49 protein-coding genes and 1 pseudogene are annotated in these 46,751 nt (G+C 69.8%); 17 read left to right on the top strand and 33 right to left on the bottom strand.

Translation table 11 applies throughout. The features are described from left to right. From AO398_RS16810 to AO398_RS16760, 11 genes are all read right to left on the bottom strand, one after another. On the bottom strand, positions 1-337 hold a 337-nt coding region (locus AO398_RS16810), incomplete at its 3' end, for a 1-deoxy-D-xylulose-5-phosphate synthase N-terminal domain-containing protein (protein WP_280139134.1). 43 nt (positions 338-380) lie between these two features. After that, positions 381-641, bottom strand: a complete 261-nt coding sequence (locus AO398_RS16805; RefSeq protein ID WP_058193261.1) for an exodeoxyribonuclease VII small subunit — start codon at positions 639-641, stop codon at positions 381-383. A gap of 202 nt (positions 642-843) precedes the next feature. Then, a complete protein-coding gene (locus AO398_RS16800) occupies positions 844-1,356 on the bottom strand; it encodes a hypothetical protein (protein WP_058193268.1) in 513 nt (170 codons plus the stop codon). A gap of 53 nt (positions 1,357-1,409) precedes the next feature. Beyond that, the gene (locus AO398_RS16795) at positions 1,410-2,012 is read right to left on the bottom strand and encodes an HD family hydrolase (RefSeq protein ID WP_058193260.1); all 603 of its coding nucleotides are present in this window, start codon (positions 2,010-2,012) and stop codon (positions 1,410-1,412) included. Then, on the bottom strand, positions 2,009-2,623 hold the full coding sequence (locus tag AO398_RS16790) for a DNA-3-methyladenine glycosylase I (RefSeq protein ID WP_058193259.1): 615 nt from the start codon (positions 2,621-2,623) through the stop codon (positions 2,009-2,011). Before AO398_RS16790 ends, AO398_RS16795 begins: the two co-directional genes overlap by 4 nt. A gap of 61 nt (positions 2,624-2,684) precedes the next feature. Next, complete coding sequence (locus tag AO398_RS16785; RefSeq protein WP_058193258.1) at positions 2,685-3,539, bottom strand: folate-binding protein YgfZ; 855 nt, start codon at positions 3,537-3,539, stop codon at positions 2,685-2,687. A gap of 107 nt (positions 3,540-3,646) precedes the next feature. After that, a complete protein-coding gene (locus tag AO398_RS16780) occupies positions 3,647-3,901 on the bottom strand; it encodes a hypothetical protein (RefSeq protein ID WP_007564226.1) in 255 nt (84 codons plus the stop codon). A 158-nt stretch (positions 3,902-4,059) separates the two neighbouring features. Then, positions 4,060-4,494: a TIGR02301 family protein gene (locus AO398_RS16775; RefSeq protein ID WP_058193257.1), complete on the bottom strand. Its 435-nt coding sequence runs from the start codon at positions 4,492-4,494 to the stop codon at positions 4,060-4,062. Then, entirely contained in the window at positions 4,491-4,961 is a 471-nt protein-coding gene (locus AO398_RS16770) for an NUDIX hydrolase (RefSeq protein WP_058193256.1), read from the bottom strand. Before AO398_RS16770 ends, AO398_RS16775 begins: the two co-directional genes overlap by 4 nt. Then, entirely contained in the window at positions 4,958-6,076 is a 1,119-nt protein-coding gene (locus tag AO398_RS16765; protein ID WP_058193255.1) for a hypothetical protein, read from the bottom strand. Before AO398_RS16765 ends, AO398_RS16770 begins: the two co-directional genes overlap by 4 nt. A 29-nt stretch (positions 6,077-6,105) precedes the next feature. Continuing rightward, positions 6,106-6,828, bottom strand: coding sequence for an SDR family oxidoreductase (locus tag AO398_RS16760; protein WP_058193267.1), 723 nt, complete (start codon positions 6,826-6,828; stop codon positions 6,106-6,108). A 175-nt stretch (positions 6,829-7,003) separates the two neighbouring features. On the opposite strand from AO398_RS16760, the gene AO398_RS16755 reads away from it, so the two are divergent. The 4 genes from AO398_RS16755 to thiL all read left to right on the top strand — a co-directional run bounded on the left by AO398_RS16755 (position 7,004) and on the right by thiL (position 9,777). Beyond that, complete coding sequence (locus tag AO398_RS16755) at positions 7,004-7,573, top strand: hypothetical protein (RefSeq protein WP_058193254.1); 570 nt, start codon at positions 7,004-7,006, stop codon at positions 7,571-7,573. A gap of 108 nt (positions 7,574-7,681) precedes the next feature. Continuing rightward, the gene (ribH, locus tag AO398_RS16750; RefSeq protein ID WP_058193253.1) at positions 7,682-8,170 is read left to right on the top strand and encodes a 6,7-dimethyl-8-ribityllumazine synthase; all 489 of its coding nucleotides are present in this window, start codon (positions 7,682-7,684) and stop codon (positions 8,168-8,170) included. Positions 8,171-8,181: 11 nt separating this feature from the next. After that, complete coding sequence (gene nusB, locus AO398_RS16745; protein ID WP_152997550.1) at positions 8,182-8,778, top strand: transcription antitermination factor NusB; 597 nt, start codon at positions 8,182-8,184, stop codon at positions 8,776-8,778. A gap of 3 nt (positions 8,779-8,781) precedes the next feature. Beyond that, positions 8,782-9,777 (top strand): thiamine-phosphate kinase, encoded by a 996-nt coding sequence (gene thiL / locus AO398_RS16740; RefSeq protein WP_058193252.1) that lies wholly within the window; start codon positions 8,782-8,784, stop codon positions 9,775-9,777. On the opposite strand, the gene AO398_RS16735 is transcribed toward thiL, so the two are convergent. Next, positions 9,697-10,098, bottom strand: coding sequence for a hypothetical protein (locus AO398_RS16735; RefSeq protein ID WP_058193251.1), 402 nt, complete (start codon positions 10,096-10,098; stop codon positions 9,697-9,699). The two genes, thiL and AO398_RS16735, sit on opposite strands and share 81 nt — an antisense overlap. Before the next feature lie 498 nt (positions 10,099-10,596). On the opposite strand from AO398_RS16735, the gene AO398_RS16730 reads away from it, so the two are divergent. Further along, positions 10,597-12,741 (top strand): sodium-translocating pyrophosphatase, encoded by a 2,145-nt coding sequence (locus AO398_RS16730; protein WP_058193250.1) that lies wholly within the window; start codon positions 10,597-10,599, stop codon positions 12,739-12,741. Positions 12,742-13,402: 661 nt separating this feature from the next. Then, on the top strand, positions 13,403-13,879 hold the full coding sequence (locus tag AO398_RS16725) for a BLUF domain-containing protein (RefSeq protein WP_058193249.1): 477 nt from the start codon (positions 13,403-13,405) through the stop codon (positions 13,877-13,879). Between the two features lie 278 nt (positions 13,880-14,157). On the opposite strand, the gene AO398_RS16720 is transcribed toward AO398_RS16725, so the two are convergent. The 8 genes from AO398_RS16720 to AO398_RS16685 form a co-directional block, all read right to left on the bottom strand. Then, positions 14,158-15,018: a flagellar motor protein MotB gene (locus tag AO398_RS16720; protein WP_058193248.1), complete on the bottom strand. Its 861-nt coding sequence runs from the start codon at positions 15,016-15,018 to the stop codon at positions 14,158-14,160. Between the two features lie 22 nt (positions 15,019-15,040). Next, entirely contained in the window at positions 15,041-15,904 is an 864-nt protein-coding gene (gene motA, locus AO398_RS16715; RefSeq protein ID WP_058193247.1) for a flagellar motor stator protein MotA, read from the bottom strand. Positions 15,905-16,338: 434 nt separating this feature from the next. After that, positions 16,339-17,451 carry an FAD-binding domain-containing protein gene (locus AO398_RS16710; RefSeq protein WP_082643315.1) on the bottom strand — a complete coding sequence of 371 codons (1,113 nt, stop codon included), beginning with the start codon at positions 17,449-17,451 and terminating at the stop codon, positions 16,339-16,341. 221 nt (positions 17,452-17,672) lie between these two features. Continuing rightward, complete coding sequence (locus AO398_RS16705) at positions 17,673-18,002, bottom strand: integration host factor subunit alpha (protein WP_058193245.1); 330 nt, start codon at positions 18,000-18,002, stop codon at positions 17,673-17,675. 155 nt (positions 18,003-18,157) lie between these two features. Further along, on the bottom strand, positions 18,158-19,150 hold the full coding sequence (locus AO398_RS16700; protein WP_058193244.1) for a beta-ketoacyl-ACP synthase III: 993 nt from the start codon (positions 19,148-19,150) through the stop codon (positions 18,158-18,160). Between the two features lie 457 nt (positions 19,151-19,607). Then, positions 19,608-20,642 carry a phosphate acyltransferase PlsX gene (gene plsX, locus AO398_RS16695; protein WP_058193243.1) on the bottom strand — a complete coding sequence of 345 codons (1,035 nt, stop codon included), beginning with the start codon at positions 20,640-20,642 and terminating at the stop codon, positions 19,608-19,610. A gap of 395 nt (positions 20,643-21,037) precedes the next feature. Next, a complete protein-coding gene (locus AO398_RS16690; protein WP_058193242.1) occupies positions 21,038-21,553 on the bottom strand; it encodes a DUF177 domain-containing protein in 516 nt (171 codons plus the stop codon). Further along, entirely contained in the window at positions 21,550-22,107 is a 558-nt protein-coding gene (locus tag AO398_RS16685) for a ubiquinol-cytochrome C chaperone family protein (protein ID WP_058193241.1), read from the bottom strand. Before AO398_RS16685 ends, AO398_RS16690 begins: the two co-directional genes overlap by 4 nt. Before the next feature lie 401 nt (positions 22,108-22,508). Between AO398_RS16685 and bamE the strand changes: the two genes are divergently transcribed. After that, on the top strand, positions 22,509-23,006 hold the full coding sequence (gene bamE / locus AO398_RS16680) for an outer membrane protein assembly factor BamE (protein WP_058193240.1): 498 nt from the start codon (positions 22,509-22,511) through the stop codon (positions 23,004-23,006). Positions 23,007-23,148: 142 nt separating this feature from the next. On the opposite strand, the gene AO398_RS16675 is transcribed toward bamE, so the two are convergent. From AO398_RS16675 to AO398_RS16665, 3 genes are all read right to left on the bottom strand, one after another. Further along, positions 23,149-23,811, bottom strand: a complete 663-nt coding sequence (locus AO398_RS16675; protein WP_058193239.1) for an HAD hydrolase-like protein — start codon at positions 23,809-23,811, stop codon at positions 23,149-23,151. Position 23,812: 1 nt separating this feature from the next. Continuing rightward, complete coding sequence (locus AO398_RS16670) at positions 23,813-25,726, bottom strand: PAS domain S-box protein (protein ID WP_058193265.1); 1,914 nt, start codon at positions 25,724-25,726, stop codon at positions 23,813-23,815. Between the two features lie 375 nt (positions 25,727-26,101). Continuing rightward, a complete protein-coding gene (locus AO398_RS16665) occupies positions 26,102-27,193 on the bottom strand; it encodes an alkene reductase (RefSeq protein ID WP_058193238.1) in 1,092 nt (363 codons plus the stop codon). A 386-nt stretch (positions 27,194-27,579) separates the two neighbouring features. On the opposite strand from AO398_RS16665, the gene AO398_RS16660 reads away from it, so the two are divergent. The 7 genes from AO398_RS16660 (at position 27,580) to AO398_RS16630 (ending at position 35,415) form a co-directional block, all read left to right on the top strand. Further along, entirely contained in the window at positions 27,580-28,053 is a 474-nt protein-coding gene (locus AO398_RS16660; RefSeq protein ID WP_058193264.1) for a MerR family transcriptional regulator, read from the top strand. Between the two features lie 97 nt (positions 28,054-28,150). Next, positions 28,151-28,570 carry a hypothetical protein gene (locus AO398_RS16655; protein WP_058193237.1) on the top strand — a complete coding sequence of 140 codons (420 nt, stop codon included), beginning with the start codon at positions 28,151-28,153 and terminating at the stop codon, positions 28,568-28,570. A gap of 169 nt (positions 28,571-28,739) precedes the next feature. After that, on the top strand, positions 28,740-29,195 hold the full coding sequence (locus AO398_RS16650; RefSeq protein ID WP_058193236.1) for a hypothetical protein: 456 nt from the start codon (positions 28,740-28,742) through the stop codon (positions 29,193-29,195). Positions 29,196-29,423: 228 nt separating this feature from the next. After that, a complete protein-coding gene (locus AO398_RS16645) occupies positions 29,424-31,376 on the top strand; it encodes a PrkA family serine protein kinase (RefSeq protein ID WP_058193235.1) in 1,953 nt (650 codons plus the stop codon). 254 nt (positions 31,377-31,630) lie between these two features. Continuing rightward, the gene (locus AO398_RS16640) at positions 31,631-32,932 is read left to right on the top strand and encodes a YeaH/YhbH family protein (RefSeq protein WP_058193234.1); all 1,302 of its coding nucleotides are present in this window, start codon (positions 31,631-31,633) and stop codon (positions 32,930-32,932) included. Positions 32,933-33,070: 138 nt separating this feature from the next. Beyond that, the gene (locus tag AO398_RS16635) at positions 33,071-34,648 is read left to right on the top strand and encodes a SpoVR family protein (RefSeq protein WP_058193233.1); all 1,578 of its coding nucleotides are present in this window, start codon (positions 33,071-33,073) and stop codon (positions 34,646-34,648) included. 332 nt (positions 34,649-34,980) lie between these two features. After that, a complete protein-coding gene (locus AO398_RS16630; RefSeq protein WP_058193263.1) occupies positions 34,981-35,415 on the top strand; it encodes a PaaI family thioesterase in 435 nt (144 codons plus the stop codon). Here AO398_RS16630 and AO398_RS16625 read toward each other — a convergent pair. The 5 genes from AO398_RS16625 to glyA all read right to left on the bottom strand — a co-directional run bounded on the left by AO398_RS16625 (position 35,412) and on the right by glyA (position 40,069). Next, a complete protein-coding gene (locus AO398_RS16625) occupies positions 35,412-36,038 on the bottom strand; it encodes a riboflavin synthase (protein ID WP_058193232.1) in 627 nt (208 codons plus the stop codon). The two genes, AO398_RS16630 and AO398_RS16625, sit on opposite strands and share 4 nt — an antisense overlap. Before the next feature lie 2 nt (positions 36,039-36,040). Next, on the bottom strand, positions 36,041-37,150 hold the full coding sequence (ribD, locus tag AO398_RS16620; protein WP_058193231.1) for a bifunctional diaminohydroxyphosphoribosylaminopyrimidine deaminase/5-amino-6-(5-phosphoribosylamino)uracil reductase RibD: 1,110 nt from the start codon (positions 37,148-37,150) through the stop codon (positions 36,041-36,043). After that, positions 37,147-37,689, bottom strand: coding sequence for a transcriptional regulator NrdR (nrdR, locus tag AO398_RS16615; RefSeq protein WP_058193230.1), 543 nt, complete (start codon positions 37,687-37,689; stop codon positions 37,147-37,149). Before nrdR ends, ribD begins: the two co-directional genes overlap by 4 nt. 262 nt (positions 37,690-37,951) lie before the next feature. Then, positions 37,952-38,626 carry an amino acid racemase gene (locus AO398_RS16610; RefSeq protein WP_244498806.1) on the bottom strand — a complete coding sequence of 225 codons (675 nt, stop codon included), beginning with the start codon at positions 38,624-38,626 and terminating at the stop codon, positions 37,952-37,954. A gap of 138 nt (positions 38,627-38,764) precedes the next feature. Further along, positions 38,765-40,069, bottom strand: a complete 1,305-nt coding sequence (gene glyA, locus AO398_RS16605; RefSeq protein ID WP_058193228.1) for a serine hydroxymethyltransferase — start codon at positions 40,067-40,069, stop codon at positions 38,765-38,767. Between the two features lie 595 nt (positions 40,070-40,664). Here glyA and AO398_RS29430 point away from each other — a divergent pair. Further along, positions 40,665-40,919: a hypothetical protein gene (locus tag AO398_RS29430; protein ID WP_244498805.1), complete on the top strand. Its 255-nt coding sequence runs from the start codon at positions 40,665-40,667 to the stop codon at positions 40,917-40,919. A 28-nt stretch (positions 40,920-40,947) separates the two neighbouring features. Here the strand turns inward: AO398_RS29430 and AO398_RS16595 are convergent, their stop codons facing one another. From AO398_RS16595 to AO398_RS16580, 4 genes are all read right to left on the bottom strand, one after another. Beyond that, positions 40,948-41,259, bottom strand: coding sequence for a cupin domain-containing protein (locus AO398_RS16595; RefSeq protein ID WP_058193227.1), 312 nt, complete (start codon positions 41,257-41,259; stop codon positions 40,948-40,950). A gap of 74 nt (positions 41,260-41,333) precedes the next feature. Further along, positions 41,334-42,074 carry a DUF937 domain-containing protein gene (locus tag AO398_RS16590; RefSeq protein WP_058193226.1) on the bottom strand — a complete coding sequence of 247 codons (741 nt, stop codon included), beginning with the start codon at positions 42,072-42,074 and terminating at the stop codon, positions 41,334-41,336. Positions 42,075-42,218: 144 nt separating this feature from the next. Beyond that, a complete protein-coding gene (locus AO398_RS16585; protein ID WP_058193262.1) occupies positions 42,219-43,655 on the bottom strand; it encodes an MATE family efflux transporter in 1,437 nt (478 codons plus the stop codon). An 8-nt stretch (positions 43,656-43,663) separates the two neighbouring features. Continuing rightward, positions 43,664-45,646 carry a monovalent cation:proton antiporter-2 (CPA2) family protein gene (locus AO398_RS16580; RefSeq protein ID WP_058193225.1) on the bottom strand — a complete coding sequence of 661 codons (1,983 nt, stop codon included), beginning with the start codon at positions 45,644-45,646 and terminating at the stop codon, positions 43,664-43,666. Between the two features lie 250 nt (positions 45,647-45,896). Here AO398_RS16580 and AO398_RS16575 point away from each other — a divergent pair, with 250 nt between their 5' ends. Together AO398_RS16575 and AO398_RS16570 are read left to right on the top strand one after the other, a co-directional pair. Next, entirely contained in the window at positions 45,897-46,142 is a 246-nt protein-coding gene (locus tag AO398_RS16575; protein ID WP_058193224.1) for a type II toxin-antitoxin system ParD family antitoxin, read from the top strand. After that, entirely contained in the window at positions 46,132-46,431 is a 300-nt protein-coding gene (locus AO398_RS16570; RefSeq protein ID WP_058193223.1) for a type II toxin-antitoxin system RelE/ParE family toxin, read from the top strand. The genes AO398_RS16575 and AO398_RS16570 overlap by 11 nt, the downstream gene beginning before the upstream one ends. A 100-nt stretch (positions 46,432-46,531) precedes the next feature. Here the strand turns inward: AO398_RS16570 and AO398_RS16565 are convergent. Continuing rightward, a pseudogene (locus AO398_RS16565) lies at positions 46,532-46,751 on the bottom strand (formyl transferase); the annotation flags it as partial.

Raw genomic sequence — 46,751 nt, 5'->3', positions numbered from 1 at the left:
TCTCTGAGCGCTTGGTGAAGCCGGACAGGCCACCGCCCTGGCGCAGCGTCCGGATGCGGTCGCGGCGCCCGGTGAGGATCTTGTGCGGGTAGCACTGGTGGCCGACGTCCCAGACGATGCGGTCGTCCGGGGTGTCGAACACGTGGTGCAGCGCCACGGTGAGCTCGACCACGCCGAGCCCGGAGCCGAGATGGCCGCCGGTGATCGACACCGCGTCGATCATCTCCGCCCGCACCGCATCCGCCACAGCCTGCAGCTCGGATTCGGGAAGCTGGCGCAGCGCAGCCGGCTCCGGGACACGGTCGAGAAGCGCGCTCAGCTCGGGGGAAATCGCCACGGCATCAACCTCTATCGGACGGGATCGGTCTGACCGCCGAGCCTCAGGATATATCGAGCGGCGCCACGCCCTCGGGCCGCCCGTCGGCACCGAGGGTGATCCGCTGGATCCGCGCCTCGGCCCGCTTCAGCAGCGCTTCGCAGTGCTTCTTCAGCACCTCGCCGCGCTCGTAGATCGCCACCGACTCATCCAGCGGGACATCGCCCCGCTCGAGCCTGCGCACGATCTCCTCGAGTTGCTCCAGCGCCTTCTCGAAGGGCAGGTCGCCGGCGGCCGGGGCCACCTCGGGTCTGCTCGCATTCATCCCACACACATCCTTTGGGTCGGTTCTAAGGCGGCATCCGGTGCGGCCACAACCCAGGCGAGGGCGGCGCCGGGCCGCCCCGGAGCGTTTTGGCGCGGTGCGGCGGCGTTTGCGCCACACTGGATCCTCTCTGCGAAAGGCCCCTCGAACGGGCACGCGCAGTGGCGGCGGCGCCGACAACCGGAAGTTTGGTGAACGCCGATCACGTCACGGTGAGGCAGAACGGCGTCCCCTCGAACGCCTCGGCGCCGCGGCCGATCCGCGCGATCGCCGCGACCATGTGGCCTTCTCGGCCGAGCATCCGGTCGGCGATCGCCACGAACAGGGGGTTGGGGGTGGCGGATGGGGAGGCGGCCCGCAGGGTGTCTGCGATCGCGCCCTCGTCGCGCTCCGGCGCTAGCGCGCAGGCCGCGATATAGGCCGCCGCGGTGGAGCGGCTGATCCCGGCATAGCAGTGGATCACCAGCGGCTTGTCCCGGGGCCAAGTCCGAGCGAAGGCCAGGATGCCGGCCACGTGTTCATCAGCTGGCAAAACGTGTCCGTCCCGCGGCTCGGCGATGTCGCTGACCCCGATGACCGCGTGGTTCTCGGCGTCGATCAGCGCCGGCCGCTCCAGCGGCGTGCCGACATTGACGAGCGTGAGCACGTGGCTCGCCCCGGTGGCGGCGACAGTCTCGGGCAGGCGCGAGAGCGGACAGACGTGAAGAGTCGGCATGCAGCGGCCCATGGCGCGGGATCGTGACGGATCGAGGGCGGAGGCCTTCGGGCTCAGGTCCGGCACAGGGCGTGGAAACGGTCGAGGAACTCCGCTTCAGCCTGTGCGGTCGGCCACGGTTCGGCCAGCGCCAGGACGGTCCCGGGCAGGTCCGGGGCGTCTCCGAAGTAGCGCACGGCTTCGTCCGGGGTGAATCCGGCGAGTTCCACCGCCTCGATATGGGCGGCGATCCGGTCGGCGCGCTTGACGAGCTTGCCGAGGGTGGCTGCCGGCTCGGCCAGGCCGAAGCGGCGGCGTATGGCGGCGAGCAGGCGCAGTTCGACCCCGCGATAGGCATCACCGATCGCGGCCTTGAGCGGCGAGATGATGTCGCCGACGACGTATTCCGGGGCGTCGTGCAGCAGCAGCTCCAGCCCGTCGGGATCGGTGCAGCCGGGGGCGATGTGGCGCCCGACCGCCTCCACCAGCAGGCTGTGCTGGGCCACGGAGAAGACGTGCGGCCCATGAGTCTGGCCGTTCCAGCGGGCGACCCGGGCGAGCCCGTGGGCGATGTCGGCGATCTCGATGTCCCGGGGCGCGGGATCGAGCAGGTCGAGGCGCCGGCCGGACAGCATCCGCTGCCAGGCCCGGGGCGCCGGGTCGCGCGCCTCGCTCATGCCGGCTGCTCCAGTTCGGCGCAGGGCCCATGCCGGTGGCAGCCGACGAGGTGGTCGTTCACCATCCCGACCGCCTGCATGAAGGCGTGAACGATGGTCGGGCCGCAGAAGGAGAAACCCTCCGCCTTGAGGGCCTTGCCGATCGCCCGGGAGACCGGTGTCTCGGTCTGGATCTCGGCGCGGCTCCGGGCGCCGCCCTGGATCGGCCGCCCGTCCACAAAATCCCACAGGAACGGCGCGAAGCCGGGGCCGCTCTCCTCGATCCGCAGCCAGGCCCTGGCCCCGGCGATCGTGCCCAGGATCTTGGCGCGGTTGCGGATGATGCGGGTGTCCGCCATCAGCCGGGCGACATCGACCTCGTCGTAGCGGGCGATGGCCTCCGGATCGAAGCCGGAGAACGCGTCCCGGAACCCGTCGCGGCGACGCAGGATCGTGATCCAGGACAGGCCGGCCTGGAAGCCGTCGAGGATCAGCTTCTCGAAGAGCGCCCGGCCGTCGCGCTCGGGCACGCCCCATTCCGTATCGTGATAGGCGACGTAGAGCGGGTCATGGCCGGCCCACCAGCAGCGGGGGCAGCCATCGGGGTGATCGATCAGGCCTGTCTCGGACATGCCGCCGGTTTAGCGAGAACAGGAGCGGAACGCTATTCCTGCACCACGACCGGATCCGCGGTCAGGCCGTCGGCGATCCCGCCGCTTCCGGGAGCGCGAAGGTTGCGTAGGCGGGCTTCTCGAACGTCACCGGGCGGTCGCCCGCCAGCACCGTCTCGCCGGCCGCAAGGGCATCGCCCAGGCGGTCGAGGCGGACCAGGGCGAGGCCGCGATTCTCTCCGGCGCTGCCGGTGGTGCCCAAAACCTTGCCGCCGGCATTGATCTCGGCGCCGGGGGGAGGGGCCTCGCCCGGATAATGGGCCGCGAGGATCCGGGTGCGGGCGGTGCCGCGGTGCTGCATGCGCGAGACCACCTCCTGGCCCACGTAGCAGCCCTTCTTGAAGTCGACGCCACCGAGCTGGTCCATCATCGCCTCGTGGGGGAACGCGTCCCCATAGGCGTAGTCGCGCCCGCCCTCGGGCACGGCGAGCCGGACGCGGTGGCGGTGGTAATCCGCCTCCGCGGCATCGGCGGAAAAAGCGCCCTCGGCGGCGTAGAGTCGGGCGCCGAGATCGACATGGCGGGTATCGGCGACGGTTCCGGTCTCCACCGCCGGGGAGGCGCCGGCCCAGGCAGCCGCCACCGCCACGGTCGGGTCGACCGCGATCGCGACCTGCGCGCGCAGCCGGTAGAGGGTCAGGCGCTTGGCGAGGTCGGCGGCGCGGTCGATGGCCGTGTCGAGGCGGAACCCATCCGGGATCCGCGAGATCAGGAAGTCGAACAGGATCTTGCCCTGCGGCGCCAGCAGGGCGCCGAGGCGGGCCTCTGCATCCTGAAGGGTCTCGACGTTGCAGGTCAGCACGCCCTGGAGCAGCGCGGCAGCATCCGGCCCGGTAACGGTGACGAGGGCACGGTCCGGCAGCAGGGCGACGGGCATGGCAGGCAGATCCTCACGCGACGGGGGCGACCCGGTAACCCGGAGCGCGTGGCCGGGAGGTAGGTGCTTCGCGTGCCCGCCTCAACCGTTCACCGTCGCCGGTCTCCTCAGTGCTGCAGGGTCGTCGTGAAGGCGCCGCCGCGAATGCGCTCCGGAAAGCCCTCAGCGTAGCGGGCAGTGGCCTCCTCGCCGTAGGTCATCACGAGTTCCTGGAATGCTGCGAAGAGAGCGGCCTGGGCCATGCAATCACCGTCGAGGCCGTCGAGGCAGCCTTCCGCGAACGCCTCCGAGACGTAACTCAGAGCGACGCGTTTCTCCTCGACATCAACCTCGATGGGGGCGGTCTGAGAGATGTGCTGCATAGGCCGATACTTCCGCTGCGCCGGGCACAGGACCCGGCGGACCAGCGAATGATAGGCGGCTCCCCGCGCCTCGGCCAGTCAGGAATTTCAGATCGGTTAACGCGGATGCTCGAACTTGATGCTTCTCAGGGTTGCGGAAGGGGTGTGTTCCCTCTGCATCACCCGCCGAACCGTCCGGCCAGGGCGTGCGACAGCCTGTCGCCCTCGGCGACGTAGCGCGCGGCCGCCTCGTGCGCCGCGGGCGTGCAGACCCTGTAGGTCAGCGCGTAACCGCGATAGCCGCGATTGTAGGCGCCAGCCAGCCGGTCGCGCCGAGCCGGGGTCACGCCCTCGGATTCGATCAGGGCCTTCATGCGAGCCGGCCATTCCGCTGCGTCGGGTGCCGCACAGAGGCCACGCAGGAAGGCTAGGGCCCCGATGATCTCGGACATCCGCATCAGATCGCGGTCGTAAGGGGCGGGTACGTCGGCCGGCGGGGACGCTTCCTTGGGTGCATCCTTAGCGGGGGCGGGTGCAGCGCGGCTGCCGCGCTGCTGCGCCAGGGCCGGCCCCGCGAGTGCTACGGCAAGACACAGGATGATCGGAAGCCTCACGTGCGCGCTCCCATCTCACGCACAAGCGTGAACGCCTCGTGCAGGGTTTCGATCAGGCCGGGCGTCGTCGCCAAGCCGGCGACCTCGTCGCGTGTCGCCCAGCGCACCCCAAGCGCCTCCGGACCGGTCACGGGCTCGCCACCGCACCACAGGGCGGCGTGCGGATGGACGACGTAGTGATGGCGGGCGCGGCCGGCCTCGTCCCGGACGATGATCTCCGTGGGCGAAAGCACACCCACCACCTCGGCGGTGAGGCCGACCTCCTCGGACAATTCGCGCAACGCCGCTTCGGCCAGGGCCTCGCCGGCCTCGACTAGGCCGCCTGGCAGGGTCCAGACGCCGCGCATCGGCTCGTTGGCCCGGGCCGCCAATAGGACGCGCTCGTCGCGGATCACAGCGATCGACGCGCCCACATAGGGTCGGGTCGGAAACAGGCGGCTACCGCCATCGGCTGTGCCCTCGGTCACGGCTTGCCTCCGTCCGGGGCGATGACGGCGACCCGCCCGTCGGCGAGGCCGACCAGCAGCCGCGTCGCCGCGCCCTCGCCCAGCGCCACGATGCCGGTCGTTGCCGCCGCCGGCAGCGGGATGCGCAGGCGCTCGTGCAGCGAGCCCTTGGCCTGGAGGAGGGCGATCTCGGGACGGCCTGCCACTGGCAGCACGAGCTCGGGCGGCCCAGCGGTGGGGTTCGTGACGGCGAGGTCGGCATCGCCGTCGCCCGCTGCGTAGCCCGACGCCTCGCCGGCCGGTTCGATCGTGTCGGGGGACAGCGTCCAGATCTGCAGCAGGCCTCGAGCGCTGACCGTGGCGGCCTGCAAGCCGCCGGAACCGGCGAAATCCGCGATGCCGGCGATCTTGAGGGGCGGCCCGGGCTGCGGCGGCGTGCGGGCCATGACACCCCAGGCGGGCTGACCGTCCGGACGCCCGATCAGCACGAGCCCCCCCGCCTCCGCTCCCGACAGGGTGGCGGCCAGGAGAGCCAGGTGGCCGGCGAGGCGCAGCAGGCGCGGCCGGAGAGGCGCGAACACCGCCTCGCCGCCTGCCGGCACCGTGACGGTGGCGACCGGGACGGGCTTCGGGTCGGTGCTGACCGCCATCGGCTGGCGTTCGCGGACGGTCAGGACCGCGGCGGCGTCGCCGCCGTCGGGCGCCCGGGCGCGACCGGTGAGATAGGCGCTCAAGCCCCCGGCCAGGACCCGGCGCGAGCCCGGCAAGGCGCCCCGCGGCGTCTCGGCGGCGGTCAGCCCCTCGACCGCATCCCGGCCGATCGGCCGGACCATGACCGTGCCGTCCGTGAGACTGAGTACCGCGCCGCCGTCATCGCCCCAGATCAGGGCGATCGGGGCACTCTCCTCGTCGCCGGCCGCCGGGCCGGCTTTCGCGCCGGCGATCGGCAGGAGGCCGGAGGTCGCCACGGAGACCGCCGCCTCGCTGCGCGGTCCGCGCAACGCCCGCACCTTGAAGGGCAGGTCGAGGATCCGGACGCCCGGCGCCTCCGCGCGGGGGGAGGCGAGCGGCGTGCACAGAAACAGGCTGAGGAGGATCGCAAAGCGCCGCCGCTCGACGGCCGGAGCTTGGCGCATGGCGGTCACAGGCCGCCCGGATCGCCGGGTCAAACGTGCTGGCCGCCGTTGATGTGCAGCTCGGCCCCGTTCACATAGGACGAGGCATCGGTGCACAGGAAGTAGATCGCCTTGGCGACCTCGTCCGGGGTGCCGAGCCGCCGCTGCGGGATCTGCTCGACGAGCTTTTCCGTGCCGGGCGACAGTATCGAGGTGTCGATCTCGCCGGGGGAGATCGCGTTGACCCGCACGCCGAGGGGGCCGAAATCGGCGGCCATCTCGCGGGTCAGGCCGGCGAGCGCCGCCTTGGAGGTGCCGTAGGCCGCGCCCGCGAACGGGTGGACCCGGGAACCCGCGATGGAGGTGACGTTGACGATCGAGCCCCGGGCCCGGGCGAGCTCGTCGCGCAGGCCGCGGGCCAGCAGGATCGTGGCGAAGACGTTGACCTGGAACACCCGCTGCCAGCCGTCGAACTCGGTGGCCAGGGCGCCCAAGCGCTCGCCCGCCGGACCCTTCGGCGAGATGCCGGCATTGTTGACCAGCGCGTGCAGCACGCCGCCCTCGGCGTCGAGCCGCCCACGGACCTCCTCGATGGCGCGCATCGTGTCCTGTGCGTCCGCGAGATCGACCTGAAGGTGATCCTCGGGGCCCATCTCCCAGGGGCAGTTTTCGGGAAACGCGTGGCGCGAGCAGGTGATGACTCGCCAGCCGGCCGCTGAGAAGCGCTTGACCGTGGCGTGGCCGATGCCCCGGCTTGCGCCCGTGAGCAGCATGATGCGCCGGCGTTCGTTGACGGGGAGGGCCAAAGCCGTAAGCCTCGCTGGCGGGGTTTCGGAGCGCGTCCGGATCGGGCGCGGGGCGTCCCTGTGAGCCTGAACGGTCTAGGCTGACAGGGATCGGAAATCCAGAGTGCGTCACACGCGTACGGTACGGGAGAACGGGCAAGCCATGACGCGTACGGACCGCCTGCCGGAGATCCCGGTCGAGAACCTTTCGGAAGCGCAGGTCGCGGCTGCGGACGCGTTCCGGGCCGAGCGCGGGGTCCCGGTCTTCGGGCCGTTCGTGCCGCTGCTGCGCAGCCCCGACCTGATGCTGTGCGCCAGCCGCATGGGGCTCTATCTCCGCTACGGCAGCGCCCTGCCGCTGCGCATCAGCGAGTTCGTGATCCTGATCGTCGCCCGTCTGTGGAATCAGCAGGTCGAGTGGCAGATTCATCACCCGATCGCCCTCAAGGCCGGGGTCGCACCGGAGACCGCGCAGGCTTTGGCCGAGGGGCGCCGTCCCGACACGATGAGCGACGACGAGGCGCTTGCTTACGCGTTCTCGACCGAGCTGCAGCACAACCGCGCGGTGAGCGAGGTCACCTACGCCGCCGTGGTGGCGCGCTTCGGCGAGCAGGGCGTGATCGATCTCACCGGCATCAACGGCTACTATGCGCTGCTGGCCATGACCATGAACGTCGCCCGCACGGCGTTGCCCGAAGGCGGGCCGCCGCCGCTGCCACCGCTGGTGCGCTAGGCGCCCCCGCCGCTTGTCGCGCCGGCCGCTTCGGTCTAACCGTCCCACTCCCTTGTGGGTGCCCGCTGCCGGCGCCCCGTCAGCCCCTAAAACCGACCGGACGAAGCCATGGTCGCCCAGACCCGCGCCGCCACGGCGCCGAAGCCCGCGGATCCGGCGCTCGCCGGCGCCCGCATCCTTGTCGTCGAGGCGCGTTACTACGACGCCCTCGCGGACGAGCTGCTGGCTGGCGCGCGGGCGGCGATCGAGGCGGCCGGCGCGCACGCCACCGTGGTGACGGTGCCGGGCGCCCTGGAGATTCCCGCCGCGGTGGCGATCCTGGCGGACGATTACGATGCCGTGGTGGCCCTCGGCTGCGTGATCCGCGGCGAGACCGGACACTACGACATCGTGGCCGGCGAGAGCGCCCGCGCCTTGATGGACCTTTCGGTCCAGCGTCGGCTGCCGCTGGGCAACGGCATCCTCACCGTCGAGACCGAGGCGCAGGCGCTGGAACGCGCCCGGGTCGCCGAGATGAACAAGGGCGGCGGCGCGGCCGAGGCGGCACTCGCGGTGCTCGCCCTCAAGCGCGCGGCCGAGGCGGCGCGCCCGCAATAACGAGAACCGACATGACCGGGACCACCGAAACCAGGCCGGACGGCACCGCCCAGGATAGCGCCCCAGAGGGCATCCAGGAGACCGCCCGGACGATCAGCCCGCGCAGTGGCGCGCGCCTCGCTGTGGTGCAGGCGCTCTACGAGATGGACATCTCCGGTAAGGGCGTCCTCGACGCGCTCGCCGAGTTCGAGGCGTTCTGGATCGGCCAGGAGGTCGACGGGATCCTGCATCCCAAGGCCGAGACCGCCTTCTTCCGCGATCTGCTGCGCGGCACCGTGGAGGAGCAGCGGGCGATCGACCAGAAGCTCGACCAGGCCCTGGCCCAGGGCTGGCCGCTCCGGCGGATCGAGATCGTGCTGCGGGCGATCATGCGGGCGGGCGCCTACGAACTGATGTTCCGGCCCGACGTGCCGGCGCCGGCGGCGATCTCCGAATATGTCGACGTGGCCCACAGCTTCTACACCGCCGACGAGCCGGGCCTCGTCAACGCCGTGCTCGACCGGGTCGCCCGGGAAGTGCGGCCGGGCGAGATGAGCGCGCCGAAGGGCGGCGGCAATAAGGGAAGCGGCAAGCCGGGCTCCGGGAAGCCGCCCGCCAAGAAGGCCTGAACCATGGCCGGGCCGGATCGCGCCTCCGAGGAGGGGCTGATCGCCCGCTACTTTGCCCCGCTGGCGGGACCGGGGGCAGACGGGCTCCGGGACGATGCCGCGACGCTGACGCCGACCCCCGGGCACGACCTCGTGGTCACGGCCGACGCGGTGGTGGCCGGGATCCATTATTTCCCCGACGATCCCCCGGCCTCGATCGCCCGCAAGGCGCTCGGCGTGAACCTGTCCGACATCGCCGCGAAGGGCGCGGTGCCGCGCGGCTTTCTGCTGACCCTGGCGCTCCCCGACGACTGGACCGAGGCGTGGCTCGCCGGCTTCTCCGAGGGGCTCGGGGCGGCGGCCGCCGCGGCCGGCTGCCCGCTGCTCGGCGGCGATACGGTGCGCTCCGGCGGCCCGGCCCTGATCGGGATCACGGCGTTCGGCGAGGTGCCGGGCGGCGGCATCGTCCGGCGCGGCACCGCACGAGTCGGTGACCGGATCTGCGTCAGCGGCACGATCGGCGATGCGGCGCTCGGCCTGCGGCTGCGCCTGGAGCCGGAGGCGGCCTGGGCGGCGTCCCTCGATCCGGCGCAGCGGGCGGTGCTGGCCGACCGCTACCTGCATCCGCGCCCGCGCCTCGCCCTGGCGGGCGCGATCCGCCGCCACGCCGCGGCGGCGATGGACGTGTCGGATGGGCTCGCCGGCGACCTCGCTAAGATGCTGGGCGGGGGGCGTAGCGCCCGGATCGCGGTCGAGGCCGTGCCGCTCTCGGAGGCCGCCGCCCGGGCGCGCGCGGCGGAGCCCGGCCTGATCGAGCCGATCCTAACCGGTGGAGACGATTACGAAATTCTCTGCACGGTCGCCCCGGAGGGGCTCGACGCGCTCCGCGCCGAGGCGGCGGAAGCCGGCATCCCGCTCACCGCCATCGGCACCGTCACCTCAGGCGACGGCCCGCCCGGCTTCGAAATGGGCGATGGCGCTGCGCTGGCGTTCGCGGCTGGGGCGTTCAGCCACTTCTGAGGCGGGGCCGGGGCTGGTCCGGCCCAGCACGATGTGGGTGACCCCCTCGGGCTGGCGGCCGATCTGGCGGCGGACCTCGTCCATCATGCCGGCGGCCACGATCGGCATCCACAGGGCCATGTCGCCGGGCGTCAGCGCGGAGCGGCCGGTGACCGCCTCCTCCGGGCGGGGCGCGGTCGAGAACGCCCGCTGCAGGATGTGCAGCAGGTCGCCCTGGGCCGCTTCCGGCTGGGCCGCGACCCGCTCGGCGATCAAAAAGTGCACCGCCCCCGTCAAGACCTCGATCGTCGCCGCCAGCTTGGCGACCTGGTCGCTGCTCATGTCCAGCCCCATCCGCGTGTACAACCGCAAGTAGAAGGCTGTATGGTTAATCGCTGGTTAAGACCGGCGATCCTGCGCAGAATCCGGTCCGCCGGGAGGCCCGAGCGTCGCGAGCGCGGTCCAGCCTTCGAAGAAATGGCTCCGCGAAGTCCGGTTCGCTGCGAAGGCTCTTCGCAGCAAGAGCCCGCCAAAGTCTTGCGCGGTGCAGCATTCGCGTATCGCGCTGCCGGAACTGCTGAACTTGGCATTTGCGCTCACCGGCGAAGTTTGGCAACTAGAGTCGGCTCGAACACGCCATGCTCGGGCCGGTTCTTATCCTTTGCTGAGACGGCTCACTGTCGCCGAAACGGTCACCCATCGGCGGCGGCCACGCCAAGACTGATTTTCTGGGAAGGAATGCCGCGACTCGAGCACACGTCCCATGGCCGTCCTCCGGTGGCCAAGCTCGACAACAATCACAAGCCCCGCCAGGCCCGATAAGAATAAGGACGGTAGAGCATGATCCCCTTGGCCTTGATCATCGTGGGCGGGCTCTGCGCCGTCGCCTACGGCATCGTCACGATCCTCGATGTGATGCGGCGCGACGCCGGCACCCAGCGCATGCAGGAGATCGCCGCCGCCATCGCGGAGGGCGCGCAGGCCTATCTGAAGCGGCAATACCTCACCATCGGCCTGGTCGGATTGGTGCTGTTCGTGCTGCTGGCGGTGTTCCTCGGGATCAAGGTCGCGGTCGGCTTCCTGATCGGGGCGGTCCTGTCGGGGGCCGCGGGCTTCATCGGCATGAACGTGTCGGTGCGCGCCAATGTCCGCACCGCGCAAGCCGCATCGACCTCGCTGGGGGCCGGCCTCGACATGGCGTTCAAGTCCGGGGCGGTGACCGGCATGCTGGTCGCCGGCCTCGCCCTGCTCGGCGTCGCCCTCTACTACCTGTTCCTCACCCGCGGCGCCGGGCTCGACCCGTCGAGCCGTGAGGTGATCGACGCGCTGGTGGCGCTGGGCTTCGGCGCCTCGCTGATCTCGATCTTCGCCCGGCTCGGTGGGGGCATCTTCACCAAGGGTGCCGATGTCGGTGGCGACCTCGTCGGCAAGGTCGAGGCCGGGATCCCGGAGGACGACCCCCGCAACCCGGCCACCATCGCGGACAATGTCGGCGACAATGTCGGCGATTGCGCCGGCATGGCGGCCGACCTGTTCGAGACCTACGCGGTGACCATCGTGGCTACCATGGTGCTGGCGGCGATCTTCTTCTCCGGCCCCACCGGCAGCGGCCGGGCGGTGCTGGAGCCGATGATGCTCTATCCCCTGGCCATCGGGGCGGCCTGCATCGTCACCTCGATCGCCGGCACCTACGCGGTGCGGCTGTCTGCCAACCAGTCGATCATGGGCGCCCTGTACAAGGGGCTGATCACCGCGGGCGTGCTGTCCGTGGCGGCGATCGCGATCGTCAACCTGACCCTGCTGGGCGGCTTCTCGACCGCCTTCACCACCTCCACCGGCGTGACCTTCACGTCGGGCGGCCTGTTCGGCTGCGCGGTGATCGGGCTCGCTATCACGGCGCTCATCGTGGTGATCACCGAGTACTACACCGGCACCAATTTCCGCCCGGTGAAGTCCATCGCCGACGCCTCCGTGACCGGCCACGGCACCAACGTGATCCAGGGCCTGGCGATCTCGTTGGAATCCACCGCGCTCCCGGCCCTGGTGATCGTGGCCGGCATCATCGCGACCCACGCGCTGGCCGGCCTGTTCGGCATCGCCATCGCGGTCACCGCCATGCTGGCGCTCGCCGGCTTCATCGTGGCGCTCGACGCCTTCGGACCGGTCACCGACAATGCCGGCGGCATCGCCGAGATGGCCGGCCTGCCCCCGGATGTCCGCAAGTCCACGGACGCGCTGGATGCGGTCGGCAACACCACCAAGGCGGTGACCAAGGGCTACGCGATCGGCTCGGCCGGCCTGGGCGCCCTGGTGCTGTTTGCCGCCTACACGTCCGACCTGAACTACTTCATCGCCAATGCCAGCCCGACGCAGTACCGGTTCTTCCAGGGCGTCAGCGTCGATTTCTCCCTGTCCAATCCCTACGTCGTGGTCGGGCTGCTGCTCGGCGGCCTGATCCCGTTCCTGTTCGCCGGCATCGCCATGACGGCGGTCGGCCGGGCGGCGGCCGCGGTGGTCGAGGAGGTCCGGCGCCAGTTCCGGGAGAAGCCCGGGATCATGCAGGGCACCGACCGGCCCGATTACGGCCGCGCGGTCGACATGCTGACCCGGGCGGCAATCAAGGAGATGATCGTCCCGTCGCTGCTGCCGGTGCTCTCGCCGGTCGTGATCTTCTTCGTGATCCAGCTGATCGCGGGCAAGAGCCAGGCCTTCGCCACGGTGGGGGCGAGCCTGCTCGGGGTGATCCTCACCGGCCTCTACGTCGCGATCTCAATGACCTCGGGCGGCGGCGCCTGGGACAACGCCAAGAAGTACATCGAGGACGGCCACCACGGCGGCAAGGGCTCCGACGCCCACAAGGCCGCGGTGACCGGCGATACGGTCGGCGACCCCTACAAGGACACGGCCGGCCCCGCCGTGAACCCGGCGATCAAGATCACCAACATCATCGCCCTGCTGCTGCTGGCGGTGCTGGCGCATTACTGAGGGGCGGGGGCGGCGATCCTGCATGGGCCCAGACGGTTCATGCAGAATCGAGCCGCCGCTCCGGCGCCGGACACCCGACCGAGAGCCCGACCGCAATCAGCCTGGTCATGGCGATGCCTGAGACGGGTGGATTGTCGTCGGTCGCTTCCGGTGGCGAAACGCGACGAGCGGACGCGTGCTCCGGGAGGGACGGCAGGCTTCTGGGCGCCGGCTTCAGACGATGGCCGACCGGCAGAAAGCCGACCTTCGGTTCGACGCGTCCTGCTCGCTGAGCCGCAAGATTGCGCTCCTGCCGGTGCTACATCGCCCATGCGCGCGCTGGGCGTTTCGTGGAAAGCCCGCGATCGGCTGCGAGACAGCCGGAGCGTCGGATGAAGGTCGTCGTTGTCGGCGCAACCGCTCCCATCGGCTCGGCAAGCCGTGTCCCGCCTGAAGACTGGGTGGCGGGCCGTCGTCGAGCACCCCGCCATAGGCGAGCGGGATCACACAGCTGGCAAAGCGCGGGACGCGCGCACGTGTGGGTTCGTCGAGTCGCGGTAGCTTCGGTGTCCGCCCAAGGTATGGGGCGGACGGATTCAATTCCAAATCCGGTCCGTTGCGTTATCCTGCTGCTGACACACCGGGCGGAACGGCCTGCCTGGCACAAACGGAGCGCCGATCCATGTTCGACGAATACGGCATTCCACGCGGCGCCGAGTTGGACGAACCCGCGCTGCCCGCGCTGTATCATTTCGTCTACTGCAGCCGCGCCGCCGTCGGCGTCGACGACGCCGAGGTCGGCCGCATCGTCGAGGCGGCCCAGCGCCACAATCTCGCCCGCGGCATCACCGGCGTGCTGGTTTACGGCAGCGGTGTTTTCTTCCAGTGGATCGAGGGGCCGGCCGCCGAGATCCAGAAGCTGATCACGAGCCTTCATGGCGATTCGCGCCATTACGATATCGTTTCGCTGAGCCAGAGCGAGGAAGAGCGAGAGCGTCTCTATCCGAACTGGGACATGGAGCGGGTCGAAGCCGAGGATATCCGCCTGGTGCTACAGGATGCGCTGGACAGCACCGAAGACAAGAACAACGTCGCGGCACTGAAGCGGATTCTCGAGCACCTTGATGCCGGGCCGCTGGTTTCGCTCGGGCGAAACTGATCGGGCCTGCGCCCGGTAGCCTCCAGCCCATCCGCCCCTGGCGTCGTGACGAAAGGATCGATCTTCATGCGGGCTGCCGGGACGCGTTTGAGCAATGCGCGTCGCGAAAGGCATCGAGTGCGCGGATGGCTCATCGCCGCCGCAGCGACCGTTCGAGCGCGCGCCGCCCGAAGTGGATACCGGTTCGGCGTTTGCGAGCGCGTCACATCACGGACTGAAAGCCGGTCCCGATCGCAATACGATCGGAACCGGCTCTCAGGCGGCAAGACGCCGTGTCGTCAGCGAAAAACGTTCGGGGGCGCCGGCGGATTCGCATGGAGCAGCGTGATCGTCACCCGTCGGTTCGGGGCGATGTAGGGATTGTCGGGAAAAACCGGCTCGGTGTCGGCACGGCCCACCACGGACAGGAAGTTGTCGTTGGGAACGCCGGCGCCCGACAGGATCTCGCGCACGGCGAGCGCACGCCCGGCGGTGAGGTTCCAGGGTTCGACGCCCCGCGCCGAGCCCGGGCGTGCGACGGCCGTGTGGCCGGTGATCGACAGGCGGTTGGGCAGCTTGCGCAGGGCGGGCGCGAGCGCCTCCAGCACGCGACGGGTGCGCTCGTTGGGGTCGACGGAGCCCTCACGGAACATGGAGCGGCCGTCCTGATCCACGAGGGACACGTTCACGCCCTCCCTGGTCGGCTCGATCACGATGTTCTTCGACAGCTCGGCAATGTCGGGCATCGACTGGAGCGCCTGCCGGAGGCTGGCTATGGCGCTGTAATCTGTCTGCGCGCTGGCGGCCGGGCGGCTGGTATCGACATCGCTGGCGCGGCCCGGGGTGTTCGGGCGCGCCCTGTCCTCCGGCTCGGCAGAGCCCCGTGCCGCGTCGCGGGGCGTGGACGCCTTGTTGCCCGACGTGTCCAGGGCGGTGCCGTAGAGCATTCCGCCAGCGCCGCTGGTTGCAGGGCTCGATGCCGACGGCGCGAAGTATTCCGCCAAACCGTTCTTCTGCTCCTGCGTCGTCATGCTGATCAGCCACATCAACAGGAAGAACGCCATCATGGCGGTCACGAAGTCCGCATAGGCGATCTTCCAGGCCCCGCCGTGATGCGCGTGAGCGGCCTTCTTGACCTTCTTGATGATGATCGTGGCCATCGAATCCCTGCTCGATACCGGGTCAGTTCTGGGCGGGCAGAGCGGCGGTTGCCGCTTCCACTTCGTTGAAGGTCGGGCGGACGTCGCTCATCAGGGACTTGCGGGCAAATTCCACCGCCATCACCGGCGGCTGGCCGCCGATATGGGCGAGCAGACCCGCCTTGAGGGACAGGAAGTACTTGGATTCGGCCTCGAAGAGGCTCTTGAGCGACTGCGCCATGGGCCCGAAGAAGCCATAGGCGACGAAGACGCCGAAGAAGGTGCCGACCAGCGCGCCGCCGATCAGATGTCCCAGGACCTCCGGCGGCTCCTTGATCGCCCCCATCGTCTTGATCACGCCGAGCACGGCGGCGACGATGCCGAGCGCCGGTGTTCCGTCGGCGAGCGACTGCATGGCCGACACGACACGCTCCTGCTCCTGGTGGTGCGTCTGCAGTTCCTCATCCATGAGCGCGTCGATCTCGTAGACGTTGTTGGCGCCCAGCGTGACCATACGCATGTAGTCGCAGACGAACTCGACCGCGTGATGGTTCGCCGCGAAGGTCGGGAAGGCGTTGAACAGCGTCGACGCGCTCGGATCCTCGATGTGCGGCTCGAGCGCCATCGCGCCCTTCGACTTCGCAAGTTTGAACAAAGAATACTGCATTCCCAGCAGTTCGACATAGCTTTGCTGCGTGTATTTGGGGCCCTTCACGAGCGTCCCCAGCATGGAGGGCACGGCCTTGAGCACCGGCCCGACGTTGCCGATGACGAAGGCCCCGATCGCGGCACCGAGGATGATGACGAACTCGAACGGCTGCCACAGGACGAGCAGGTGGCCACCCATCATCGCGTAGCTGCCGAAGACGCAGGCGAAGACGATGATTGTGCCGACGATCAGCCGCATGATGTGCCATCCTTACGCGGCGGCAGGTCGAATCCGCACGACGCCGTTCATGATCTGGCAAATCACTGATTAAGGTTAACGCTGCGTTTAGCGCTGCGGCCAAAGAATTCGCAAACGTTAGATCCGGGCGTCTGGTGCAGCGGGTTTGACCGGACGTGACGGGCGCGGGCGCGTCGCAAACGCGATCACGCCCGCTTTGACGGGTCGTCGGGCGCAGCCGCCGCGCCTGCCGCTCGCGCCCCGGAGCCGGCCCACAATCCGCAAGGCCTGCCCGCGGGCTGGGGCGAGACGCGCGCGGCACCTGAAAGGGCCGGCACGTCCCGGCCACCCTGATCGCCCGGGCGGTCTCCACGCCCCGACGCGACGCGTTGCGGCTCGCGCGCGGACCGGAGGTCGGTCACGCCACCGTCAATCGCCGGGTCCTGCCCCGACGATCACTGCGGTCGCAGCTGCGGGATGGCCTTCTTCACCCGGGTATAGCCGCGGGTGGCCAGCGGCCAGGCGACTTCGTCCCAGGGCCGCCGGACGCGCAGGCACGCGTCCGGAAGGGCATCCGCGGACGGGCCGATCGGAGCCCAGGCCGTGACGACCGGGTGGGCGTCGGACCAATCCGGGGCCACCGGTCCCGCCGGGCAGCCGAAATGCGCCGCCGCGCGCGCCAGGGCATCGGCCATCGCCGCCGCATCGGCCGCCCGAACCTTGTCCGACGCATCCGGGGCGTGGGCGACGAGGCCCCCGACCCGGACCACCCGGGCGTCCCCCAGCGGCAGGCTCTCCGGGTGCAGGTCGTCGCGATGCAGCAACAGGGCGACCGCGCCGGCCGGCGCCGCATCGGCCCGCGGCAGCGCGACCTCGCGCGGCGGGTTCGCTTCGTCGAGGGAATCCGGATACTCGTCGAGCCCGGCGGGATCGAACCGGCCCTCCGTGGTGCGCCGGATGTTCTCGGCGCGGGCGACGTAATGCTTGCCCCGCGTGTGCAGGCCCGCCACCCAGCGCCAGGACAGGGTGTTGCTCGCCGGGTCGCCATCGACGAGGTGCCGCAGGAAGAAATCGGCGCCGAGCGCCCAGGGCAGGCGCAGGGTAAAGATCCAGATCGAGGCGAACCACATCCGCGCATGGTTGTGCAGCCAGCCGGTCTCGACCAGCTCGCGCACCCAATCGTCGAAGCCGTCGATGCCGGTCCGGCCCTCGACCGCGCGCTCGTAGGTCCGGCGCAGCCCCGGCTCGGCGGAAAGCCGCGCGTGGTCCGCCGCGGCCAGCGCCAGAAAATCCGTCCAGGCGGCCGGGTGGGTCTCCAGATGGCCCTTGAAGTAGGTCCGCCAGAACACCTCGGACACGAATTTCTCGGCGCCGCCGTCGCCGAAGGCGCTGTCGGCTGCGGCCACAACCTCGGCCTCGGTGATCACCTGCCGGCGCAGATAGGGCGACAGCGCCGAGGTGGTCGGGCGCGCCTGCGCGCCCCGGTCGGTGTTGCGGGTGGCGGCGTAATCGGCGCCGGCCTCCGCCAGAAAGGCGGAGAGACGGTCGAGCCCGGCATCCCGGGTCATGGGAAAGATGCGATCCATCCCGCTGAGCTAGCGCGGGGCCGCGCCGGCACGGCTGCGACCCATTCCCCGCCCCGCGGCGCCCGTGTCCGGAGGACGCCCCGGATGCTCTCGGGAGCGCGCCTGCCGCTCCGGCGCGCGAGCCCCGGAGACGGGAGGGCGTTGATCTTACGTCATCGTGTTACGAAAGGAGGCCGCCTTTCGGGATGATGCTCGGGCGCCGCTCAATCCTCGTCGTCGTGCTTGTCGAGGCCGTTGATCGCCTGGCCGTTGATCTTGGCCTTGAGCACGTTGGAGGGCTTGAACACCATCACCTGGCGGGGCTCGATCGCCACCTCGACGCCGGTCTTGGGGTTGCGGCCCACGCGCTTGCCCTTGCTGCGCACCACGAAGGACCCGAACGAGGACAGCTTGACGGTCTCGCCCCCCGCCAGGCAGGCGCAGATCTCGGACAGCACGGTCTCGACCAGGGCGGAAGACTCGGTCCGGGACAGGCCCACCTGGTGGTAGACGGCCTCGCTCAAGTCGGCGCGCGTCACCGTCTTGCCTGCCATGCCGTGTCCCCTCGCCCGCTCTTCTCATCCGACAGCCCACAGGCGCGACGAACCGCGCCGCACCCTGAGCTGAAGGTGTATCCCTATGATCCGGCACGCTAATCGGCGCCCGCCGCCCGGTCAACCGCAGGGAGGCGTGGAATTGCTCCAGCCTCTCACCAGCGGATCAGGGCGGCGCCCCAGCTGAAGCCGCCGCCGATCGCCTCGATCATCACCAGGTCGCCGGGCTGGATGCGGCCGTCCCGCCGGGCGACGTCCAGGGCCAGCGGAATCGAGGCCGCCGAGGTGTTGCCGTGGCGGTCCACCGTCAGCACGATCTTGTCGCGGGCGATGCCGAGCTTGTCGGCCGAAGCCTCGATGATCCGGCGGTTGGCCTGGTGCGGCACGAACCAGTCGAGATCGTCCGCGGTGACGCCGACCTGCGCGAAGGCGTCGGCGATCACGTCGGTGACCTGCCCGACCGCGAACCGGAACACCTCCCGGCCCTCCATGCGCAGATGCCCGGTGGTGCCGGTGGAGCCCGGCCCGCCATCGACGTAGAGCTTGTCCCGGTGCCGGCCGTCCGAGCGCAGGCTGGCGCAGAGCACGCCGCGCTCGCCCGCATCGGCCCGCGCCTCCAGCACCACCGCTCCGGCCCCGTCGCCGAACAGCACGCAGGTGGTGCGGTCCTCCCAGTCGACGATGCGCGAGAAGGTCTCGGCGCCGATCACCAGGGCCCGGCGGGCCGAGCCGGTGGTCAGGAACTTGTCGGCGGTGGAGACCGCGAACACGAAGCCGGCGCAGGCCTCCTGCAGGTCGAAGGCCGCGCCCTGATGGATGCCGAGCGCCGCCTGGATCTGGGTGGCGGTGGCCGGGAAGGTGTGGTCCGGCGTCGAGGTCGCGCAGATCACCAGGTCGATGTCGTCAGCCGTCAGGCCGGCATCGGCGAGGGCGGCCTGGGCGGCCCGGGTGCCGAGCACCGAGGTGGTCTCGCTCGCATCGGCGATATGGCGCTGGCGGATGCCCGTCCTCTGGACGATCCAGTCATCCGAGGTGTCGACCCGCTCGGCGAGGGCCGCGTTGGTCACCACCTGCGCGGGCAGGCTCGACCCGGTCCCGACCACCACCGAGCGCAGCACCTGCGGGGAATCTGTGCGGAGGGCTGACATCGCTTTCCTTCCCGGACGGCGCGGGCTTCACAATTCGCAGTTGTGTCGCCCCGGACGTCCGTATTCCATCCGTCTGAACACGCGGCGCCGGTATAGGGATCCGGCCTCCGTGGTAAGCGCGTGGTCCTCACGCAGGCCCCGCGCTCGATAGAGAATTTTTCCAGGACCGTCCCGGGTAAGTTCGGTGATCCGAGGGGCAACCGCGGCAGGATCGATAACCCTGTCATTCCGGGGCCGCGAAGCGGAGCCCGGAATCCAGAACCCTAGGTCGAGCAAGACTTTGCGCCGTCGGCGGCTCTGGCTTCCGGGCTTGCCTTCGGCGCCCTGGAAGGGCAGGGAGGGCTTCACGCGGGGCGTGAAAGTCCAAGGTTTCCGGACCGCACATCTCCTCGTCGAACCAACTGCCGAGTGCCCGATCTGCCGCCCGTAGGGTACGGCACGCCGCAAGGCAAAAACATCACGCCGGCGCCAGCACCGCCGTCTGGTCGAGCATCTCGCGGATCGTGCGGATCATATCCTGGCGGGCCATGTCGTGGGCCAGGTCGATCGCCGCAGCGAAGCCCTGCGCGTTCTCCGAGCCGTGGCTCTTGATGACGATGCCTTCCAGGCCGAGGAACACGCCGCCATTGGCGCGGCTCGGATTCATCTTGTCCTTCAGGGCCTTGAACGCCTGGCGGGCGAACAGCGCACCGATCTTGGCCGACAGTGTCCGGGTCATGGCCGAGCGGAGATAGGTGCCGATCTGCTTGGCCGTGCCCTCGGCGGTCTTGAGCGCGATGTTTCCCGTGAAACCTTCCGTCACCACCACGTCGACGGTGCCGCGGCCGAGATCCGTGCCCTCGACGAAGCCGTGATAGGTCAGGCGCGGGCTGTCCATCTCGCGCAGCAGCCGGGCGGCCTCCTTGACCGCCTCGTTGCCCTTCATCTCCTCGGTGCCGACGTTGAGCAGGCCCACCGTCGGCTTGTCGAGGTCGAACACGATGCGGGCCATGGCCGAGCCCATCACGGCCATCTCGACCAGGTGCTCCGCGTCGGTTCCGATGGTGGCGCCGACATCGAGCACGACGCTCTCGCCGCGCACGGTGGGCCACAGGCAGGCGATCGCCGGGCGCTCGATGCCCGACATGGTCTTCAGGCAGATCTTCGACATCGCCATCAGGGCGCCGGTGTTGCCGGCGGACACGCAGGCATCGGCCTGCCCGTCGCGCACCGCCTGGACCGCCTGCCACATCGAGGACTTGCCCCGGCCCTGGCGCACCGCCTGGCTGGGCTTGTCGTCCATGGCCACGGCCACAGTCGTGTGGCGGATCTCGACGCAGTCCTTGAGCCGCGGCTCCTTGGCGACCAGCGGGGCGATCACCGCCTCGTCGCCGAACAGCAGGAACGTCATGCCGGGATGGCGCTCACGGGCCAGCGCGGCGACGCGCACGACGGTGGTGGGCCCGTGGTCGCCGCCCATGGCGTCGAGCGAGATGCACACGCGTTGGGACATGTCTTTGCGGGTCGCGGTCTCGGCAGGGGAAGTGCGGCGGCGCGGCGGAGGGCCGCCCGCCAAGCGCGGCGGACCATAGCGATACCGGCCCGCCGGGCAAATGAATTCGGGCCGGCGGAGGCAGGCAATTGTTTCGGGGCGGGCGAATCCCCAGCGGTGCTCGAACCCGGGTAATCCCATGAAGCCCCCTCATCCTGAGGTGCCCGCGCAGCGGGCCTCGAAGGAGTCCTCCAGAGATCGCGCGGCCGGCTGGAGGGCTCCTTCGAGGCCTCCGCTGCGCTTCGTCGCCTTAGGATGAGGGGGTTAGATGGGAGATTCCCCTTGGTCGAAACCGACCGCCCAATTCCCCCTTCTCGCGCAGCAGCCCGACTGCGGCAGCGCCAAGCCGACCGCCTTCACCCCTCGCCATCACGCAGCTGGCGCAGCGCGTCGAAGGGCCCCGCATCCTCGCCGATCACCACGGGCTCGAAGGCGATTCCGGGCTTGCGCGGATAGGGGTCTAGGCCGAGCGCCAGGAACTCGGCCGTGAGCGCGCCGAAATCGATCCGGCCGCCGATCAGCGGATCGGGGATCTCGACATCCTCGGCATCGGTGCCGGCGAGCTGGTCGGTGTCGGTGAACACGACCTCCACGGGCTCGCGGACCGGTCCCTCGAACGGCTCGAGGCTGACCGTGCAGACCTGCGTCACCACGGCCTCGACCGTTCCGGTGACGGTCATCCGGTTGGTCGAGCCCGAGATCTCGAAGCGCCCGACCAGGTCCCGGATGGCGGGAATCTTGAAATCGGCGGCGAGCGTGGCGCATTCGGCCGGGCTCGCCTCGACGGTGACGGCGCCCCGCCCCTGCGGCAGGCGCTCGACATTGACCCAGCGCGCGAGCGGTCCGCTCTCAGGACCCGTACGGTGTCTCATATCCTGTCTCCGGTCGGGGCCGGCGCGAAGGCGTCCGGCTCCGGGAAGGGCGGCCCGGCACCGAGCAGCCCGTCGAGATTGACCTCAGCCAGCGCCGCATCGGCCGCCAGCACGTAGGCGGCGAGGCCCGCCGCGTCGCCCTCCCCGCCGAGCACGTTGCGGGCGAGCACCACGGCCAGGGCCGCGCCGTCGCCGGCATCGAGGGCGGCATCGTAGCCGGTGGCCCGGCCGTAGAAGGCGGCGCCGAGCTTCTTCATCCGCTTGCCGACGCCCATATCGCCGACACCGAGCTCACGCAAAGAGGCGTCGAGCTGGGCGAAGACCGCATTGACCAGATCCTGGGCCACGTCGGCCGCCGGGGCGGGAAGCCGGTTGAGCCGGCGCAGGACCAGGATGACGTGCAGGCACAGGGCCTCGAACCGGCCCTCCACGGTGTCGGGCACGGCGAGCCGCGTATACAGGCCCGGCCGCCGCGCCGCCGAGCTGATCGCCGCGTGCAACGCCTCGACGGCCCGGCGGCGCGCGCTGTCGCGCCGGAACAGCGCGGCGATCATGGATGCCTCGCAGGCTTGAAGGATGCCAAGAACAAAGCCGATGCGCGCCTCTCCCTCTCCCCTCTGCGGGGGAGGGTGGCCCCCGAAGGGGGTCGGGCCGGGACGAAGTCCCGCAAGAGGGGAGCAACGGTGCAGAACGAAGTGGTGGTCTTCATGAAGGCTGCGCCGTTCCCGGCAGCCGGGTTCCCCTCTCCCGACCCCTGCTGACGCAGGGGCCACCCTCCCCCGCAAAGGGGGGAGGGAGAGCGGGTGCGTTGGGCCCGGGCCTGTGGCCAAGCTTGCCTTGTCAAAGCCATATCCCCGCGGTACGGCAACCCACGCCCAAGGCGCAAGCGCCGTCGGAGACATGGACCGGCGGCGGCCTGCGTCGCTCGTCCGTCAACACGCTCTCTGGGGGCCCGATGCGGCGCCGTCTCGTCCAGTCCTTTGCGCGCCTCGCCCTGCTGGGCCTCGCGGGCGCCGGCCTCGCCGGTTGCGTCGGTGAAGAGCTGCGCCATGGCTACCAGATCGATCAGGCCGCGCTCGCGACGATCAAGCCCGGCATGAGCCCCGAGCAGGTGCTGCAGATCCTCGGCACGCCGTCGACGGTCTCCACGGTGGGCAACAAGTCCTGGTATTACATCTCGCAGAACACCAGCCGGACGATCATGTTCCTGGGCGAGCAGGTCGAGGACCAGAAGGTCACGGCGGTCTATTTCACCCCCGGCTTCAAGGTCGAGCGCGTGGCCCTCTACGGCCTCCAGGACGGCAAGGTGTTCGACTTCATCGAGCGCACCACGCCGACCAGCGGCGCCGACCGGGCCTTCCTCAGCCAGCTGTTCCGCGGCCTGACCCGCTACGAGCCGTTCGGCTCCGGCAAGGGCACCAGCGTCGTCCCGGGCGCCGGTCGCGGGCTCTGAACCAAGGTCAAGGGTTTCCAAAGGGCTCAGCCCTTTGGTGGGGTTCGGGGGCGGAGCCCCCGATGCATCGGGCGAAGCCCGACAGCAGGGCTCCACCCTGCACCCGCAAAAGGTCCCGGACCTTTTGAAACCCTGCCTTGTGTCAGACCGATTCGGGCCGTCGCAGCAGACTGGCGATGTCCGCCGGCTCGGCGAACAGGTGTTCGGGGCCGAGCGCCGCCAGCGCCCGCGCGTCGGTATAGCCCCAGGCCACCGCGCCGAACGAGCAGCCGAGCGCCCGCGCCGCCTCCAGATCGCGCACCTCATCGCCGATGCACAGGGCCCGCGCCGGCGTGACGCGGCGGCGTGCCAGCAATGTCCGCAGCCGCCGGGCCTTGCCGAAGAGCGAGGCACCGCAGGCATAAGCCTCGATCCGGTCCGCATTCTCCGCCCCGAGTACCCGGCGGACCGTGTCGGCGCGGTTCGACGACAGGATCGCCAGCGGGACGCCCGCGTCCCGGAGGTCCGCCAGCATGGCCGGTACGCCGGGAAACAGAGCGATCCGGGCGGCGTCGCGCGCCGCCAACGCGTGCATGTGGCGGGCGATGAACGGCAGCTTCCAGCGCGGAATGCCGAGATGAGAAACGATCGCCCGCGCGCCCTGCAGCCGCAGCGCCTCGACCTCGTGCGCCTCGACCCGGCGGAAGCGGTAGCGGTCGGCGACCCCGTTCAGGACCGAGCAGAACCAGTCGAAGCTGTCCGCCAGCGTGCCGTCGAAATCGAGCACGACCAGCGATGGCCCGGCCTCACCGGGGCTGCGCGTCATCCTAATGGCGGAGATTCTCGAGGGGCACGCTGAGCCGCATGAAGAGACCGCCGGGCGCCCAATCGTGCTCCAGCACGCCGTCGAGCTGGCCGGCGACGCTGCGCTCGGCCAGCACGGTGCCGAAGCCCTTGCGGGAGGGCTTGGCCGTCACCGGCGGGCCGCCGGCCTCGGCCCAGGTCAGGGTGTAGCGCCCGCCCTCGCGCAGCCCGCTCAGGGTGACGCCGCCCTCCTTGGTGGAGAGCCCGCCATACTTCATCGCGTTGGTGGCCTGCTCGTGCATGATCAGCGCGAGCGCGGTGGCGGTGCGCTCGCCGATCGCGGCATCGTCGCCGGAGATCGCGACGCGCGCCCGGCCGCCCTCCTCGTAGGCGGCCATGATCAGGCGCATCAGCCCGAGCACCGTCTGGCCCTCCACCTCGGGGGCGCTCTCGGGGGAGTGCGGGCGGACATATTCGTGGGCCCGGGCGAGGGCGCCGAGCCGCTCCCGGAAGGCCGCCGCGAACGGCTTGGCCGCCGGGTCGCTCCGGGCGGTGAGCGCCGCCAGTCCGCCGACCACGGCGAAGATGTTCTTGATCCGGTGGGACAGCTCGCGGATCAGCAGGTCGCGGGCCTCCTCGGCGCGCTTGGCCTCGCGCAGGTCCCGGGTGACGGTGGCGTAGCCGATCTCGGCTCCGGTCGGGTCGCGCACCGGGAAGATGTTGTACAGCACCGCCACCGGCTCGCCGATGCCGAAATGGCGGAAGGCCAGCTCGCCCTCCCAGGAGCCGGTCCGCTTCAGGGCCGGCATCACAATCTCGGCGAGCACCCGGCGGCTGTCCGGGCAGAAGAAATCCTCCATCCGGTGCTGCCGGGCGGTGGCGAGGTCGGGCAGCCCGACCAGCGCCAGGGCGGCCTCGTTGAGATGGGTGACGGCCCCGTCCAGGGTGCACAGGCCGATGAAATCCTTGGAGGTCTCCACGATGGCGGCGAGCTTGCCCGCCTCGTCCTCGGCCCGCTTCAGATCGTCGATGTCGGTGCAGGTGCCGAACCAGCGCTCGATCCGCCCCTCCGCGTCGCGGATCGGCATGGCCCGGCCCAGCGTCCACCGGTAGGTGCCGTCGCGATGGCGCAGGCGGTACTCGATCTCGTAGGGCTCGCCGGTCTCGAGCGAATGGCGCCAGCGCGTCCAGGCCCGTTCCTGATCGTCCGGGTGGAACACGTCGTTCCAGCCCTCGCCATCGGTGGAGCCGTACGGCATGCCGGTGAACTCGTACCAGCGGTCGTTGTAATAGTCGTGGAACCCGTCCGGCAGGGTGGTCCAGACCATCTGCGGCATCGCCGAGGTCATCACCCGGAAGCGGCGCTCGCTGGCGGCGAGCTCGGCCTCCCGGGCGGCCACCCGGGCGTGGGTCCGGCGGTATTCGAGCAGGGTCGAGATCTGGCGCGCCAGGGCGGTCAGGGTGGCGGTCTGGTCGGCGTCGAGTCCCTCCGGCCGCGGCACCCGGTCGAGCACGCAGAGCGCCCCCAGCGGAATGCCCTGCGCACCGCGGATCACCGCCCCCGCGTAGAAGCGGAACCCCGGCCCGCCGGTCACCAACGGGTTGTCGATGGTCCTCGGGTCGTCCGCCAGATCGGGAATGATGAGGCAGTCACCGGCCTCGATCGTATGGGCGCAGACCGAGCAGTTGATCGGCAATTCGCGCTGGCCGAGACCGAATTCCGACTTGAACCATTGTCGCTCGGCATCGACCAGGCTGACCAGGGCGACCGGAGCCCGGCAGACATGGGCGGCGATCCGGACGAGGTCGTCGTAGAGCGGCTCGGGCTCGCTATCGAGGATGGCGAGGTCGTGCAGCTCCGCGAGCCGGGCCGCGGTGCTCCAGCGCCCGTCGGTCACTCCGGTATCCGCGCGTGTATTGAGGGGCAGCACATCCATGGTCTTGCGCACAAATAGGCGCGAGGAGGCCGCCTGCATAGGCGCGGCCGCAGATTCAAGCCTACAGGGGCGAAACCGGGTTACCGAAAGGGGTTTTCGGTGCCGCTCGCCGCACGCCAGCGCATGGCCCAGGGCCGACACCGTCGGCGATTCCGAATGCCCCGGGACGCGAATGCGCGGCGAGGCGGATCGCCTGTGCGGCCTGCGGCCAGCGACGGGCCCTCTCCCGGCCGCGCCCGCATCCGGAGATGCCGCGCAGTCTCGCTGGCACCCTCCGGATCCCGGTGCGGTCCGCGGGAGGGCTCCTTCGCGGCCCGGCGATCGTCGATCGCCGGGCGCCTCAGGGGGAGGGGATTGGGCTGGACGGAATGCCGATCAGGCGGCGCGGGCTTCGCCCAGGGTCGGATAGTCGGTGTAGCCCTTCGGCCCCTGGCTGTACCAGGTCGCGGCCTCGTCCTTGGCGAGCGGCGCGCCCTTGGCGATGCGCTCGACGAGGTCCGGGTTGGCGATGAAGGTCCGGCCGAACGCGATCGCGTCGGCCTGCCCGGCATCGAGCACCTTCTGGCCGCTCACGCCGTCGTAATCGGCGTTGAGGATCATCGGGTTGCGGAACACCTTGCGCATCGCCGGGGCGATCGGCGGGTGGTCGGCCTTGCCGAAGGTGCCGTCCGGGCCGGGCTCGCGCATCTCCAGGAAGGCGATGCCGCTGTCGGCCAGCGCCTGGGCGGCCGCCACGAACAGGGCCTCCGGATCCGAATCGTTGCAGCCCTGGATCTCGCCGTTCGGCGACAGGCGCACGCCGGTGCGCTCCGGCCCGGCGACCTTGGCGACCGCGTCGGTCACCTCGCGCAGCAGCCGCACGCGGTTGGCGATCGAGCCGCCGTACGCGTCGGTGCGGTGGTTGGTGCCGTCGCGCAGGAACTCGTCGATCAGGTAGCCGTTCGCGGCGTGGATCTGCACCCCGTCGAACCCGGCCGCCAGGGCGTTGGCGGTGGCGCGCTCGTAATCCGCGAGCAGCCGCGGGACCTCGGCGACCTCGAGCGGGCGAGCCTCGGCGTAGGGCTTCTTGCCCGAATAGGTGTGGGCCTGGTCCGGGGCCGTGGTGGCCGAGGCCGAGACCGGCTGGTCGCCGCCCAGGAAGTCCGGATGGACCAGCCGGCCCATATGCCAGATCTGGCAGACGATCTTGCCGCCGCGATCGTGCACGGCCTTCACGATCGGCCGCCACGCGTCGACCTGGGCGTCGGACCAGATGCCCGGTGCGAACGGCCAGCCCAGCCCCTCCTGGGAGATGCCGGTGGCCTCGGTGAGGATCAACCCGGCGCCGGCGCGCTGGGCGTAGTACTCGACCATGAGCGGGGTCGGCACGTGCTCGCGGGTCGCGCGGCCGCGGGTGAGCGGGGCCATGAAGATCCGGTTCTTCGCCTCGATGGCGCCGATACGGATCGGGTCTAGCAGGGACGGCATGGAAACCTCGTGCTGGTTGCGGCAACGCCGCGTCCGGTGGTCAGGCGCCGAATTGGCGTCGCGACGCCGAGATGCCAAGGTGCACCGCAGCATCGCAGCTTGGTCCGTGCGCGAGCGCACGTCCCAAGGGGGGCGCGTGATCCCGGATATCCGGGACTTGGGGCGGGCCGCGCGCAGGACGGCGCGGGGCCATTGCGGAAGCATCGTCCGAAGCGCGGGCCGTCCGGCGGGCATCGCTGCGGGCGAAAGCCCGTCGTTCGGCCGGCGTCGCGCCGCCGTCACGCGAAAAGTCTTCCCTCCCCGTCGCCCAGGATGGCCGACAAGGCTTGAGCCCGGCCGCGCAGACCGGCAAGATCGGGCTTCCCGCTCCCGTCATTCAGACAGCCATGCCCTCAGCCCTCGCCGCCGACATGCCGCTCGAACCCCTCGGCGAGAAGAGCGCCGGTGCGTTCCGGACGATCAGCGAGGTCGCCGACGAGCTCGACGTGCCCCAGCACGTCCTGCGGTTCTGGGAGACCCGCTTCGGCCAGATCCGCCCGGTGAAGCGGGCAGGCGGCCGGCGCTATTACCGGCCCCAGGATGTCGAGCTCGTCGCCGGCATCCGGCAGCTCCTCTACGTGCAGCGCTACACCATCGCGGGGGCGCAGCGGGTGCTCAAGGAGAACGGCATCCGCTTCGTCCAGGCCGTGGGCCGCGGCGAGGCCAAGGCCGCCGAGCCGCTGATCCAGGAGGTCGAGGGCGCGACCGCGCTCCGGGCCGACACGCCCGACCGGGCGGCGCTGATGGGCGTGCTGGAGGATCTGCACGCCTGCCGCGCCCTGCTCGACGCCCTGCGCAGGCCCTACGACCGCGACGTGTGACACGCGCCGCGGCCTCTCGCCTTACGCGAGAAGCGCGATGAGCACGCAACTTGCGGATCCAGCGAACTTTCCTGCCGGAACCCGCGTTGTCGCCCGCATGGCCGCGTCCAAACCCAAGCTGTCACCCAGCCAGGAACTGATGGCCCGCCTCATGCGGATCGTCCGCTCCTGCCCGGATGCGGCCTCGGAAGTCCTCGAACTGATGTTCCTGGTCAGCCAGATCGAGGCCGCCACCACGATCGATCGGGACTACCGGGACGCCAAGCGGGTGATCAGCCGCCTGCGCAATCCCCTGTGGGAGATGGGGCCGCCCGACCGGGAGAAGCTGCTGACCGCCGCCGAGACGATCCGCCGGGTCTGCCGCCTGCCCGAGGACCAGATCCCGCCGGTGCCGATCGCCGATGCCGGGGAGCGCGCCCGGGTCGAGGCTCGACTTGCCGCCGCCCTCGCCGGCGAGTTCGACGCCGCCCAGATCGCCCGGGTCACCGGGGCCGTGGCGGCGGTGCTGCAGGAATAGGATCGGTTCCGGAAAAGATTCGGCCCGACGCCTCCGTCCGGGCCGGGACGGAGGTGCCAGAACCCTCGACGGCCGTGCCCGGCATCCCCACATGCGCTCCAACCGATGGAAGGGGCAACCGGCGACGCGCCCGGAATCCGGCCCCGGATCGGAACCGGAGAGACGCCGCATGACCGCCCTTCGTCCGCTCGCCGTGCTGCTCGCAAGCGGCTTGCTCCTCGCGGGGCCGGCCCAGGTCCCGGCCTTCGCCCAGACCACCGTGACGCGCTCCAAGACGGTCGCCCCCGGCAAGACCGTGCGGCTCGAGATCGCCCCGAATCTCAAGAAGGATTGCACCCCCGGCCCGATGCCGGAATTCAAGGTTTCCGGGGCGCCCAAGAACGGCTCCGTGATCACCAAGGTCGGCAAGCTGAAGACCCCGGCGAGCTACCGCTGCCCGAACAAGGAGGCCGCGGTCCAGGCGCTGTTCTACCAGCCCAACAATGGCTTCACGGGCTCGGACGAGGTGACTTTCGAGGTCAAGGGCGCCGACGGCCAAGTGCAGACCCAGAACATCAAGATCACGGTCGGCGCCGCCGGATCAAAATCCGGCGATGATGCCAAGAAAGAAGGCACGGATCTCTAAGCAGAGGCAGGATACCCGGGGGCGTGCATAGTTTTTCATCCTACATCGCGCGCCTGAAGGAGATCGAAATCAACGTTGAACCTGGTGGAGGCCGCGTTTTGGCCAGATGAGTGTTGCACGCAATCGACAGGCCCGCGGCGCGTTCGCCGCGCTGCGACAAAAGCGGGCCTGTCGGTTGCATCCAAGCCGAGACAGGATGAAGCTGTCAGGGTCTGAGAGGGTTATCGAATGTCGATGCATGCGACGAACGACCTTTTCCAGAGCTTCGCCCGAGGGTACGAGGCCCGCCGCGATACGGAGATGACGCTCTCCGAGTATCTCGAGGCCTGCCGCGACGAGCCGCTGATGTACGCCTCGTCCGCCGAGCGCATCCTGGCGGCCATCGGCGAACCGGAATTCGTGGACACCTCGAAGGATTCCCGCCTCGGCCGGATCTTCATGAACCGGACGATCCGGACCTACCCGGCCTTCCGCGAATTCTACGGGATGGAGGAGACGATCGAGCGGATCGTCTCGTTCTTCCGCCACGCCGCGCAGGGCCTGGAGGAGCGCAAGCAGATCCTCTACCTGCTGGGGCCGGTCGGCGGCGGCAAGTCGTCCCTGGCCGAGCGCCTGAAGGCGCTGATGGAGGTCCACCCGATCTACGTTCTCAAGGCCGGGGACGAGGTCTCGCCGGTGTTCGAGAGCCCGCTCGGGCTGTTCGATCCCGACACGATGGGCGAGGAGATCCAGAAGCGCTACGGCGTCCCGCGCCGGCGGCTCACCGGCCTGATGAGCCCCTGGGCGCTCAAGCGCCTCGACGAGTTCAACGGCGACATCTCGCGCTTCAAGGTGATCAAGGTCCGGCCCTCGCGGCTGCGCCAGATCGCCATCGCCAAGACTGAGCCGGGCGACGAGAACAACCAGGACATCTCCTCCCTGGTCGGCAAGGTCGATATCCGCCGGCTGGAAACCCTGTCTCAGGCGGACCCCGACGCCTACTCCTATTCGGGCGGCCTCAACCGGGCGAACCAGGGCGTTCTCGAATTCGTCGAGATGTTCAAGGCGCCGATCAAGATGCTGCACCCGCTGCTCACGGCGACGCAGGAGGGCAACTACGTCGGCACGGAGAATATCGGCGCGATCCCGTTCACCGGCGTGATCCTGGCCCACTCGAACGAATCCGAGTGGCAGACCTTCAAGACCAACAAGAACAACGAGGCCTTCATCGATCGCATCTACGTGATCAAGGTCCCGTACTGCCTCCGGGTGGCGGAGGAGCAGCACATCTACGAGAAGCTGATCTCCAGCTCGGAACTGTCGGACGCCGCCTGCGCGCCCGGCACCCTGGAGATGCTGGCCCGGTTCTCGGTCCTGTCGCGGCTCCGCGAGCACGCCAATTCCAACGTCTTCTCGAAGATGCGGGTCTATGACGGCGAATCGCTGCGCGAGGTCGATCCCCGCGCCCGGTCGATGCAGGAATACAAGGACACCGCCGGCGTCGACGAGGGCATGGACGGGATCTCGACACGCTTCGCCTTCAAGGTGCTGGCCGCGACCTTCAACCACGACACCACCGAGGTGTCGGCCGACCCGGTGCACCTGATGTACGTGCTGGAGCAGTCGCTCCGCCGTGAGCAGCTCCCGCCGGAGACCGAGAAGAAGTACCTGGAATTCATCAAGACCGAGCTGGCCCCGCGCTATGCGGAGTTCATCGGCCACGAAATCCAGAAGGCCTATCTCGAATCCTATCATGATTACGGCCAGAACCTGTTCGACCGCTACATCGACTATGCCGATGCGTGGATCGAGGATCAGGACTTCAAGGACGCCGAGACCGGCCAGCTCCTGAACCGGGAACTCCTCAATCAGGAACTGACCAAGATCGAGAAACCTGCCGGGATCGCCAACCCAAAGGATTTCCGCAACGAGGTGGTCAAGTTCGCCCTGCGCTCGCGGGCTCAGCACGGTGGCCGGAACCCGAGCTGGACCAGCTACGAGAAGCTGCGCGAAGTCATCGAGCGGCGGATGTTCAGCCAGGTCGAGGAACTGCTGCCGGTCATCTCCTTCGGCTCGAAGAAGGACGGCGACACCGAGAAGAAGCACGGCGAGTTCGTCGAGCGCATGGTCGCCCGGGGCTACACCGAGCGGCAGGTCCGCCGCCTGGTGGAATGGTACATGCGGGTGAAGCAGGCCGGCTGAGGGACGCGCGGCCGCTCGGGGTCAGACCGGGCGGCCAAGTTTCGACCCTCCGCCGCCATAGTTTCGGACGACCGGCCGGCGAGGCTCGCAAGCATGATGTGGGACAAGGCGAATCTCCTTTTCCTAAGACATCATGCGAGAGCGGAGCGTTAGACCAGACTGTGCGAAAGGGGGAAGCCTCTTTCGGAGAGCAGCATGGTATAATCGGGGCCTAGAACCGGCCGGAGCACGCGGGACGAGGGTTTTCGCAGCGAATGCACATCGTCGACCGACGCCTGAATCCGGGGGGCAAGAGCCTCCCCAACCGGCAGCGCTTCCTGCGGCGCGTGAAGGATGTCGCCCAGCGCGCCGTGCGTGAATCCGCCCGCGAGAAGGACATCAAGGATCTCGGAAAGGACGGCCGGGTGACCGTGCCCGCCGACGGCGTGCGCGAGCCCCGGTTCTCCCGCCAGCCCGGAACCGGCCTGCAGGATCACATCCTGCCGGGCAACAAGACCTACGTCGAAGGGGATCTCATCGAGCGCCCCCCGGGCGGCGGTGGCGGACGCGGATCCGGCGAGGGCGGAGAGGGCGGCGAGAACAGCGAGGACGCGTTCCGCTTCGTGCTCACCCGCGAGGAGTTTCTGGAACTCTTCCTCGAAGACCTGGAACTGCCGGATCTGGCCAAGCGCCGCCTGGCGGTGGTCGAGACGGAGGGGATGCGCCGGGCCGGCTACACGGTGACCGGCTCGCCGGCCAACCTCGCGCTCACCCGCACCCTGCGTAACTCGATGTCGCGGCGGATCGCTCTCAAGCGCCCGAAGCCCGAGGAGGTCGCGGCGCTCGAGGCGCAGCTCGCCGCCATGCGCGAGTCGGATCCGGGCCGGCCGGATCTGGAGCTCTCGCTGCTGAAGCTGCGTGAGCGCGCCAAGCGCATTCCGTATGTCGACCCGATCGACCTGCGCTTCCGCCGGTTCGAGCCCTATCCGCGGCCGATCGCGCAGGCCGTGATGTTCTGCCTGATGGACGTGTCCGGCTCGATGACCGAGCACATGAAGGACCTCGCCAAAAGGTTCTACATCCTGCTGCACATCTTCCTGACCCGCCGCTACCGGCACGTCGAGATCGTGTTCATCCGCCACACCGACCGGGCCACCGAGGTGGACGAGGAGACCTTCTTCGGCTCCCGGGAGACCGGCGGCACGCTGGTCTCCTCGGCGCTGGTGGAGATGAAGCGGATCATCGCCGAGCGCTACTCGCCCGACGACTGGAACATCTACGCCGCCCAGGCCTCGGACGGCGACAACGTCTCCTCCGACGGCCCGACCGCGACGGAGCTGCTGCGCGCCCACATCCTGCCGGCCTGCCAGCACTTCGCCTATCTCGAGGTCGGCGACGAGAACGGCCCCCGGGCCGGCTTCGTGGAGCACCGCACCACCCTGTGGCGGACCTACGAGGCCATCGCCAAGGCCGGCGGCCCGATCGCCATGCGCAAGGTCAACCACCGCCGGGAGATCTACCCGGTGTTCCGCGAGCTGTTCGGCCGCAAGGACGCGCGGGCCGAGGCGGAGGCGTAGCGATGTCCCCTCCCCCTTGCGGGGAGGGGTAGGGGTGGGGGTCGTTCAGGATCGAGCGTCGTGGGCTCTTCTGCACCACCCCCACCCCCGGCCCCTCCCCGCAAGGGGGAGGGGAGACAGGTCGAGGAGTAGGGTTTCATGGTGACCAGCCTGAGCCGTCCGTCGAGCAAGTCGCCGATCTCCGGCGGCCAAAAGCCCCTGTTCACCGGCAACGACTGGGATTTCGACACGATCCGGCGCATCCACGACGCCTGCGAGGCCATTGCCGGGCCGGAACTCGGATTGTCCTGGTATCCGAACCAGATCGAGATCATCACGGCCGAGCAGATGCTCGACGCCTACGCGTCGATCGGCATGCCGCTGTTCTACAAGCACTGGTCCTTCGGCAAGCACTTCGCCCAGCACGAGGCCGGCTACCGGCGCGGCCTGATGGGGCTCGCCTACGAGATCGTCATCAACTCGGATCCGTGCATCTCCTACGTGATGGAGGAGAACACGGCGACGATGCAGACCCTGGTGATCGCGCACGCCGCCTTCGGCCACAACCACTTCTTCAAGAACAACTATCTGTTCCGGCAATGGACCGATGCCGAGGGCATCCTCGATTACCTGGACTTCGCCAAGGGCTTCATCACCCGCTGCGAGGAGCGCTACGGCCACCAGGCGGTGGAGCAGGTGCTCGACGCCGCCCACGCGCTGATGAGCCAGGGCGTCCACCGGTATCCGCGCAAGAAGCGGCCGGACCTGGCCTCCGAGCAGCGGCGCGAGCGCGAGCGGGTCGAGCACGGCGAGCAGATCTACAACGACCTGTGGCGGACCCTGCCACAGAAGGTCGGCGCCGTGCGCCCGGACCTGGCCGCCGAGCGGCGCAAGGCCCTGCTCGAACTGCCGCAGGAGAATATTCTTTATTTCCTGGAGAAGGTCGCCCCGCGGCTGCGCCCCTGGCAGCGCGAGATCCTGCGGATCGTCCGGCTGGTGGCGCAGTATTTCTACCCGCAGCGCCAGACCAAGGTAATGAACGAGGGCTGCGCGACCTACAACCACTACCGGATCATGAATTCCCTGTCCGAGAAGGGGCAGATCACCGAGGCCGCCTATCTCGAATTCCTGCAATCGCACACCAACGTCATCCGGCAGCCGAACTACGACGACCGCTCCTATGGCGGCCACAATCCCTACGCGATCGGCTTCGCGATGATGCAGGACATCGCCCGCATCGTGGAGCAGCCGACGCCTGAGGACCGCGAATGGTTCCCCGACATCGCCGGTACCGGCGATCCCATGGCGGTTCTGCGCGATTGCTGGGCGAATTACCGCGACGAGAGCTTCATCCAGCAGTTCCTGTCGCCCAAGCTGATGCGCGACCTGCGCCTGTTCCACGTGGTCGACGACCCCGACGAGCCGGAGTTGCGCGTCGAGGCGATCCACGACGAGCGCGGCTACCGCAAGATGCGCCGCTCCTTCGCCCGCCAGTACGACGTCGCCTGGCTCGACCCGGATATCGAGGTGGTGGATGTCGACCTCGAAGGCGACCGCCGGCTGATCCTGCACCACAAGGCGATCAACAAGATCACCCTGCAGAAGGAGGATGCCAAGCGGGTGCTCCAGCACCTCGCCGACCTCTGGGGCTACGACGTGGTCCTCAAGGAAGTCGAACCGGCCACCGGCACGGTGCTGGGCGAGATCAGCGCCAGCGCGCGGCCGATTTTCTTCTGACCAGGGGATCCGCTGCCATCTCGTGCATGCCTCTTCGCGGCACAGCAACGGTGGCTTGAAGAATGATTGTCCGAAGGCCTGTGGCTCGCACGGCCGGTCAAACATCCACCTTGTCATCCCGGGGCCGCGTAGCCGAACCCGGGATCCATAACCGCCGACCGTTCAAGGTCCTGCGCCGACAGCGGATCTGGATTCCGGGCTCGCCTGCGGCGCCCCGGAATGACGGGGCGGTTCACCAGGCACGCTGAAGCGGATCGGGCTCGCCGCGACGTCAGGTGGACTCAGCGTCCTGCCTGGATTGCCCCATCCCCTGTCCCATGCTGCAAGCAGGCATGAGCGCCCCGATCCTCACCCTCGACGAGACGAAAAACTTCCTCGACCGGGAATTCCCGCAGATGCAGGCCGGGGGCCGGGCCTTCCATCTGGAGGCGGTGGGGCCGCTCTCGGCACGGATGCGGATGGAAGGGCAGGAACGCTTCCTGCGGCCGGGGGGGACCGTGTCGGGGCCGGCCATGATGGCGCTGGCCGATTACGTGCTCTACGCCGCGATCCTGGCCCAGATCGGCCCGGTTGCGCTCGCCGTGACCACGAACCTGACCTTCAACTTCCTGCGCAGGCCCGCCCCGGGTGATCTGCTGGCGGAATGCCGGCTGCTCAAGCTCGGGCGGCGCTTGGCGGTGGGGGAGGTGGGAATCACCGCCCCGGGCAGCGACGACCTCGTCTGCCACGCCACCGGCACCTACGCGATTCCGCCCGACCGCGGTTAGGCGCCCGGCCGCGCCTCGGTGAGCCGGGCCGCGTAGCGGGCGATCAGGTCGACCTCCAGATTCAGCCCGTCGCCGGCGCGCCGCTCGCCCCAGGTGGTGACCTGGAGGGTGTGCGGGATCAGCAGCACCGAGAAGACGTCGCCGTCGACGCTGTTCACCGTGAGCGAGGTGCCGTCCAGGCAGACCGAGCCCTTCTCGGCGATGAAGCGCGAGAGGCCCGCGGGGGCGCGCAGCGTGAACCGGTCGCTCGGCCCCCAAGCGCCGGCCGTGACGCTCTCCCGCTCCAGGATCTCGGCGACGCCGTCGACATGGCCGGTGACGAGGTGGCCGCCGAGCTCGTCGCCGATCTTCAGGGAGCGCTCCAGGTTGATGCGTCCGCCCGCCGTCCAGCGGCCGACCGTGGTCCGCGCCAGGGTCTCGGCTGCGGCGTCCACGGCGAAGACGCAGCCGCCCTCGGCCGGCACCACCCCCACCCCCGTCAGGCACGGGCCCGAGCACGCGATCGAGGCGCCGAGCGCGATGGTGGCCGGGTCGTAGGAGGCGCGGATCGTGATCCGGCGCAGGTCGCCCTCGCCCGCGATCGAGACGATGGTGCCGACGTCGCTGACCAGACCGGTGAACATCGCTAGAAAACCCTCTCGTAGGTGGCGGCCGCGTCGGGGCCGAGCTGCAGCTGTTCGGCCACCCGGAATTTCTTCGGCTCTGCCAGCGCGTCGGTGAGATCCGGGCCGAGCGCCTTCAGGCCGCCCGCGGCGCCGAGTTCCGCCGGCCCGGTGACCAGCGTGCAGGCCTCGATCAGATCGGCCCGCGCCAGGGCATCGGCCAGGCGCGGGCCGCCTTCGGTGCACAGCCGCGTCAAACCGCGCTCCCCGAGATGGGCCAGCGCGTTCGGCAGCTCGACGCGGCCGGCGACATCTGCCGGCAGGATGGCGATCTCGACTCCCAGGGCCTCCAGGGCCCGGCGGGCATGGGCCGGGGCGGAGCGGGTGGTCAGGACCAGGGTGGCGGTGTCGCGCGCGGTCCGGGCGAGCACGCTGGCCGGCGAGAGCATCAGCTGCGAATCGAGCACGATCCGCAGGGGCGAGCGGGCGCCGAGGCCCGGCAGCCGCACGGTCAGGGACGGGTCGTCGGCCCGGGCGGTGCCGATGCCGATCAGGATCGCGTCGGCATGCGCCCGCCAGAGATGCACCGCCCCGTCGGCCACCGGGCCGGTGATCCGCAGGCGCTCCGGGCCTGCACCCGCGCAGAAGCCGTCGCGGGTGCGGGCGAGCTTGAGGTGCACCGCCGGCCTCCCGCGGGTCACCCGGGTGATGTGGCCGATATGGTCCCGGGTCGCCGCCTCCCGCAGCAGGCCGGTCTCGACCGCGACGCCGCCCTGGCGCAGGAGGGCATGGCCGCGCCCGGCCACCCGCGAATCCGGATCCTCGACGGCGCTGACCACCCGGGCGATCCCGGCGGCCAGGATCGCGTCGGTGCAGGGCGGCGTGCGGCCGTGATGCGAGCACGGCTCCAGGGTGACGTAGAGGGTCGCGCCCCGTGCGGCCGCGCCGGCCTGGGCCAGCGCCAGGGGCTCCCCGTGGGGCCGGCCCCCCGGCGCCGTCGCCCCGGTCCCGAGGATCCGGCCGGTGCCGGGCTCGACGACGACGGCGCCCACGGAGGGGTTCGGCCAGGTGGTGCCGAGCCCGCGCCGGCCGAGCGCCAGGGCCAGGCGCATGAAGCTGGCATCGTCGCTCATGAGCGGACGGCCCGGCGGCGGGGCGGGGCGTCGGGCTCGGGCTCCTCGGGGTCGGGCGACGCATCCGTTTCGGCCCCCACGGCCAGCAGGCCGTCGCCCAGGGTGCCGAGCAGGTCCTCGAAATCCTTGGCTTCCCGAAAATTCTTGTAGACCGAGGCGAAGCGCACATAGGCGACGTCGTCGAGACCCTTCAGGCCGGCCATCACCAATTCGCCGATCGCCTCGGAGGTCACCTCCGGCTCGCCGGCACTCTCGAGCTGCCGGGTGATGCCGCTGACCAGCCGCTCGATCCGCTCGGGATCGACGGCGCGCTTGCGCAGGGCCACGCCGATCGAGCGCTGGAGCTTGTCCCGGTCGAAGGGCACACGCTTGCCCGAGCGCTTGAGCACCACGACCTCGCGCAGCTGCACCCGCTCGAAGGTGGTGAAGCGGCCGGCGCAATCCGGGCAGACCCGGCGGCCCAGCAGCGCCGCGCCGTCCTCGGAGGGCCGCGAATCCTTCACCTGCGTCTCGGAGCCGCCGCAATAGGGACACCGCATGGGATCTGAGCCGCCTCGTTTCAGGGTCTCGCGGACCCGCAATCGGCTATCTGCCCCAGCCGCCTGCGGATTGCCAGGATAGGGGCACGCGACAGAGCTGCGGTGCGCGCGCGGCGGCTTGTGCAGGGCGGAACGCGCTCTCCTCCCCCTTGCGGGGAGGAGTTGGAGGTGGGGGTGGTTCCAGGGAAGGCTCGGCGGTCCCTTCTGTGCCACCCCCACCCCTGACCCCTCCCCGCAAGGGGGAGGGGAAACGCGCGGTGGCTCAGGCGGCCAGCGCTTGGCTGAGGGCGGCGCGGGCAAGCAGCCGCGTCGAATCCAAGGTCGGCAGCGCCGCGTTGCCGTCATGGATGATCAGGGGGATCTCGGTGCAGCCGAGCACGACCGCGTCGCAGTGTTCCTCATCCTTCAGGCGTGCGATGACCGTCTGGAACTGAGCCACGCTCGCCGGATCGAAGATCCCGTTGACCAGCTCGGACATGATGATCGCGCCAAGCTGGGCCCGCTCGTGCGGTTGCGGGATCACGCAGTCGATGCCGTATCGGCGCAGTGCCGTCGGGTACACGTCGCTCTCCACGAGCCAGCGGGTCCCAGTCAGGCCGAGGCGGCGGAAGCCGCGGGCCGAGGCTTCCTCCGCGACCACCTCGGCGATGTGCAGCCAGGGCAGGGGCGAGCGCGGACGGACCCGATCCATCGCCTGATGGATGGTGTTGTCCGGGCAGATCAAGAAATCGGCCCCCGCAGCCTGTAGCTTGGCCGCGGAGGACAGCATCAGGTCGCCGACTCCCGCCAGATCGCCGCGATCGAGGCAATCGACATAGGCCGCCAGGGAATGCGTATGCATCGACACCTCCGGGTGTCCATGCGGACCCAGATGCGCCGCGCCTTCCGTGCAAATCGTCCGATAGCAGAGCGCCGCTCCTTCGGCGGAGCATCCCACGATCCCGATATGTTTTGGCACGGCGTCGTGTCCCGAAGAGAATCGTGACGCCGACAGAACGACGCCCGCGGATCCGAAGACCCGCGGGCGTTTATTCCTCTCCTAGGCACTGAGCGCAATCGGCTCGGCTGACAGGCCTCAGCCGTAGATCGGGAACCGGTCGGTCAGCGCGTGGACGCGGCTCTTCACCGAGGCCTCGACCTCCGGATCGCCGGCCTCGCCCTTGGCCACCATGCCGTCCAGCACCTCGACGATGAAGCCGCCGATCTGCTTGAACTCGGCGACGCCGAAGCCCCGCGAGGTGCCGGCCGGGGTACCCAGGCGGATGCCCGAGGTGATGGTCGGCTTCTGGGTGTCGAACGGCACGCCGTTCTTGTTGCAGGTGATGTCGGCCCGCGACAGGGCGGCCTCGGCGGCCTTGCCGGTGAGGCCCTTCCGCTGAAGATCGACCAGCATCAGGTGGTTGTCGGTGCCGCCCGAGGTGATGTCGTAGCCGCCGGACATCAGGGTGTCGGCGAGCGCCTTGGCGTTCTCTACCACCTGACGGGCGTAGATCTTGAACTCGGGCTTGAGCGCCTCGCCGAAGGCCACGGCCTTGCCGGCGATGACATGCATCAGCGGGCCGCCCTGGAGGCCGGGGAAGATCGCCGAGTTGAACTTCTTGGCGAGCGCCTCGTCGTTCGTCAGGATCATGCCGCCGCGGGGGCCGCGGAGCGTCTTGTGGGTCGTGGTGGTGACCACGTGGGCGTGCGGGAACGGCGACGGATGCACGCCGGCCGCGATCAGCCCGGCGAAGTGGGCCGCGTCGACCATGAAGTAGGCGCCGACGGAATCGGCGATCTCACGGAACTTGGCGAAGTCCCAGTGGCGCGGGTAACCCGAGCCGCCGGCGATGATCACCTTCGGCTTGTGCTCCTCGGCGAGCGCGGCGACCTGCTCCATGTCGATGCGTTGGTCATCGCGGCGCACCGTGTAGGAGATCGGCTTGAACCACTTGCCCGAGACGTTGGGCGGGGCGCCGTGGGTGAGGTGGCCGCCGGCCGCGAGGTCGAGGCCCAGGAAGGTGTCGCCGGGCTGCATCAGGGCCAGGAACACGCCCTGGTTGGCCTGGGAGCCCGAGTTCGGCTGCACGTTGGCGAAGCCGCAATCGAACAGGCGCTTGGCGCGCTCGATGGCGAGGTTCTCGGCGATGTCCACGAACTGGCAGCCGCCGTAGTAGCGCCGGCCCGGATAGCCTTCCGCGTACTTGTTGGTGAGCACCGAGCCCTGCGCCTCGAGCACGGCGCGGGAGACGATGTTCTCCGAGGCGATCAGCTCGATCTCGTGCTGCTGACGGCCGAGTTCCTTCGACACCGCATCGGCGATCTCGGGATCGGCCTCGGTCAGCGGGGCCGCGAAGAAGCTGTTCGAGAAGTGCTTGTCGGCGGCGGTACCGGCGCTCATGGTCTGCCTCTGTTCTGGTAGGGGCGGGGCCCGGCCTTTCGTCGGCGTGCACGGGCGGGCATTCGAGCGGGATTCCTACACGGGCTGGTGCGTGCCGCCAAGCACAGGCAATTTGGACGGGCCCAAAGAATTATTTGCCGCAGGTGAGCGCAGCGACGGTAGACTGAGGCCTCGTGTGCCGCCCTCTCATCATGCGGCAGAATCGCTTGACGCAATTTAACTGCGATAGAATAAAACATGCATCGGTGATGTATTCGATAATAATCATCCGAATTATTGACTGATTTTTATCTGGGTATCGCAGTATTGTATCTAAGATGAATGACCTATGCGGTCATATAACTGAATATAGAATTGCAATGAGAATTTCTAGGGTATTTACGATTTTAGCGGTGGGCGCACGACCATGGAAGCCTACGCCCTGTGCCACAGACCCATTTCCAGCATCCTGGAATGGCAGGCCTCCATCGATGCAATAGGATTCGATCTGGCGCTGAAATCCGATCAGATCCCGCCAGCCGTCTCCGGTCACCTCCCTGCCACATGACAGGGGCGTGAGGCTGGCTTCGAGTGCTCGGTCATTCTGTTCTCCGACTTGGCGGAGACCTGCCCCGAAACAGATTTCAGGGGGCCATGGGCCTACGCGTATGCCTTCTATATCGCGACGTTCCCGGCCTGCGCGGGGACCTGGATCGCGATTGCCGCTGCCTTAAGGCTGTCGACGGGCGTCGCCTTCGACCCGCAAGAGGACAAGCTGCTGACCGCCGAGGCCGCAATCCGCTACGCTCATGAGGCAGTGGCCAGTACCGCAAGGCTCGAGGCGCAGTTCGGCAGAAACACGTCCCTCTGAGTCCGGATCGGGCACATGTCGCCCGCGTTCAGGAAACGAAATTGGTCTCGACCAGCACGGTCTCGGTCTCGAACGCGGCGGCATGCCACGTCCCGGCGGGGAAATGGAACACGCTGCCGGCGGAGAACGGCTTGCGGCCCTGCTCGGTCTCGAGGAACCCGGAGCCGGAGATCACCTGCACGAACTGCTCGTGCTCATGGCTGTGACGCCCGGCTGAGACACCCGCCGGGACCACGACCCGCACGAGGCGCGCGTCGGCGCCCGGGATCGTGCGCTTGGCGACGCCATTGCCGGCAACGGTTTCTTCGCAGCTGTCCCAGGCGGTCAGGTGATCGGTCATCGAGGTTCTCCTTCGCCGCAGGAGATGCGTCCGCGCCGCGCCGGATCAACGGCCGCGGCAACCCGGGCCGTGCGTCAACCGGTCCCGCCCTCGGGCGCGCGGCCGCGGCGGGGCTTCGGCGGGCTCGGCTCGGGCTTCGGCGGTGCCGGATCCGCGGGCTTTTCCGAGGACGGCCAAAACGTCGCGAACAGCTCCTGCATCGCCCGGATGTTGTTGCCCTGCACCTCGGCCCCGGTGCGCATCATGTGCTCGATCATCGCGGAGCCGGCCTCGCCGGCCTTCTCCCCGGCTGACTTGGGAACGGGTTTCGGCGGTGGGGGTGGGGCCGCAGCGGGCATGAACGCCTTGGCCATCTCGCCCCAGGCCGGGCCGAACGGGAACGGCACGGGGGGCGGGGGCGCCGCCGGCCGGGCTTGGGCGGGCTCGGCCTGGGGCTGGTTGAGCATGATGTGGACGATGCTCGCCACGACGGCGCCCGCCATCATCGGCAGCATCTGGCGCAGCACCTGCGCGCCGACCCCGCTGGTCGCCGAGGCCTGGCGCAGCACCCCCTGCATCAGCTGGGCCGAACCGAACATCTGGGTCAGCGCTTCCAGGCCCTGGGGGGCGGCCGAGCGTGCGGTGTCCGGCATGCCGAACATTCGGGCGAAGCTGCTCGGATCCAGGCCGGCGCCGCGCTGGAGCCCGAGGGTCAGGGCCGGCATCAGCGCCTCGAAGGCGCGGGCCGTCTGCTCGGGGGTCAGGCCGAATTGCTGGGCCATCGCCTGGATCCCGGCCTCGCCCTGGACCTGGAACATCTCGAGCGGGTTGAACATGACGCCTCGTCCCCGTCCCGGTCGGACCGGCCGGGACGAACCATCGTGACCGGTTGCGCGGCGAAATACCAGTTCCCGTCAAAGGATCTTGTGCTCAGCCCGCTCCGGCCCAGCGATCGGCTGGTATTGCGGGCTGCGCCCGCTTCAGCTCACCGGCCCGGGATGGGGCTGGCCGGCGGGCAAAGGCGCATCACGCTGCGACGCCTCGCGGGTGGCCGCCGGCTGCGGAACGCGCCCGCCCCGCGCCTCCAGCCGGTCGACGGTGCGGCGGGCGAGCAGGATGCCCAGGATGCCGAAGACCAGCGAGCCGAGGCCCATCCCGGCGACCACCCCGCGCGGCCCGTAGAGCGTGGCGCCGAGCATCGCCGGCGGCACGGTCCCGAGGGTGGCCCGGCCCCAGTTCAGCAGGGTCGAGCGGATCGGGAAGCCGAGATTGTTGAAGGCGGCATTGCCGAGGAACAGGAGCCCGTTGAAGAACCAGATCGCCCCGCCGGCGAGGCAGAAGAAGCCGAACAGGTCGCGCGCGACCCCGTGCAACCCGAACAGGCCCGCCAGCGGGTCGCGGGCGAGCGCCAGGACGAGCCAGACCAGGGCCGTGTAGATCAGGGTCACCCGGATCGCCGCGCCCAGGACCCCGCGCATCCGGTCGAACCGCCCGGCGCCCCAGTTCTGCGCCAGGATCGGGCCGATCGCTCCCGACAGGGCGAACAGGCCCCCGAAGGCCACCGGCGTCAGGCGGTCGATCACCGCGGCGGCGGCTACCGCATCGGCGCCGTAGCCGGCAAAGAGGCGCGCCAGGAAGGCGCTCGCGACCGAGGGCGCGAGGTTCGTCAGCACTGCCGGCCCGGCGACCGTCGCCAGGACCGGCGCGTCGGAGACGACATCCGATACAAGCGGCAGGGCCAGCAGCCCGTGCTGCATCACGCCGCGCAAGCCCACCGCCACGAAGGTCGCCCGCGCCACGCAGATCGTGATCGCCGCGCCCTCGACGCCGAGGCCGGCGCCGAAGATCAGCAGCGGGTCGAGGACGGCCGTGACGATGGCGCCCGCGAGGGTGACCAGCATGGCTTGGCGCGCCGCACCGACCGCGCGCAGCAGGCCGGTGAACAGCATGCCGGCGGCGAGCAGCAGGTTCGACGGCAGGGTGATGTGCAGGAACAGCTGCGCGACCCGGAGCGTCTCGCCGCTGGCGCCGATCAGGCTCAGCAACCGCTCGGAGAGCGCGAAGATCAGCAGGGCGATGAGCGCGGCTGCGAGGCTCGCCAGCGCGAGGGCCGAGCCCGACAGGCGCCGCGCTGCTGCCCGGTCACCCGCCCCAACCGCCCGCCCGACCAGGGCGCCGGCGGCGATCATCAGGCCGATATTCACGGCGGTGGCGAAGAACTGCACGATCGCGGCGAAACCGATCGCCGCGGTGAGTTTCGGGTCGCCGAGCTTCGAGACGTAGAACAGCGACAGCAGGTCGACCACGAAGATCGCCATCAGCCCCACCGAGCCGGTGGCGGCCATCACGACCACGTGCCGGAGGATCGAGCCGGTCACGAACCGGCCCGCCTCGGCCGTGGGCAAACCGTCAGGCATCGGGGCGGTCACGCATCCCGGGCGGTGCCTTCCGATTCCAGCTCGGGCTCCGGATCGACCTCGTTCTCGGCCTCGGTCGCATCGGCCTCCTGCGGGGCGAGGGCGGGCTTGTCCAGAAGCCGCTCGGCCGCCTCGCGCCGGTCGCTGCCGATCAGGTCGCGGGTCTCGGTGCTCAAGGCCCGCGCCGGCCGGACCGGCTCGGTCAGCGGCTCGGGCTTCAGGCCCGCCGCGGCGCCGCGCATCCATCCGGCGCCCTCCGGCAGGGCGCCGGCCTGCTGCAGCACCAGGCGGGCGATATCGCGCTTGCGCACGTCGTCGGCCCGGGCCGCGGCCACCTCCGGCGACAGGCCGAGTCCCTCCAGGGCCGCCCGCCCGAAGGCGAGGGCCGATTCCGCGGTCTCGCGGATCTGGTAATCGACGTCCCGGTTCATCAGCTCGACGGCGTGCAGGCGGTCGTAGGCGCGCACGAAGGTGCGGACGTTCGAGAACTCCTCGTGCACGATGTCGACGATCTTGAGCGCGCCGGCGCGGTCGTCCACGCAGATGCAGACCAGCTCGACCCGGCCGATCCCGGCGGCGCGGAGCACGTCGAGCCGAGTGCCGTCGCCGTAATAGATCCGGAAGCCGAAACGCGAGGCCGCGCGCAGCTGCTCCACGTCCTTGTCGATCACAGTCACCGGGATCCCCTCGGCGAGGAGCACCTGGGTCAGCACCTGCCCGAACCGGCCGAAGCCGATCACGAGCACCCTGGCCTCGCCGCTCTCGGCGAGCTCCGCGGAGGGTTCCGACACGTCGACCTGCTCGCGGGCGGTGCGGCGCTCGATCAGCTTGTCGAGGCCCTTGGCGGCGACCGGCCCGATCAGCATGGTCAGCGCCGCGAGCGCCACCGCGAAGCGCGTCGCCGTGGGCCCGGTGAGCCCGAGATCCTCCGCCTGGGGCAGCAGCACGAAGGCGAACTCGCCCGCCGGCGCCAGCACGGCGGCGCCGCGCAAGGCGCCGAGGGTGTCCGAGCCGAACAGCCGGAACAGGCCGGCGACCAGCGCCACCTTGAGCAGGATCGCCCCGAGCGTCGCCCCGAACAGGGCCGGCCAGACCTCCCGGACCAGGCCGCCGTCGATCGACATGCCGACGCTCATGAAGAACAGGCCGAGCAGCATGCCGCGGAACGGCTCGATCTCGGCCTCGAGCTGATGGCGGAAGTTCGATTCGGCGAGCAGGATGCCGGCCAGGAACGCGCCCATCGCCATGGACAGGCCGACCTGCTCCATCAGCAGCGCGGTGCCGAGCACCACCAGGAGCGCCGCCGCGGTCATGACCTCGCGGGCGCCACTGGCGGCCAGCAGCCGGAAGAACGGGTTGAGGCCGTAGCGGCCCACCAGCACCACGGCAAGGATGGCCGCCACCGCCTTGCCGGTGGAGATCGCCGCCGACCCGATGCCGGGCCCGCCGGTGGCGTCGCCGGCCGTGGCGAGCAGCGGCATCAGGGCCAGGATGCCGACCACCGACAGATCCTGGAACAGCAGCACCGCGAAGGCCCGGCCCCCGTAGGCGCTGCCGAGATCGCCCCGCTCCTCCAGGAGCTGCAGCGCCACCGCGGTGGCCGAGAGGGCGAGCGCGATCCCGATCACCGAAGCCGCCCCGAGGCTGAGCCCGGCGGCCAGCCCGACGCCGCCCAGGACCAGGGCGCAGGCCACGAGCTGCGCCGCGCCGAGGCCGAAGATGTCCCGCCGCATCGAGACGAGCTGCGACAGGTGCAATTCCAGCCCGACGATGAACAGCAGCAGCACCACGCCGATCTCGGCGACGCTCGCGGCGGTCTCGGGCTCGGCGATCAGCGACAGGCCGGACGGGCCGATCAGCACCCCGGCCACGAGGTAGCCGAGCACGGCGCTCTGGCCGATCAGCCGGAACACCGGCACGCCGATCACCGCGGCCGCCAGGAAGGTCAGGACCGGCGGCAGGAAGCTCGCATGTTCGGCGGGGCTCGCCATGCAGATCTTCTCGGCGGATGGCTTCGGGTTCGTGGGCTCCGGCTTAGCGCGGGCGGCGCCGCGATGCGAGATGCGCGAGGGTGCCGTTCGGCACAAGCGGGTTCTTGGGCCGATGGCGAGCCAAGCCCGTACGGGGGCGTAACAGTGTCATGAAACGCGCTGGTCGCTGACAGATCAGTCCGTTTGGCCTTCCGGTGAATCTGCGTGCCATGTACCAAAATATGGTACATTCTGGTATCAGGAGGCCGGCATGGCGAAGAACACATCTATCTCGCTCGGGGACCATTTCGCCGGGTTCATCGATCGTCAGGTCACCGATGGGCGCTACGGATCGGCCAGTGAGGTCGTCCGCGCCGGCCTGCGCCTGCTCGAAGAGCACGAGGTGAAGGTCGCCGCGCTTCAAGCAGCCCTGATCGCCGGGGAAGAGTCCGGTCCCGCGGAGGAGCTGGACAGTTCCGCGTTCCTTCAGGAGATGCGGGCCAAGTATGGCCGCTAGCCCCCGCGCTCGGTTCACCCCCCTGGCGCGTGCCGACCTGGATGAGATCTGGCGCTATACGTTCGGCCGGTGGTCGCCGGATCAGGCCGATCGCTACCATCAGGAAATCGTTGACACAGCCGGCGCACTCGCCGCCGGCGCGAAGGTCGGCCGCGCCGTCGAGATCCGTGCCGGCTATCTCAGATACGCGGTCGGATCGCATTTGATTTTCTACCGGCAGACGGAGGCCGGAATCGATGTCATCCGCGTCCTGCATCAGCGCATGGACGTGCCGTCCCGCCTGTCTTGAAGCGACTTGATCGCGACCAGACAAGACTTCTGATCTTCGGCCGTCGAGGGCGCGCACCGAGTTCAGCATCTGCACCCGGCCGGCCGCTGCGCGTGCCGGATCACCCCAGCAGCCGCGACCGCGCCCGGCGCGAGCCGTCGATGAACTCGAAGCCGCCGGCCGCGCTCAGCATGTGCAGGCGGGAGCCGGGCCAGGCCGCCCCGGGGCCGAGGCGCGTCTCGACCCGCTGCTCGTAGCCGTCGGCGTCGAGCCGCAGGATCAGGGCGAGGCCGAGCGCCGCGCCGTAGCCCTGGCGGCAATCCTGCACCGGCCGGATCAGG

The organism is Methylobacterium sp. GXS13, assembly GCF_001455965.1.
Lineage (GTDB): Bacteria > Pseudomonadota > Alphaproteobacteria > Rhizobiales > Beijerinckiaceae > Methylobacterium.
The sequence above is the reverse complement of the archived record's forward strand: the minus strand, read 5'-3'. Positions and strand labels throughout refer to the sequence as shown.

Bases quoted from the DNA above. Each gene is read 5' to 3' on its own strand.
- AO398_RS16805 (WP_058193261.1), bottom strand. From the start codon at position 641: ATGAATGCGAGCAGACCCGAGGTGGCCCCGGCCGCCGGCGACCTGCCC.
- AO398_RS16800 (WP_058193268.1), bottom strand. From the start codon at position 1,356: ATGCCGACTCTTCACGTCTGTCCGCTCTCGCGCCTGCCCGAGACTGTC.
- AO398_RS16795 (WP_058193260.1), bottom strand. From the start codon at position 2,012: ATGAGCGAGGCGCGCGACCCGGCGCCCCGGGCCTGGCAGCGGATGCTG.
- AO398_RS16790 (WP_058193259.1), bottom strand. From the start codon at position 2,623: ATGTCCGAGACAGGCCTGATCGATCACCCCGATGGCTGCCCCCGCTGC.
- AO398_RS16785 (WP_058193258.1), bottom strand. From the start codon at position 3,539: ATGCCCGTCGCCCTGCTGCCGGACCGTGCCCTCGTCACCGTTACCGGG.
- AO398_RS16780 (WP_007564226.1), bottom strand. From the start codon at position 3,901: ATGCAGCACATCTCTCAGACCGCCCCCATCGAGGTTGATGTCGAGGAG.
- AO398_RS16765 (WP_058193255.1), bottom strand. From the start codon at position 6,076: ATGCGCCAAGCTCCGGCCGTCGAGCGGCGGCGCTTTGCGATCCTCCTC.
- AO398_RS16760 (WP_058193267.1), bottom strand. From the start codon at position 6,828: ATGCTGCTCACGGGCGCAAGCCGGGGCATCGGCCACGCCACGGTCAAG.
- AO398_RS16755 (WP_058193254.1), top strand. From the start codon at position 7,004: ATGACGCGTACGGACCGCCTGCCGGAGATCCCGGTCGAGAACCTTTCG.
- ribH (WP_058193253.1), top strand. From the start codon at position 7,682: ATGGTCGCCCAGACCCGCGCCGCCACGGCGCCGAAGCCCGCGGATCCG.
- nusB (WP_152997550.1), top strand. From the start codon at position 8,182: ATGACCGGGACCACCGAAACCAGGCCGGACGGCACCGCCCAGGATAGC.
- thiL (WP_058193252.1), top strand. From the start codon at position 8,782: ATGGCCGGGCCGGATCGCGCCTCCGAGGAGGGGCTGATCGCCCGCTAC.
- AO398_RS16735 (WP_058193251.1), bottom strand. From the start codon at position 10,098: ATGAGCAGCGACCAGGTCGCCAAGCTGGCGGCGACGATCGAGGTCTTG.
- AO398_RS16730 (WP_058193250.1), top strand. From the start codon at position 10,597: ATGATCCCCTTGGCCTTGATCATCGTGGGCGGGCTCTGCGCCGTCGCC.
- AO398_RS16725 (WP_058193249.1), top strand. From the start codon at position 13,403: ATGTTCGACGAATACGGCATTCCACGCGGCGCCGAGTTGGACGAACCC.
- AO398_RS16720 (WP_058193248.1), bottom strand. From the start codon at position 15,018: ATGGCCACGATCATCATCAAGAAGGTCAAGAAGGCCGCTCACGCGCAT.
- motA (WP_058193247.1), bottom strand. From the start codon at position 15,904: ATGCGGCTGATCGTCGGCACAATCATCGTCTTCGCCTGCGTCTTCGGC.
- AO398_RS16710 (WP_082643315.1), bottom strand. From the start codon at position 17,451: ATGACCCGGGATGCCGGGCTCGACCGTCTCTCCGCCTTTCTGGCGGAG.
- AO398_RS16705 (WP_058193245.1), bottom strand. From the start codon at position 18,002: ATGGCAGGCAAGACGGTGACGCGCGCCGACTTGAGCGAGGCCGTCTAC.
- AO398_RS16700 (WP_058193244.1), bottom strand. From the start codon at position 19,150: ATGTCAGCCCTCCGCACAGATTCCCCGCAGGTGCTGCGCTCGGTGGTG.
- plsX (WP_058193243.1), bottom strand. From the start codon at position 20,642: ATGTCCCAACGCGTGTGCATCTCGCTCGACGCCATGGGCGGCGACCAC.
- AO398_RS16690 (WP_058193242.1), bottom strand. From the start codon at position 21,553: ATGAGACACCGTACGGGTCCTGAGAGCGGACCGCTCGCGCGCTGGGTC.
- AO398_RS16685 (WP_058193241.1), bottom strand. From the start codon at position 22,107: ATGATCGCCGCGCTGTTCCGGCGCGACAGCGCGCGCCGCCGGGCCGTC.
- bamE (WP_058193240.1), top strand. From the start codon at position 22,509: ATGCGGCGCCGTCTCGTCCAGTCCTTTGCGCGCCTCGCCCTGCTGGGC.
- AO398_RS16675 (WP_058193239.1), bottom strand. From the start codon at position 23,811: ATGACGCGCAGCCCCGGTGAGGCCGGGCCATCGCTGGTCGTGCTCGAT.
- AO398_RS16670 (WP_058193265.1), bottom strand. From the start codon at position 25,726: ATGGATGTGCTGCCCCTCAATACACGCGCGGATACCGGAGTGACCGAC.
- AO398_RS16665 (WP_058193238.1), bottom strand. From the start codon at position 27,193: ATGCCGTCCCTGCTAGACCCGATCCGTATCGGCGCCATCGAGGCGAAG.
- AO398_RS16660 (WP_058193264.1), top strand. From the start codon at position 27,580: ATGCCCTCAGCCCTCGCCGCCGACATGCCGCTCGAACCCCTCGGCGAG.
- AO398_RS16655 (WP_058193237.1), top strand. From the start codon at position 28,151: ATGGCCGCGTCCAAACCCAAGCTGTCACCCAGCCAGGAACTGATGGCC.
- AO398_RS16650 (WP_058193236.1), top strand. From the start codon at position 28,740: ATGACCGCCCTTCGTCCGCTCGCCGTGCTGCTCGCAAGCGGCTTGCTC.
- AO398_RS16645 (WP_058193235.1), top strand. From the start codon at position 29,424: ATGTCGATGCATGCGACGAACGACCTTTTCCAGAGCTTCGCCCGAGGG.
- AO398_RS16640 (WP_058193234.1), top strand. From the start codon at position 31,631: ATGCACATCGTCGACCGACGCCTGAATCCGGGGGGCAAGAGCCTCCCC.
- AO398_RS16635 (WP_058193233.1), top strand. From the start codon at position 33,071: ATGGTGACCAGCCTGAGCCGTCCGTCGAGCAAGTCGCCGATCTCCGGC.
- AO398_RS16630 (WP_058193263.1), top strand. From the start codon at position 34,981: ATGAGCGCCCCGATCCTCACCCTCGACGAGACGAAAAACTTCCTCGAC.
- AO398_RS16625 (WP_058193232.1), bottom strand. From the start codon at position 36,038: ATGTTCACCGGTCTGGTCAGCGACGTCGGCACCATCGTCTCGATCGCG.
- ribD (WP_058193231.1), bottom strand. From the start codon at position 37,150: ATGAGCGACGATGCCAGCTTCATGCGCCTGGCCCTGGCGCTCGGCCGG.
- nrdR (WP_058193230.1), bottom strand. From the start codon at position 37,689: ATGCGGTGTCCCTATTGCGGCGGCTCCGAGACGCAGGTGAAGGATTCG.
- glyA (WP_058193228.1), bottom strand. From the start codon at position 40,069: ATGAGCGCCGGTACCGCCGCCGACAAGCACTTCTCGAACAGCTTCTTC.
- AO398_RS16595 (WP_058193227.1), bottom strand. From the start codon at position 41,259: ATGACCGATCACCTGACCGCCTGGGACAGCTGCGAAGAAACCGTTGCC.
- AO398_RS16590 (WP_058193226.1), bottom strand. From the start codon at position 42,074: ATGTTCAACCCGCTCGAGATGTTCCAGGTCCAGGGCGAGGCCGGGATC.
- AO398_RS16585 (WP_058193262.1), bottom strand. From the start codon at position 43,655: ATGCCTGACGGTTTGCCCACGGCCGAGGCGGGCCGGTTCGTGACCGGC.
- AO398_RS16580 (WP_058193225.1), bottom strand. From the start codon at position 45,646: ATGGCGAGCCCCGCCGAACATGCGAGCTTCCTGCCGCCGGTCCTGACC.
- AO398_RS16575 (WP_058193224.1), top strand. From the start codon at position 45,897: ATGGCGAAGAACACATCTATCTCGCTCGGGGACCATTTCGCCGGGTTC.
- AO398_RS16570 (WP_058193223.1), top strand. From the start codon at position 46,132: ATGGCCGCTAGCCCCCGCGCTCGGTTCACCCCCCTGGCGCGTGCCGAC.